Below are 51,028 nucleotides of genomic sequence, written 5' to 3' on the forward strand. Positions count from 1 at the left end.
GTTACTAACTATATCTTTAGATATAGCACCTTCTTTCTCTATCTTTATATCTATCTCTTTCTCTAACTCTATCTCTATCTCTATCTCTGGTGGATGTTCGTCCGACATTTGTCCGGACACTTGTCCAATTAATAATGTATTATTTTTCTCTGCTTCTATTTTCTTCCTATACTCTCTCTTTCTATCTCCTTCAGAACTACTTTTGCCTATAAAGTTTTGTATATCAAGCATATATATTGCACCATTATCCAATATTTCTATTAAACCTAAATCTTTAAATATACTTAATGCCTTTTCTACTATTACGCTATTATGACCAGTTATTGTTGCAATCATTTTTGGATTGTAAGGAATATGATCCTTAAATACAAGCTTACCGTTATTTTTTAAAGACTTAAGATATAACTTCATTAGTATGTCAGAATACATATAGCCATTTTCCATACTTTGCAATAATTTTATATCCTCAGTATCATAGAAATTATCTTTAATCTTAAGGTAGTAATATTTCTTATTATCAGCCATTAAATCACCTCATATCTACTAATAAGAAAATTAATACAGGAACTAGGCAGATAATACCCGCACCCCATTTTAATTCTTGGCTTGGCTTCTTCTCCACGTTATTCATACAGATTATTATTAGCGTTAATACCACTAAAGTACTGTATAGCCTTAACATTATTCTTCCTCCATAATTTCATGTACTATTTTTAACCATCTATCAGTTTGCTCTATTGCTTCTTCATCACTGCAATTCAAGAACCTTTTAGTAACTTCAACTAACATCTTCTTTATTTCCTCATTCATCACTCATTATTCTCCTTTACTATATAATTTTTTCTAAATATTTCTTATTTAAACTTTGATTTTCATTACTTAGCGGAGTTACAAAAACTCCTATATTAATTTTTACTTTTTTGCATTCTTCTTTAAATTGTTCCATAGTGTAAATACCATGAGAGTTTAGATATTCCCAAGCTTTTTTCATATCGTTCATAGTGGGATTTCCTCCTAGATCACATTGCAATTTGATTATTTAGTAAAGTTATTTCATTTTCTAATATATAAGGCAATTTATATTCTTCTATTATTAGATAAGCTTTTTCTAAATTACCTCTCTTTATAGCTTTATAACTCTTAAGCCCAAACTGTCTCTTAACTTCTTTTTGCATATCTGCAAATACTCTTCCTCTTAAAGACCTATCTTCATAAGCTATTGATGGTTTGCCACCCATCATTTTAATTACTTTTTGCTTTATTGCATTTTGTAGTTCATCGCATTCAATATTGAATAAAGGAGAATTTACTTTAATATTAGTTATATCTTCCTTAATATCTTTAATATCTTGCTCATGCTCCTCGATAACTTGATACTGAAGTCTTAATTGTTCTAGCGGCGTAAGCTGTTTAACTAAGATTCCTTGCTCCATTTGATTGAATTTCTTAACATATTTAGCGGTAAACAAGATACCTTTTGTGCCCTGTTGTTTATTCCCTAACACTTCACAACCCATTTTAGTTACTAGATAACATTTATTATTTTTACCAGTTGTGTCTTTGTAACTATCTTCTATAAAATAATCGCTTACCCCAAGTTTGTTGTCAGATAAAACTTGGATAATTCCAAGGCTTTTTCCATCTTTTGAACCTTCAATATCTCTCAATACTTGCCAATGTTCTTTTTCTAACATTTCAGCGACCTCTCTACTATCTAAAGTTACTGGGTTCCTATTAAATCCTTCTGTTTGTGCTCGCACTATTTCTTTTAACATATTATTTACCCCCTAATTTTGTTTTTAATAAATTTTTGTAAGCTTTCTCTAGTTCTTTGTTGGCTTTATATTTGTTAAGATTTATCACTTTCATGTTTACTCCTTTAGTTCTTCAGTAAATTTTCTATTGGTATTTGTAAGTAATCAGCTATATTTTTAACTATATATACTGAAGGATTCTTTTTCACATTGTTTACTATCTCATTCAAATAAGACACTGAAACTTCACTTCCTAAAGCTATTGAAGATATAGTCAAATTTCTTTCGCTTGCTATCTGCTTAATTCTGTCACCTATGGTCATTTCTTCACCTCTTTAATTAAAATTACCTTGACTCTCTATTTTGATACAGGCTTGTCACTGTCTAGTTTTCCAACTGGCTAGATTGAGGTATTGGTCTTGGTACGCTGAATGCGATACTTCTCTGACCTTCTTTAGTAAAATATTATTTAGTTTTCAAAGAACGTCTCACTCTGTATTTTGAATCTAGGCTTGTGACTAGCATCGGCTACATTAAGACAACGAAAAAACCACCTAACTTCTAGATATATAACTAAATATCTTTAAAAGATATTTAATCTATAACCTAATAGTTGGTGGCTCTGGCTCTAGCTCTGGCTCTCTGAATCGTCTAACTGGCGACCGGCTCTGGCTTTGGCTCTGGCTCGTTTTTAATTTCGATTTCATTTTTGCACTTTTTACACAAGAGATATACTCCCTCTATTTTTTTACTATCATCAATCATTAACATTTTGAACCCACATTGTGGACATATGAACCATCTCTTCATAATCTAATCACCTTTGACATATCAATCGCTCCTTTTAAGTTGAATTCTATTAAGTAACATTCTTATTTCTACTTCCTTTCTTTATGTATTTTTATTTATAATCAACTTGAATTGTTCAATTTATCATCCCCTCGTTTGTTTGCTTTGTTTTTTGTTTGTTCGCTTGGTATGTTTATATAATAACGCCATGGCGTAAACATATCAATCTTTAAATTACGCCATGGCGTAAAATTAAGAAAGATTATCTCCTATTTTCTGAATATATCTCTTAATTCCTTGACTTATCAAATAATTATATATATATTATTATTATGCTATAGCGTAATAATAAGGAGTGATATGTATTGCTTAAATTTAGTAAAGAAAGATTGAAAGATGCTATGCTTAGTGAAGGATTTGATGTCAAGCATCTGGCGGAGAAGTCTAGTGTGGGTGTTACTACAATATATGAAATATTAAATGGTAAAAAGAAAAACCCAAAATCTGAAACATTAAGTAAATTAGCTTATGCCATGGGAATCGCTGTTGAGGATTTCTTTTTTGATGATGCATTCCCACTTGATGATGAATTTAACAAAAGCGTATATGATAGACCAATAAATAAATTAGAAAGTGACTGGAGGAAAAGAGTTGATAAAATAAATAATCTTGATCCAGCCACTAAAAAAATGATTGAAAAAATGGTTGATGCCGCATTAGATGAATAATTGTATAGTTAATAATATTTCTCTTAATCTCCTATTCTCATTTTGAAGCTTTTTAATTTTCTTTTTTATTATTCTTTTATTTGACATTGTGTTCGCCCCCTTGACTATATTTTAACAGAAATTTTACCACATGCAGTTGTATTTCCGACAAATGGCAATATTTATGCAATGAAATTACGACATATTTTTTATATAATTTTTATTATGAAATTAAAATTAATGAGAATAAAAAAGAGATTAACACAAGGTCAACTAGGAATTAGAATAGGAGTAACCCAACAATGTATAAGCAAAATAGAAAATGGTAATACCGGTAGGGTCACTTTAGAAAAAGTTCAAGAGTTTGCTAAAACATTCAATATGTGTGAATTGGATTTTACAGCTATGTTATTAAATCATGAATGCCCACATATGTGCAGTTTATGGAGGAAGGAAGGGGGAAATATGAAAAATAAATCTGCTATATATATAAGAGTTAGTACACATTATCAAATCGATAAGGATAGTTTACCTTTGCAACGTAAAGACATGATAAACTATTCTAAGTTTGCACTTAATATTGAGGATTATGAAATATTTGAGGATGCTGGTTTATCTGCTAAGAATACAGATAGACCAGCTTTCCAAGACATGATGAAAAGGATTAGAAATAATGAGTTTACCCATGTTTTGGTTTGGAAGATAGATAGAATTAGTAGAAATCTATTAGATTTTTGCGACATGTATAATGAGTTTAAAAAATATAATGTATGCTTTGTAAGCAAGAATGAACAATTTGATACATCTAGTGCCATGGGCGAAGCTATGTTAAAGATAATATTAGTGTTTGCAGAATTAGAACGTAAATTAACAGGTGAAAGAGTTAAAGCCACTATGCTTTCTAGGGCTAATGAAGGTAAATGGAATGGTGCTCCTGTGCCTTTAGGCTATAAATGGGATAAGGTTGCTAAATTTCCTATTATAGATGAAATTGAAGCTAAAACTATTAAACTAATATATAGTGAATATCTTTCTAAAAAATCTACTACAGCAATAAGAGAATTACTAAATTATAATAATATAAGAACTAAAAGAGGTGGAAGTTGGACTACCAAAACTATAAGTGATATTATAAGAAATCCTTTTTATAAAGGCACTTATAGATATAATTATAGAGAATCTTCACGTGGCAAAGTAAAAGATGAAAAAGAATGGATAGTTGTTGAAGATAATCACTCCCCTATTGTATCTAAAGAGTTATGGGAACAATGCAATAAGATAATGAATATAAATTCACAACATAATAACAATGCTAACTTTAGAAAAAGTGGTATAGTCCATGTCTTCGCTTCTCTAATTAAGTGCGGTGAATGTGGTGGAACTTTGTACTCTAAACAAGATAAACCTAACCTAGATGGTTTTAGACCAACTATATATGTATGTAGTGGTAGATATAATAATTTGGGATGTAATCAGAAAACAATTAGTGATAAGATTGTAGGTACTTTTGTATTAACTTATGTGTCAAACATATTAAGATTATCTAAATCGCTTAAGAAATTAAGCAAAGAAGACTTTGAAAAAGAATTAATAAAAGGTCTTAAAAATGTAATAGGGATTGAAGATGTAGAAATTATATATAATGCTTGTAATGGTTTAGGGGATCTCGTTTTTAATAAAAAGAATAATGAAACCGAAATTGAAGATTATGAAATGGAGAATATAAAAAAAGAAATAGCAAAATATAAACGTGCTTTAGAAAGATTAGAAGATCTATATTTATTCTCTGATGCTGGAATGAGTGAAAAAAACTATATAATTAAGAAAACTAAAATAAATGATAAGTTGGAAGAATTAAATAATAAAATAAAATCTTCTGCAGAAATAGAAGAAAACTTGAATTTAGATTTCTTTATGGATTTTGGAATATTAGCTTTAGACCATGTCTTTAAATCTAAGAAGATAGATTTTAAAGAAGTGATTAACAATGTAGGTAAAGAAATATTAAGAGATTTTATGAACTCTATTATAGATAATATAATAGTGAAAGATAAAAGAATAACCAGTGTAACATTTAAAAATGGCTTAACTAATAAATTTGTTTATGCGTCTTAAAGATTTTCAGCGTTAATTCCTTCTTGTTTATACAAACGGACAGCCCCAAGTCTCTATGTAATATTTCAATTTTTTTGTATTCTCCATTATGCCTCTCCTTATTTCCTGATTCTATTACGGCTTTTTTGAAATAATTCTTATATTAATTACTGTAGCCTATTAACAAATTTCCTTTGTATTATAACATATTAAGCAATTTAAAATAAAGAGTATTCAAAGTATATATTTACATAAAAATAAGGTAGCCTAAGGAATATTCCTAGACTGCCTTTATTCTTAAGAGGTTATATATGAATGTTTTTATAATTATTTACAATTTAATTTTAAAATATACTATCGGTTAAACAATTATTATTTAACTTTACTTGTTAGAGGTTCTAAATTCATAGAACAAACTGCCCGATTTTTCTTTTATTTTTATTGATGTAACTGGATATAATAATTCTGTAACGGCCCATTGTATTTATCTTTAACTTTTAATTTGTGTCGTCTTAACAATCTTTTGTAAAAAAATATGTATAACTCCTTGATATTAAGTATTTATACATGGTAACAAATACTAACATGCTCTAACTTTCTGTATTAAAAAAGACACTAATCATTTAATGTCTTTTCTTTCCCTTATACTTTTTCTTAATTCTTATATTTCTTCGTCCTATATAATAATAACAATACTTTATTATACTTTTCCTGTTTTAAATATTTTTAATAATCGTAAATAGTGATTTGCTTCCCTTAAAGTGTGATCACCTAATAATGGTATTATTATGGATTTAATCTTACAATCTACTAATCCTTGCGTACCTTGTTGCTTAAATTCTTTGATTTTTATAGTTGCTTTTAGACTATCCTCTGTAACTTCTGAAATTGGTAGTGTCATATCCATAGCTTTTATTGCCTCTTGAGTAAGTTTATCAAACTCGTTTCCAAAGTTATTTGCTGTATCTATAAGCTCGTTTTCAGTAGGATCAAGAAGCCCACGGATAAATTTGGAGTGTTCAGCCATAATTCTGTTCCAGAAAACTTCTTGATCATAAGCCTCTTTCTCCAAGTTGATATCTGCATGATTTTGAAGTCTTTCAATTAGGTGATAATAAAACTTTGCTTCTCTTAAAATATGGTCTATAAGCAAAGGAAAATTGTTTGTAAATATTTTACACGATATAACCCCTGATAATATCCAAGACTTAAACTCTGCTAACTTTAAAACCAGAGCCATAGCCCTCTCATTAAGCATAAACACTCTTTCTTCAAGTGTATGGTTAGCTTCAATTAACTTCTCTCCTGACAATACTGATTCTGCTTCCGTCAAATTAGTTTGAATTTCTACTCCTGTAAAGTATGATGAAGCCATTTCAGCTTTTAATGTAAATGGTGTTATTATTTCGCCAGACTGTAATATACTACTACTTACAACACCATTAGAAAAGAATATGGCATCTGCTAAAAGTTGGTCAAACTCCATTCTAAACATATCTGCCTTACATATAAGATCTGAGTCCCTTTCTGTAAAACCTATTTCTAGGAAAAATGAATGTTCTTTCATAATCCTTGCAAAAAAGAGATGTAACTCTAAAGATTGTCGTACAAATTCAATACTAGATAGCATAGTTAACCTTCCTTAATATAACAATTATTCACTGATGTCATTATATTAATTCTATACATAAAATGTTACTATTACATTTCTCCAAATTATTAAATATATTAATCTAGAATAATTTGTTCAATACTGTATTATCTAGTTTCCAAAAAACAATGCTTGTATTTTTATGACGTTTTATAAGAAATATTCCGGCATAACTTATTAAGTAATTAATATACTTACTTTCTATAAGAAATTGTTTTAATCAATAAGGTAGATTATTGATTTTTTTCTGTTGCATATAATTTAGCTCAATTTACTCCAATAGAATAAATCTTACTCCTTTGATAGTAAGGTTTATTTTTTTACGAAGTTTTCTTATTTTATAATGTTTTTAATTTCTTGCTGCAATTGTGTTATATTTTTCATTCTTGCATCTCTTAGTTGGGTAAAAAGCTGTTGTACCTCTAGATTGCTAATCTACAGTGTAAATCCTTTTGTTGATACTAAAATTAAAGAATATAAAAATAGAGTTATTAATTTTACTTAGCAATATGTTACATTAAATATGACATACAGTTGTCATATTTATAGTGTTAAAATAATGTTAAAAAGGAGGATTTAAGAATGAAGAAAGTAATTAATGAATTCAAGACAAGCGGTGGTAAACATTGTATAACTACTGCATTAAAACAAGTATTTGAATATTACAAATACCCACTTACAGAAGAAATGATTTTTGGAATTGGTTCAGGACTATCTTTTGTATATATTAATCTTGATAAATCTCCAATTGTATCTGGAAGAACTAAGCCTTTTGAGTTTGAAAAAAAACTTGGCGAAAGACTTAATATTGAAATAAATTGTAAATCAAGTAGTAAATATAAAACTGCGTTTGATAAAACACTAAAACTATTAGATGATAATAAACCAGTTTTAGTGTATGCAGATATGCCTTATCTTGATTATTTAAATTTAGGTGAAGATAGACATTTTGGTGGACACGCAGTAGTTATATTTGGATATGATAATGAAACAGAGAAGTTTTATATAAGTGATAGAGATAACTCTGATAATACCATTAGAACACCAAATGGTTATATATCCAAAGATTATCATTTGGTAGATTATAAACAAGTAGAAATGGCTCGAAGTAGTAACCATAGACCTTTTCCTGCAAACAATAAATATCTTGATATAAAGTTTAATGATTACAAACAAGTGACATCATCTATCATATTTTCAGCAATAAAAGAAACTTGTGATAATATGTTAAATGCTCCTGCACAATTGTTGGGGTTAAATGGTATCAATAAATTTTCTAAAGAAATATTAAAGTGGAGTAAATTTAATGAAGAAAAATTAAAAATAGCAGGAATTACAAATTATTTCATGATTAATGCTGATGGTGGAACAGGTGGTGGTATTTTCAGAAAGATGTATGGAGATTTTTTAATACAGGCAAGTAAAATTGTTAGTTGTGAAGAAATGGAACAATTAGGTATCGAATATATCACAATTTCCAACAAATGGGACAAAGTTGGAAATTTGATGTGGAGACTATCTGAAACAACGGATAGACAATTACTAAAGGAAATGTCGGATATAATAAAAGAAATACATACAAACGAAACTCATGTATTAACTAAATTACAAGAAATAATTAAATAATACAGTATGTTATATACAAATAGGTAGTCATATTAAGAAGACTACCTATTTTTACTAATTAGTACCTTTCCTAGCCCTTATTTCTTTTCTAATTTCATCAACTTCTTTTTCTTCATCAATAAACTCTTTCATTTTGATTTCTATCCACCCAGAAATTGAAGTACCATATTTGGATGCATGATTACAAAATTCTTCTAAGATTTCAGGATCTAATGTTATATTTAACTTCTTTTTACCCATAAAAAAATCCCCCCTATTGGAGATTATACAACATTATTTTCTTATTGTCTTTTTTGTAATCATTCACATATATTCATACGTACATAGTATGCATTTGCAATACCCATAGGCTAATTTATCATATAAACAAACTTACTTTAATTGTTATTTTCAGTTGTGGTAAAAGAATCGAATACAATTTTAGAAGCTTGAGCAATTAGTTTGTCATCATGTTTAGCCTCTTTTGTATCGTGAGTTGACAATATTGCAATAATTATAGGTTTTTTGTTTGGGGGCATTACTATGGCAATATCATTTCTTGTTCCGTAAGAACCAGTTCCGCTTTTGTCAGCAACTACCCAGCCCTCTGGTGCTCCTGCACGAATTAGTGTATTGCCTGTTGCATTACCTGTCATCCAATCAATAAGAATTTTTTTCTTATCATCTGTTAATATATCTCCAGTTGTGTATGCTTGCAAATCAGTTGCCAATTGTCTTGGTGTGCTAGTGTCCCTAATATCTTCAGGTATGGCTTCGTTTAGATCTGGTTCTATACGTGTAGGTTGCGTAACGTTATCCCCTAATTGATTAAGTGCTGATTTAAAACCATTAGGTCCACCTACATGATCAAATAAAAGATTTGCAGCTGTATTATCACTAAAACGTAATGCTGCATTGCAAATTTCTTCAATGGTCATGCCTTTATCAACGTTATCTTTTGTAATTGGAGCATAAGAGAGAACATCTTCTTTGTTATATTTAACTACTTGTTTAAGCTGCTCTAATGAAGCTTGTTTTAAAACAGCACCAGCAGCTAAAGCTTTGAATGTAGAACAGTAAGCAAACCTATCATCAGCACGATATACGACTTCTTTATTCGTCTCTGTATCAAAAGCATATACACCAAGTTTAACACCATAATCACTTTCAAGTTGTGAAAATGAAGAATTATATTGTGTGTCAGACTTCGTGTTTACAGGTGGTTGAGTTGCTACCTTTCCACAGCTAGTAAGAGAAAAGACCACAAGCGGCATAAGTATAGCAATTTTAGACTTCTTTACCTTAAATTTTAAACTCACTAATTTCCCCATATAAAATCTCCCTTGTTATTTAATTAATCTGTTAAGTTATTTTTTCATAACTACTTAAGAAAACATTTTAACACTTCTTTTCCGAATTATAATTTTCTATAAACAGTCTATAATCTATATTGTTTACATCATTTAAGAATAATCCTTGCCTCAAAATTTTTACTAATATATACATACTATATCATATTTCAAAATTGCATACTATTGAGGCTTAAGGAAATATTCACTTCATACTTTAAATCTATTCTGCTAAACTTTATTTGAATTACGACATAAAAACACCATAGTATTCAAATCTGAATTTTACGATGTTTTTATAAATTATTCATCTTCTCAGTTGTTTCTTTAAATAAGAATACTCCGAACTAAGTCTATTCGTGAACAGTCAAGTCTCCCTTATATGCTAAACATACCATTCATACCATCATCTAAGATACTTGTCTGCCTAGTTTATTTCTTTTAGATGATATTTTTTCAGTATATTTACTGATACTTTTTCGTTTTAAAAAAATTTGTTGAGTGAGGAACAAAATTAAAAGGTTAATAATAGATATCTAAAGCAGTTTCTCAGGAATAAACTTAGCGGAAATCCTCTTTATCAATATATAATCAAGTATCAAGAGAACACCACCTCCTATAAACATTACAAGATTACTGAGCAAAAGTACACCTGTCATTTGAGCCACTAATACAAGAATCACTGGAATGACAAGAAGGCCACTTACTTGCTGTGCTTCTTGGAAGGTTTCTGACTTTGCAGATACCATCACAGTGAATATTAGCGATAATAAATTGATTGCAGGTGAAATCCAAAGTATGATTATGAGCCATTTTATATCTGGAAAAATAAGTCCTCCAAAATATATAAAACCACCTACATTAAATATGATGCCAAAGATTATAAATGAAATTAAAGTCACCATGTAAGACGGCACAAAGACGCCTAAAATCTTGGCTCTAAGCAGTTGTTCCATGGATATTGGTGTGTAAAGCAGAGACTCCAGAGTTTTATGCTCCTTTTCTCCTACAAAACTACTGGCTCCAATAACTCCCGAACACATTATTGGAATTATAAGAAAGTATGATGGAAACATAAAGTTTATTGTTACTTTTATTAAAAGTTGGGCTGGAGTATATGTTGTATATTCAGAAGGCAATTTTTTTAGAAGAGGAGCCATCTTTGTAAACATACTTGAATCATTTCCAATAAAGCTTGCACCTATCAATATTGCTAGGGGTATGATTACAATCAGAATAATCGGTACAATAGTCATAGGCATAATAACCCGTTTTGAACTTGTTATTTCATTTATATCCTTATATATCAATGCTTTTTCATTTCTATTCATATTCTCACCACTCCAGACTTATAATTTTATATCATCAGATATACCTTTTATATATTTAAAGTACAGTTGCTCCAAAGACCATTTCTGCTGTGCAGCCTCATAAATTTCCCCACCACTTGTCAGTATTCCTTGTATTAGAGTATTTACCTCTTTGTCTCCTAAAATAGATTTGCTATATATATCATCACCTTCATTGATAAATCCAAATTCTTTAGAAATATTTTTCCCTCTAATTTTTAATCGAAGGGTTGCATTTTTCCTTGAAGCAAGTTCATCAAATGTACCTAAACCAAGGATATTGCCATTATTTATAAAACCATATAGTGTACAAATATCTTCAGCATATTTTAATTGATGGGTACAAAGAAAGATTGTAACCTCGTTTTCCTCTGCAAGTTCTTTTATAAGCTTTGTAACATTCAGTGCACTTTCTGGGTCTAAACCAGAAGTAGGTTCATCAAGGAATAAAATCTGAGGATTGTGGACTAATGCTATAGCCAAGGAAACTCTTTTTCTCATTCCTGTACTGAAAGATTTCACCTTTTTATTCTTTATATCTAATAACTCCAGCTTTTTTAATATAAAATTAGTACGTTCATTAAGCAATTTTTCCTCAATTCCATGCATTTTCCCAAAGAATATTAGATTTTGTTCGGCAGTAAGATTTTCATAACAGGAGGAGCTTTCAGTCATAACTCCACATAATCTATGAATCTCAAGATTATTTTTTCCCACAGGCATCCCTAAAATTTCAGCATGTCCTGATGTTGCTGAAAGAATTCCATTAAGAATTCTAACTGTAGTAGTTTTCCCTGAACCATTAGGGCCAAGAAATCCAAATATCTCACCTTTCGGTATACTTAGACTTATATTGTTCAAAGCATTAATCTGACCATCATAGGATTTTTTAATATTTTCTATATTTATTGCATTCACTTTTTTCACCTAACTTTTTTTAATTTTTTAACAAGCAAATTATACCGTTCATCTTCTCTTAACGGTGTAAATGCAGGATTTTCAGTAACTGTATTTACAAAGATTTTCTTTATTGTTATCCCATCTATCGGAGTGTTTGTTCCAATACAATTATTATCCTCAAACCATTTATCTACCTTAGTAAAATATTCATTTCCCCTAAAACTCAATGGAAATTGGATACTGCAAACAGTGTTAACATATTGCTCTAATGCATCTATTGCCTTTTCTTTCTTTTGTTGAATCAAATACCCTTGTGCAGCAACAATATGAATTCCCAAAACATCATTTGTCAAAATCTCTTTCAATTGAAAAGAATCAATAATCTGAATGCCCTGAGAATATATATTTTCAAACAAAACTGGATCCATTATATTTAAGGAAAGATAATTGTTTAGAAGTGTTAATGTGTTTATTACATTGTTGTAAAGTAGTATTTGATTCACTTCATTTGCTTGAGCAGTTTTCCCCTGCATCTTATATGCATTAATCAGTATGACATCATCTCCACTGTATGGGGCTAATTTATTATCCAATAAGCGAATAACTTCTTCGCTATTTCCAAGTGCCATCTCTGCCAATGCTTCCATAGTGTTCGCATTTTTTATGTCAGAAATGTTCTCAGATTCCTCTTTTATTCTCTTACTTAGCAATATACATTGCTGAAAAATTTCTTTTTTTATTACCTCAGTTTTTACCAAGGTCGAATAGTTTAATAATAATTTAATCATAGAAAGCAAAAAAGGAAAACAGGAATAGTACTTTTTTATTAATTTGTTACACTGTTCCATTACTTCATCAAATGGCTTTACAGCAAATTCATGTGAAAGTTTATTATAAATTTTTTTAATATCTTCCCTTGTAAGTTGTGGAGAATATCCCAATAATTCATCCACTGAAATATTAAAATAAGTTGCAAGCTCAGGAAGAAGTAAAACATCAGGATAACTTAATCCAGATTCCCATTTTGAAACAGATGCTTTAGAAACTCCAATGTAATCTGCCAACTGTTTCTGCGTTATTCCTTTCTCTTTTCTCTTCTGAAAAACACATCTACCTATATTTAACGCTTTAATATCTATCACCTCTAATAACATTCTATGTGTTGATCCATTTCTTGTAAATGGATTTTTAGTTGATTTTAGTAGAAAAAGTTAACTTGCAGGAAACTTGTTTTTATAATTAAAGCCTTGCTGTCTTTAATTAAGCAAGGCTGACATAAATAATTTTTAATTTATAATTATGGTTTAAAATTGGCTTAATCTACATACTATTGAGTTTTAGTTTATATCTTCAAACTCTATTTTTATATTACACTACGACATAGTGTTAGGTTCGACACTTTAAAAAAAATTTAATTCTAAAAATCCTTAATTTCACTTAAGTTTTTCTAAACGAAATAAAAAGTAGCACTTGCTATTCCATTAATATTCTACAAAGTCTTGAAAGTCGTACTTTCATCTAAGGGTATTGTTATAGCTTCACTACTTAGGTCTGAATTGAATTTAAAATAGTGCTTTTTGATACGTATAGTAAATCAAAAATGAAAAAAAGGACTAAGAGATTTCTCCCTGAGTCCGTCTTTGATTCAATCATTATTTCAAACATTTACTCCTGCAAACTCCCAAGCTTATTTAATTATAGAGTGGCTTAATTTAAAGTTATTTTTTACAATAAATATTTAATTACTCAATTACACGTTAAAAAGGTAGTTTCTAAGTTTTATCTTAGAAAACTACCTATATCCTTTAATAGGACAGTACAATTAATATGTGCATATAATAATAGTATTACCGTATTCACATTAAATATACACTGTTTTTTAAAATTAATATGATAGCTACCATATATAACACCTCCATTATCTTAAATATGGTTAATAAAAGGTAATACTCCCTAGATTAATTTATCTAACATACGAACTGTAAAATGAAACCCATGTAAATGAAGGTTAGTTCTATATAAATACCTTAAGATATAAGATAATTGAATGCATATCTAATTTTTAAGTTTGGATATATTCTTTGAGATACTCATAAAGATAATTATCTATGATACTTGTATGTTTATTAAAACTATCAAAGAAAATAATACTCTAATACATTTTCTTGATGAAAAAACTATATATAAATAAGTGCTACTATACAAATAATCTCAGTATATTTAATTATGAATTTTATAGACCAATTTACATATATATTTCATCATTGATTTGTTTTTTTATAAAAATATTTATAAAAATAAATGAATTTTTGCTTTCAAATTATGAAAAAAATATATATTAAATTCTAATAATGTATAGACCATTTTTAAAACCTAAATGGTTAAAATGAGAATAATTAGTTAAAATTTACATAATATCAATAAAATTCACTGAATTATATATGCAAGTTTAGGTTCTTAATTTGTTAAAATGTTATGAAAACGAGCTCAATTTCAAAAAGTTAAAAAATGTTAATTTTTTTTGAAGTTAATATATTTTTATAAAATATTGTTAATTATTAATTATATTGTATTTTTAAATAAGATTATATATTAAAATAATAATCACACCTTTGATAAAAAACTAAAAGGAATAATTAAGAATTTGTAGAATATTAATATTATTAAGCCGATGGTGATAAATTCATTCATAAAAATAAGTTAATCCATTTAAAAACTAATATAAAATTTATTAGTATGGATAGATTTATTAATGGGGACATTGACTTAAAAATTTATAAAAAGTAATAATTTAACCCTCCTATGGGAACAATATTAATAAAACCTATAGGGAGGTTAAAATTATGTATGATGCAAAAAAATTAGAAAACGAAAACGAAGATGAAAACCAAAGCAAACGTTTTGAAACTATAAGTGATAGAGGCTACTTTTTTAATCAAACTCAAAGTCCTCTAGGTCGCACAAAACTTTCTTACGTTCCAAAAGAAAATTTATTTAAATAACTACATACTTAATTAATGGGGGGTATATAAAATGAAATTATCAAAAAGAATAGAAAGTATGCAATTTTCACCAATACGTAAGTTAGCACCTTTTGCTGCCGAAGCAAGAAAAAATGGTAAAAAGGTTTATGGATTAAACATTGGTCAACCAGATATAGAGACTCCAAGAGAGTTTTTTGAAGCTATAAATAATTTTGATGAAAAAGTTTTAGCATATGCTGGTTCTCAAGGAATTGATGATTTACTTCAAAGTTTTATAAATTATTATAAAGGCTGGAATATAAACTTTGAGAAGGATGAGTTAATGATTACCTATGGTGGAAGTGAAGCCATAATGTTCTCTTTAATGGCTATTTGTGATGTTGGTGATGAGATAATAATACCAGAGCCGTTCTACACAAATTACAATGGATTTAGCCAATGTGCTGGAGTTAATGTAGTTTCTTTTACAACTAAAGCTGAAGAGGGTTTTCATCTTCCAAAGAAAGAAGAAATAACAAGCAAAATAACTGATAAAACTAGAGCTATATTAGTGTCCAACCCGGGTAACCCAACAGGAGTTGTTTACACTGAGGAAGAGATAAGATTACTTGCTGATATTTCTAAAGAATATAATTTATATTTAATAGCTGATGAAGTATATAGAGAATTTGTATACGACAATTTAAAATATACATCTGCATTGTATATGGAAGATGTTCAAGATAGAGTAATATTAATTGACAGTATCTCTAAGCGTTATAGTGCTTGTGGAGCTAGAATAGGTTTAGTTGCGTCTAAAAATAAAGTTTTAATACATCAAATATTAAAACTTTGTCAATCAAGATTATGTGTTCCTACTATAGAACAAATAGCAGCAGCAAATTTAATTAATACCCCTGAAAGCTATTTCAAAGAAGTAAAGAATGAATATGATAAAAGAAGAAATATATTATTTGATGGACTTATGAAAATAGATGGTGTAGTATGCAAGAAACCAACAGGAGCATTCTATGTCATGGCTAAATTACCTATAGATAATGCTGACGACTTTGCAAAATGGATGTTAACAGATTTTAGCTATGATGATAAAACAGTTATGGTAGCCCCTGCTGAAGGTTTTTATGGAACAAAGGGAGCGGGAAAAAGTGAAGTAAGGCTTTCTTATTGTATAAAAAGTGATGAATTAGAAGATGCTATGAAAGTTTTAAAATACGGCTTAGAAGAATATAAAAAAATTGAAAATAGTAGATGTGAAGCTGCAAGTTGTAAATGTCTATAAGGCATATGTTACATTAACTTTCAAATCTCAAATTATATATAGAAAAAGACAAGAAACTTAGGTTAACTTGACCTAAGTTTCTTGTCTTTTAGATTTTTTAATTAATTTAATACCCAATTATACATTGAGGTTTCTTCCTTAAAACCTAATTGTTTATATAGTTTAAGGGCAACTTCATTATCTTTATAACATCTTATATATACTTTATCATATTTCAAATGCTTACACCTATTTATAAGTGCCTTCATAAGTATATTCCCAAGACCATCATGTCTAAATTCATTTAGTATACCAACATTAACTATATAAGGCTCATTATTTGTGAGGATTATTTGCCCATACCCAACATATTTGTTATTTGCTCTTATTAGTATTCCACCTTTTTTTATATAGAAATTTTGCTTTTCTTCATATATAATATCATCCACTCTAAGAGGAACTCTATTTTCTGAATGGAACACTTCATTTTGAATAAAACATCTTGTTTCTTCATGGAAATTTTCAGCAAAATCTTGTATATTGTGATCTGGTATATGAAAATACTCAACAGTATTTAAGTCTAGAGCTAGTTCAACAAAGGAGTTATTTATTTTAAAGCCTAAGCTATTTAAAATGTTATTTATATCATTATTATAAGTACAGCTATAAAATAAGTGTCCATCTAAACCTGTAAATACCTTTTGACTAACAGATCTTAATAAATTTCTAGTAGCATATTCAGGACAAATATATAAGCTTTTAATAGTAAATGATCCATCTACTTCTTTTACATACCAAATAAATCCCTCATAGTTATCCTGAAATTTTAAAAGATATATCTTATCACCTAGCATAACTCTTTTATACCAAGGATGATCATTTAAATACTCGTATAAGTCTTCATTATATTTATTGAAATTTTTGGCCTTTAAATTTAACTCTTTAATGTGTACTTTGTTATAACTATTTAATCTTTCAATTCTATACATAATTAAGCCCTTCAAATTAATTTATCTTAGTAAATTTTAACATTAATCTTGTTTAATCTCAATAGCTGTAGACATGGAAATTTATTTTTAAAAATAAGAATAAATTATCTAAGTATGGTATTCTCTATTTAACTATTGTAAGATTATATACATTATATAAAATAAACCTAGCACTTTAAAAGGCTAAGTTTATTTTTAAATTCAATTATTCAACAGCTTTTATACTTAATGCAATTCTCTTTTCAGTAGATTTAACATCTAATATTTTAACCTTAATATTTTCATTAAGTGTTAATGCATCTTGAGGCTTCTCCACTTTATTATGGCTTATTTGAGATATATGAACAAGACCGTCTACTCCAGGTTCAAGCTCTACAAATGCACCAAAGTCAGTAAATCTAACAACTTTTCCCAATGCTATAGTTCCAGTTGGATAATTTTCTTCTACATTCTCCCAAGGATTATTAGTTAAAGCTTTTATACTAAGAGCCAGTTTACCTTCCTCTTTATTTAAGCCTATAACCTTAACATTTATTTTTTCACCTATTTTTAACATGGACTTTGGATTTTCAACCTTACCCCAGCTTATCTCTGATAAGTGAAGCAATCCATCTATTCCATTTACATTAACAAAGGCACCGAAGTTAGCTATTCTTTTTACTTCACCTTCATATACATTTCCTACTTCTAAAGTATTCCAAGATTCTTCTGATTTAATTTTTGCTTCTTCTAATAATAGAATTTTTCTTGATGCAACAATTTTTTCTTTTCTACCTTCACGTACAAATTCTACTATTCTAACTGTTAATTCTTGCTTTTCATACTTAGATAAATCATCAGTGTGTTTTAAATCTACTAAAGATGCAGGTAAGAATACACTAACACCTTTATATTTACACAAAATACCACCATTTATAGCGTTAGATGCAACTACAGTTATGTTAGCCTTTTCTTCAAACTTCTGTTTAAGCTCTTCCTTAATATGTTCATTTTCTATTTCAACTCTTGATAAAACAACATTACCAAATTCATTTTTTATTTTTATAACTTTACACTCTATTTCTTCACCATCATTAAATAATGTTTTAAGATCACATGTGTCATCATTTATTCCAAGTTCACTTTTAGGAACAAAACCTTCAGATTTATAATTTAAATTTAAATATACCCCATCTTTTGAAACACTTATTATCTTTCCAGTTAGTTTTTGACCAATATGAATATTAACACTATTATTATCCATATAATTTAATACATCATTCATATCCATTATTTTTTCATCGCTCATTTTATTTAAAGCCTCCTTAATAATCCAGTCAGGTGTAGAAGCACCTGCTGTTACCCCTATTTTATTATCCTTAGAGTTTATGTACTCCATAGGAATTTCTTCTGCTCTTTCAATGTGAATAGTGCTTTCACAATTGCTTTTGCATATTTCATAAAGTTTAGTTGTATTTGAACTATGTTTTCCACCAATTACAATCATCTTATTTACCTCTTTTGAAATTTCAGAGGCACTTTTTTGACGTTGTTCTGTAGCTGAGCATATAGTATTAAAAACAATAAATTCTTTGCACTGTTTTGAAACTATAGCTATTGCTTCTTCTAAGGTTCCTTGCTTCTCAGTAGTTTGAGAAACAATACAAACTTTATTTGGAATAATATCACTAAACTCATGATTTTTATAAATTATGGCGCTATTATTGCACCATCCATTTATTCCAACAACTTCTGGATGATTCTTGTCCCCAACAATAATTATACCATACCCTAAATCATAATATTTCTTAGCTTTCTTTTGAATATTAGTAACATAAGGACAAGTAGCATCCTCGATAACTAGTCCCTTTTCTTCCAATAAGTCATAGACATACTTAGCTACTCCATGAGATCTTATTATAACTATATCACCCTTAGAAAGATCTTTTATATCTTCTAAATTAATAGGGTAGATATTGTTACTTTTAAGATAACTAACAGCATCATCATTATGAATTAATGGTCCTAAAGTGTAAATTTTCTTATTATATTTATTTTCAACCTTTAATGCTTCATCAACTGCACGCTTTACCCCAAAGCAAAAACCTGCATTGTCAGCAAGGATTATTTCCTTATTCAAAAAATCAACTCCTTTAAGAGAGCATAGGTTATCTATTCTCTAGTTTAGTTTCCATAACTGAAGCTATTTTATCTACAACTTCATTTATATTAAGACCTGTTGTATTTATTTCAATGGCATCATCAGCTTTTCTTAAAGGATCTACTTCTCTATGTGAATCAATGTAATCACGTTTTATAATATCATTTAATATTTCTTCATAATTAACATCTATACCTTTATTCTTTAATTCGTTATATCTTCTATCTGCTCGTTCCTCTGGTGTTGCAGTTAAGAAGAACTTAAATGTAGCATCTTTAAGAACAACTGTGCCTATATCTCTTCCATCCATTATTACATCATATTGTTTAGCCATTTTTTGCATTACAGCTACAAGATTCTGTCTTACTTCTTTTATTGAAGCATAAGCTGATACATTATTACTTATTCTAGGAGTTGTTATTAAGTCATTTACATCCTCACCATTAAGTATTAATCTATCATTTTTAAAATGCATATCAAGAGTGGATACTAATTTGCATACACTCTTTACATCATTAGCTTCTATTTCTTTTTCTAAGGATCTTAATGTTACGGCTCTATACATAGAACCAGTATTTATGTACATTAAATTGAATTTTTCTCCAATTATTTTAGCAATGGTACTTTTGCCTGCACCAGCTGGACCATCTATTGCAACTGAAATTCTCAATTAAATTCCGCCTTTCATTAAAAGTCTTTTTTAATCATTATAACATAAATCAGGTCTTAAAGTCCTTGCTTTTTTAAGATACACATGATTTACATCCCCTATTTTTCTATCATAAAAAATTGTGACTCTTATGCATAATGGAAGACAATTTCCATTTTCGACTTCCATTTCATTAAAATGCATAATAGCAACATTGTTTAATGAAAGACTTTGACGTGCAAATTTACCGGGATAGTCCTTAGTTATGTCATTTGTGCAAGAAAATATCATTGATATGATATTTTCTTTGTTTAAGTTATTTTTCTCTAGTATGGTTTTTACCATTTCTATAGTATTTACTTTAATTTCTTCTTCTGTGTTTTCCTCTATTGTAATGGCTCCTCGTATAGCTATCATTTTAATTATTCACCTACCTTATTACCTGCTAAATAACCTGTAGAAAAGGCTATTTGTACATTGTATCCTCCAGTAAAGGCATCCACGTCTATTACTTCACCTGCAAAGTAAAGGTTATCTATGAATTTAGATTTCATTGTAGAGGGATCTATCTCCTTAACATTAACTCCACCAGCTGTAACAATTGCTTCTGCAATAGGTCTTGTTCCTGTTAGGGTTAAAGTAAGGTTTTGTATAAGGTTACCAAGATTTTTCCTTTCCTCTTTAGTAATAAGATTTACTTTTTTATCTGGATCAATTCTACTTAACTTAATAACAATATCTATAAGTTTTTTTGGTAATAATTCATCTAGTGAATTTTTAAAATCTTTATTTATGCATTTGTTAAAGTCCTTTTGAAGTCTTAAATCCATTTCTTTTTCACTTAACGCAGGCTTTAGATTAATTGATAAATTATATATTTTATTATTTTCAACTACTCTACTTCCACTTAAAATAATAGGACCTGAAACTCCATAATGAGTAAATAACATTTCTCCAAAGTCTTTATAAAGAACCTTTTTATTTTCATTTGAAATTTTAATTTCTACATTTCTAAGGGATAAACCTTGAAGTTCTTTTATCCACTCTTCTTTTCCTTGAAGAGGTACAAGAGAAGCCTTAGGCTCTACTATAGAGTGGCCTAATTTTTTAGAGAATTTAAGTCCATCTCCTGTTGAACCAGTTAATGGATAAGATATTCCACCTGTACATAATATAAAGTAATCTCCAAATATTTTTGAATTATCCGAAAGCTTTACACCCTTTATTATATTGTTTTCTCTTAAAAACTCTGATACCTTATTTCCTAATTTAATTGAAACGTTTCTATCTTTTAAAGCTCTATGAAAAGCACTTATAATATCAGAAGATTTATCAGACTCAGGGAAAACTCTATCACCACGTTCTACCTTTAATTTTACTCCTTGATTTTCAAGGAAATCCATTGTATCTTTATTAGTAAAAGTATATAAAGAACTATAAAGGAAATGTGGGTTCCCAGGAATAAAATCAAAAAATTCCCCTATATCCTTTCCGTTAGTTACATTACATCTTCCTTTTCCTGTTATATATAATTTTTTACCTAATTTATCATTTCCATCTATAAGCACAACCTCATGGTTTTTTGCTGCTTCAACAGCTGCCATCATACCTGCAGGACCAGCACCTATTACTATAACTTTACTCAAAATCTCATCTCCTAAATTCGTTAATATTTTTTTGCGTAATATCTATTATAATACTATTAAAATTCAAATCATTTATACCCTAATAAATAATATTACCCATAATTTGATCTCCTGTTTGTTACTCTATAATTCTACTTTAACTTAAATGATATATCTCATATTTAATTTATTAAGTCAACATAAAAGTATATCTAAAGTTAAATTTAATGTCAAATACTTTTTTTAAGTGGATATGCCACATTTTAATTGGGGATTGACAGTTGAGACTGGAAAGTTATGGTTATAAACCACGGATTTTAAATCTATAATATCATCTATAGGGTAAAAAAAGGAGAAGCTCTTTAATTATGAGCTTCCCCTTTTTAAAGTTGAGAATTGAGAGTGACTTTCAATTCTCAACTTTAGTATCTTAGTAAATTCCTTGAGCGTACATAGCTTCTGCAACTTTTACGAATCCAGCTATATTAGCACCTGCAACTAGGTTATATCCTAAGCCATAAGTTTCTGCAACACTTGCAGCTGTATCATGAATGTTAACCATTATTGCATGAAGTTTTTCATCTACTTCTTCAGCAGTCCATCTTAATCTCATTGAGTTTTGAGCCATTTCCAATGCAGATGTAGCAACTCCACCAGCATTTGCAGCCTTAGCAGGTCCTACTATTAAGCCGTTAGCTTGGAAGTATTGAACAGCTTCATTTGTACATGGCATATTTGCAGCTTCACATACAAATTTGATTTTATTTGCAACTATTTGTTTAGCATGTTCTAAATGAATGTCATTTTGAGTTGCACATGGCATTATGATATCAACTTTAACATTCCATGGTTTTTCTCCAGCATGGAATTCGCAACCAAATTTATCGGCATAATCTTGAACTTTATCTCTTCCAGAGTTTCTCATTTCTACTAAGTAATTTATTTTTTCAGGAGTAGTAACTCCGTCCTTATCATAGATATATCCATCTGGGCCTGATAGTGTAACGACTTTACCACCTAAATCAGCAACCTTTTGACATGCTCCCCATGCAACATTACCAAAACCTGATACTGCAACAGTTTTTCCAGTAAATTCTTCTCCTTCATGTCTTAATATTTCTTGACAGAAGTAAGCAACTCCAAATCCTGTAGCTTCTGGTCTTACTAAGCTTCCACCGTAAGACAATCCTTTACCAGTTAAGACTCCATTTTCGAAAGCCCCTCTTATTCTTCTATATTGTCCATAAAGGTATCCTATTTCTCTTGCTCCAACTCCAATATCTCCAGCTGGCACGTCAACATCTGGTCCTATATGTCTATATAATTCAGTCATAAAGCTTTCACAGAACCTTCTTATTTCTGCATCTGATTTACCTCTTGGGTCGAAGTCAGAACCACCTTTACCTCCTCCTATTGGAAGACCAGTTAAAGAGTTCTTTAATATTTGTTCAAATCCTAAGAATTTGATTATTCCAAGATAAACTGATGGGTGGAATCTTAATCCTCCCTTGTAAGGTCCTATGCATCCATTAAATTGTACTCTGAATCCTCTGTTAACTTGAACGTTTCCATTGTCGTCAGTCCAAGGAACTCTGAACATGATTTGTCTTTCTGGTTCAACAAATCTTTCAAGTAAATTTAATTCTACATATTCAGGATGCTTGTCCAATACTGACTCAAGTGATCCTAGAACTTCTTCTATTGCTTGAATAAATTCAGGCTCTCCAGAATTTCTTTTTTTAACGTTTTCAATAACTTGCTCAATATAAGCTTTTGAATTTAAAGGTTCTTTTGTCATAATAGTATACCCCCTAAAACGAATAAAAATTAGTTATTTTGTGATTTTATAGTAGTATTAATTCTATAATTTTTACAAAATTCCTTCTAAATATTATCTAATTATGTAAAGGTTTATAAAAACCTTTACATAAACCGTATTTTTTAAACAAATAGGCAATATTTTTTATACTATATTGCCTATTTGTCATATTATCTATCTTTATCCTTAAGACTTTTATATGAATATACTTGGTATTCTTCCCAAATATTCTCAAGATCTCTATATGTTGTTGATATTTTCTCTTTTTCTCTAAGACCTACGGCTATAATTAAAGCATTTATAACACTCAAAGGTGCTACAAGTGAATCAACAAATGAAGCCATATTACTTTGAGCAATTAAAGTATGATCTGCTTTTGAAGCTAATGGAGAAAGTAAGCTATCAGTTATTGCAACAACATTAGCGCGTCTGCTTTGTGCAAAAGTTAGAGCTTCTATTGTTTTAATAGCATATCTTGGAAAACCTATACCTATTACAAGATCTCCCTCTCCTACATTTATCATTTGTTCAAAAATATCACTCATACCATATCCAACAGTTTTTACATTATCTAAAATTACATTTAAGTAGAAACCTAAAAATTCTGATAAAGCTGTTGAACTTCTAAGACCTATAATATATATTTTATTTGCATTAAATATGCATTCTACAACCTCATCAAAGGTCTTATGATTTATTTTTTCAAGGGTAGCTCTTATATTTTCCATATCAGCCTTTAATACACCCTTTAAAGCGTTTTCTTCACTTATAAAATCGTTAGCAAGTTCTATTCTTTGAACTGTTGTAAGTTTGTTTTTTATAAGTTCCTGAAGAGCCTTTTGTAATTTAGGATACCCACTAAAGCCTAACTCATTTGCAAATCTTACAACTGTAGATTCACTTACTCCAACACTTGTTCCAAGCTTAGCCGCTGTCATAAATGCTGCCTTGTCATAGTGTTTTAGTATGTATTCAGCTATTAACTTTTGTCCTTTACTCAATCTTGGAAACTTTAGTTGAATAATTCTCATCAAATCTTTGTTTGATGTAGTTGTATTTTCCATTGAATTCAAACCCCTTTTTAAAATAAATTTTATATGCAGTATTTTCTTCATTTTAACATCTATTGAATAAACAATTCAAGATAAATTTCATTTTTTAGTTAATTTTTTTATAATATACAATAATTTATAACATATAAATTATGTTTTTAATAAGAATTTGCTTAACTTTAGAATGAAAAACAGCATTTTAAAGGATATAATTAAAGATGCAAGATTTTTTAATTAAATAATTAAAAAATCTTGCATCACATAAATTAAACATCTATATTTTTTTTTCGATAACTATAAGACTTGGAGCATTTTCACTTCTATTCATATATTTGTGTTCCATAACGCCATATTTGTTCTTTGGAAGGGTTTCAAAAAAATTATACAATAAATCTTTTTCCTTTTTCCCTTCATCATGCCCACTATAAAGTGCTATTGTAATAAGCCCACCCTCATTTAAAAGTTCTAAAGCCTTTTTTATACTTTCTAAAGAAGTTTCTCCAAGGGTTGTGATTTCCTTATTTCCACCAGGAAGAAATCCTAAATTATACATTGCACAATCTATGTTCTTATTAAGATATTTATCTATGTTTGAATGACTATCTAATATAACATTAACATTTTCATAGTTTTTATCTTTATAAGCATCAACTGCACACTTTTGAATATCAAAGGAATAAATCTCTTTAAAATTATCTTTTAGAAAATCTGTGTCATGTCCATTTCCTAAAGTACAGTCTAAAGCTATGTTATTATTTTTTAAAAATGTTTTAATTATGTAATGATTTATAACACATAATTCTCCACAATAGTTATACATAAATCCAACTCCTATAAATTCTTTAAATAGTTTACCTCATCTAGAGACAATTCTCTCCACTGACCTTTGTCTAAATCTTTTAATGTTAATCTCCCAATGGCAGTTCTTTTAAGAGTTATAACCTCATGACCTAAAGCTAAACACATTTTTCTTATCTGTCTGTTTTTGCCTTCATGTATAGAAATTTTAACTTTACAAGTATCTCTCATTGTTTTTATAATTTCTATATTAGAATCTGAAGTTATATAGCCACCTATATCTACTCCACCTTTAAACTTATTCATTTCTTCATCAGTAAATATTCCTTTTACTTTTGCTATGTACACTTTATCAATTACACTTCGTGGATGTATTATATTATTATATATATCACCATCATTAGTAAGAAGTAATAATCCTGAACTATCATAATCAAGTCTTCCAATTGGGTATATTCTTTCATCTACATTAACAATGTCTAAAATAGTTTTTCTATTCTTTTCATCTTTTACAGTAGTAATATATCCTTCAGGTTTATTTAGCATAATATATCTTTTAACTTCCTCTAGATTAATTTCCTTATCATCTAAAAGAACCTTACTTACATTGCCATTAACCTTTATACCAAGCTCTGTAACAACTACTCCATCAACTTTTACTCTGCCATCTAAAATTATTTCTTCGCATTTTCTACGGGAGGCTACTCCACAACGTGCCATATATTTTTGTAATCTTTCTTCCATATCTAAATACACTCCCATTTATAAATTTCATTAAAATTATATAGATATATATGATAAAAATCAAATAAATTAGTAAAATTTGTATTTATGAGTATAAGAAAATTCATTAAAAACTGAAAAATGAGGTTAACTTTTCATTAGGAAATTTTATTATATTATGAGAATATACAACTAAAAAAAGAAGTCCATACTATGAACTTCTTTACTTATTTTAGCTATCCTTTAAACCATCTTGTAAAGCCTTATACATTTCCACTATTTGTTTCGTATTTTCTTCAATGGTGTTTTTCCCCCCGGCACCATAGGAGCATAGCTTATCATTGTTTATTAATGCGATTATAATATCTTTAATGTTTTCTTCTTTCATATTTACCCCTCCTCAAGTAAATAATTCTACATAATATAGTATTTTCCTCCTTATTTTAAATAAACTATGTATAATTTGTTGATTTATTAAAAAAATAATCATAATCAAAGAAATTATTATAAATCAAACCGTAAAATTTGTTATTTATTATATTTTGTTTTATAATAATTATTAACAAACAATTATTAAATTTTATTAGAGGTGAATATGGATAAATTATTATTTGGAATATCAGGTCTTCCACTTGGTGAAGAAAAAGATAAATTTAATTATGCTACAGGAATTGAACATTTAAGTAAAATAGGATTAGATGCAATGGAGCTTCCTTTTGTAAGGTCTGTTAATGTTACGGCTAAAAATAGACAAAACATAATAGATGCTAAAAATAAATTTAATTTTTATCTTTCTGCTCATGGATCCTATTTTATAAACCTTAATTCTGATGAAGATGAAAAAATAGAAAAGTCTTTAGAAAGAATAATTAAAGGCGCAGATGCATTAGAGTCTGTTGGGGGAAGAAGTTTAATTTTTCATCCTGGATTTTATTTAAAATCATCAAAAGAGGAAACATTATTAAACATTAAAAATCAGTTAAAAAGATTGCCAAAGGGCAATGTAAATTATAGATTAGAGACTACAGGAAAACCAACTCAATTTGGAGATGTAGCTGAAATTGTTTCAATCTGTAAGGAAGTTGAAAGTTGTAAACCATGTATTGATTTCTCTCATGTACATGCTAGAGGAAATGGAGCCTTAAAGTCTTATAATGATTTTGCTAACATACTTAGCCACATTAAAGAAAACTTAGGGGAAGAAGCTCTAAGGGATATTCACATACATATGGCTGGAATAAACTATGGTCCAAAAGGTGAAAAGAATCATCTTCCATTCTTAGAAAGTGATTTTGATTTTTTACAATGTTTAAGAGCTCTTAAGGATTTTAATGTTACAGGATGTATAATATGTGAAAGTCCTTTTTTAGAAAGAGATGCTCTTTTACTAAAAGAAACTTATCATTCATTATAATTTAGTATTTTTTATAGTAAATACATTAGTTAAATGTATAGAAAAAGCTCTAGGGTACCCTAGAGCTTTTCTTATTATTTTAACATCTTCCTCCAAGTAAAAATAAAAGCCATAATAATTCATTGTTGCCTCCGCAACCACTGTTACATCCGCAATTGTTATTGCATCCACAGTTATTATTGCATCCGCAATTGCCGCCCCAGTTGTTCCAGCCACATCCATTATTACAACTATTGTTCCATCCACAACAATTATTCCAATTACTATTACAACATGAATTTCTACACCCACAATTATTATTACAGTTTCCAGATGGAATTAAACAAATATTGTCACAACAAGTATCACAACATCTTCTGTGTCTTCCCATAAAATTCCCTCCTTATTATCTTTCGTTTGTAATATAGTATATTGTTGGAATATGTTTTTGGTGATAGAAATTTCTTTTATTTATGGAATTTTATCTATTTTACTTATATGTTTCTAAAGTTTTACAATTATCTTAGGTGTAATATACTAATTATATATAAATAATTGTAAAATTTAACATTTTATGCACTGTGTAATATAGTGGAAACCTAATAACTTCATTTCAAAATTCATTTGGAATAGAGGAACTAAGTGCATATAAGTATTTTTTTAAATTTACAGCAGTATTATCATTACTTGGTACTGTTCTAGTATATAGGTCCAATTCAAAACACTCAAATACTAGAATTAGTTGAACCAGAGCATAGATCTACAGTTGCTGGAATTCAATCTACTTTTAGATCAGCTTTATCTTCTGTAACTTCACTTATAGCTGGAATATTAATGGCTGTACCATAATTCTCATTCATGGGATTACAATTAGATGGTTACAGAATACCTTATTAAGTTTCTAAAAAACCTAATTTATACAAAAGAAGTGTTTTTGAGAATTATCTCAAAAACGCTCCTTTCTTTATAAATGAAAAATATTGTTCAACTACAATATATAATTAAAGCTCTTATATATTTAACTTTTTTTTATAGTTTGTTTAAATAATTGATTTCCATAAACAGATACACCAGAGCATATTATTCCCTGTAAAATACTTGTTGCATTGAATCCATTTAATGAAATTGAAAATCCAACTCCTAAAACTGTTAATAACCAAGGTATTGTCCAATCCTTTATCCTAGGACTATTTTTAAGAAAAACTCCTACAACACATAAACCTGCTACTAATATATATAGTTGTTCAGGAACAAACTTTATAAGCTCATCCATATATACCCCCCCTTCTATATTAAAATATAGAAATGTTATAGGTTTTATTACTTTATAATATGAAAGTTTTTCTTATATTGGTTCACTAAATATATTTAAAATGTAACAAAAATCCTTTTGGAAGGTATTGTATAGTTATTCCTTACCGCAATACAACCACATCAATAATATAGAATTTTATAAATGTATTAAATTCCCTTTTATCTTTTATGTATTAATATTCAAAATGAAATTATATCTCTAGTGGTTCCATTGTAACTAGATGGCTTCATCATAACAACAATGCATGGTATTATATGAATAATAATGGTGCTATGGCAGTAGATACAGAATATAGAATATTAGGTGATGGTCGTTGGGATGGAGAGAAAATAAAATAATTAAGTTATAATGAAGCCTATAAATTATTTAGTAGAGCACTTGAAAAATTAAATAATAAAGATCCATATTATATTAATGTAAAACAAAAAGGGGATGTCTTATTGTAAGACATCCTCTTTCTTTCCCTTATGCTTTTTCTTAATTCTTATATTTCTTCATCCTATAAGAAAAACATGCGTTTAACCTTGAAGACCATTGGCTTGACGTTCCATGTTTTCTACAACGATATCATAAATTTCTCCTAAAGAAGCACAATACTCAAGCACATTCCATGGTGTATTGGTGTGAAAATGAATTTTAATCAGTTCATCGTCACCAACAGCAAGCAAACAGTCACCTTCAATATTATTTGTAATATATTCGTTGATTGCATCTTCCGAAAGATTGTGTCCTTCGATTAATAATTGGGTATCAAATTTATATTCAAGCATAATACACTCTCCTTTGTTCCTTCTATTCTATAAATTACTATTTGTCTGCGCATTATAAAAAGATTACGAACTATCTTATATTTACAGATAGTAAGACAGTTTTAATTATTCACTGTATTGTTGTCTTGTTAGTCAGCTCTAGAAATTCTACTTTTCTTTTAACATAAAATATTGGCGATATGCTTTAAAGTAGCTAATTCCAGAAAAAACACACATAATTAGTAGAAGCAGTTTAATAATGACAAATGGTGTTTCAAATAAAAACGCTTTCAAAAACAGTGAGCGTTCCATACCCCAAAGTCCTTTTGTTCCATATAAACTTGAATCTTTGTACATCATAAAGCTAATCACCAAAAGCATAACTGTTGATGATAGTGAATAGTTCATTAATCTCTTATAATAATAAATATTTGATTCACGATCAGAAAAAATTAACATCCTAATTTGCGAGGTATTCCCTGTTATTTATTCTAAATAACTAAGCTTCATTCTTTTGAGCTATTTTTTCTGTCGTTCTTTGGTCTATTTCTTTCTTCAGCTCTTTTAAATAAGATGAGAATTCCACCTTGTCAGCACCGTAAGTAAACTGTAAGTCATATTCTAGCGGAATCCAAGTACTAATATCCGCCTCGTTATGCTGAATTACTGCTTCTAAATTATCTAATGCTTTGTAAAGCTTTGCTTCATCAGTCTTACGTTCATTCATTTCCTTTAAAAGCTCTGTGAATTCCTCACGATAAGGAGTAGGGAAAGTTACAATCCATTGGAAAAATATCTCATCCTCTTTTTCACTATCTTCTTCTCTCTTCTCAAAAGTAGGAATATCACCAGTAAAGGCTTCCCCTAAATCATGAATCAAACACATACGAATTACCTTGTCCATATCAATCTCTGGAAATTCATCACGCATTAATAATGCCATTAATGCAATACGCCAGCTATGTTCTGCTACACTTTCATGGCGTCCGCTCGATGTCCATGAGTGCCTAGTATTGCATTTTAGTTTTTCTGCTACTGTTAATATTTCTAGAAATGTTGCTGTATTCATACGAAGTTCCCCCTTACAAATTCATATTTATCTATATTATATCTAAAATATCTTTACTTCGCATTATAAAAATAAAGTGACAGAAAAGAAAGTTAGTTAGTTGTTAATGTAATACTGTATTTGTACAGACATTCATTTTCCTCTTCATCAAAAATAGTTCCTAATAATTTTCCGTTGTTCTTTTCTATAACTTTCTTTGAGGTTGTATTGTCTATATTACAAGTTAAAATTACTTCTTCCATTCCTATTTTTATAGACTTTTCCAATGCCAGTTTTAAAATCTGAAAAACATAACCTCTATTTCTACAATCTGGTGATATATCATAACCTATATGACCAGCACATTCTACCTCTTGGTGTCTAATTCTCACTACTCCTACAACTTCCTTTTTATCAATTAACCAGAATGTTGAAGTTATAACCTCTCTTTGAAGTAGGTCGTTTTCTTTGGAATAATTGTGTAAGTCATTTAAATAATCTTGGAAATTTTCTAATGCTTTTTTATATTTATTAAAATAATGTTCATCATTTATTTTTCTGTATGTTAGAGCGTAATTTTCAAAACTCTTTTGATATTTTTTATTAGGTTCAACTAAAAATAAATCTTTCATAAATAATCCTCCGCTTTATATACACTTCGCAAAATAAATCACAATGGCAATACATTACATAAAAGAAAGTAGCATAAATATTACTCTCTTTTAAACCTATCATTTAAATCATACTTATCTTACACAAAAACTGCTAATTCTCAAATAAAATAATGTTACCATATGTTCCATCATGATATACATGATCTGGGCAAGATTTTATAATTTCATATTTACCATTTGTATATTCACCAATAATATTGTTCTAAAATTTAACAGACGAAATATTGTCCGGATGTTCTCCTATTTCCCATTTTCCATGAAACATGTCAAATATAGCTTTTGTTGCATATCGTCCTACTCCTAATCTACGATATTTATACATAATAAAAAATTCACCCATTGAATAATCATAATTCGAATGTAACACAAAATCATCATCAATTAACACAAAACCTACTAATATTCCATTAACTTTAATGAAAAATGGATAAGTGATTTTCTTCAAATATATTTAAAAAAACTTATAAAAAATAGGTTTGTCTCATTTAGATAATTTATAACAATGTTAATATATTTTATTCATATTTTGTATAAATATATGCATTTTGTAGATAATTACAAGTGAGGTGATATGAAGTGATTAAGAAAATTAGCAGTCTTATTAGAGTTGACGTTCTATTTTATGTATTTATAATAACTTGGTTTTTAATGATATGTGGTTTGATTGTATATAGCTTTTAAAATAAATAAAGTTTTATACAATGGATTTAATATGTTTGAGAAATAATATAAATTAGTATACAATTAATTTACTATATTGTTCAATAAAATAAAGAAGCAATCGCTTAATTTTAGTGATTACTTCTTTGTTTTTTAGTTTTTATAAATATATGTTTAAAACATATCAATGTGTACATAATTTATTGAATTCATGTCTTTTAAGAATCTTAATATAATTTCTTTTTCCTCATTATTGTATTGAGCTATAATGGCTTTTTTATATACTATCAAAGATTTTGATTGTCACTTTTAGTGTTAATTATAGAAAAAAATTTATACGTATCTACTTCCAGACTCTTTTCATATTAAATAATTCTTGTATATATCCATATAAAGAAATCGGAGATATTAATATTTGATAAAATAATATAAAAATTATAAAGCCTCTTTTATTTCTTCTCACCTTTAAATTAAGGGGTCTAAACACATTTTTTTCTTGATAGCTATATAAAATATAAAAAGTCAACATAGTTAAAGGTAATACTAAAACTGTCATAGGTCCAACAATATAAAACTTTCCAAAACAAGCTAATACTAAGCCTGGTATCCAAAAGAATGTAAAAGAAAAATCCATATAAGGAAGTACTAAATCTATTCCTGTTAGAAATTTATAATAATTTGATTTCTGTTCCCAAGGTTTCACTTTTCTTAATCCTTCTATCATTCCTCTTGCCCATCTAGAACGCTGTTTAATAAAATGTTTTAGCTTTGTAGGAACATCTGTAAATGCAATAGCTAATGGCTCAAAATATACTCCATAACCTCTAGATAAAAAATCCCATGTAAGCACAATATCTTCACCTATTGCATTGGACCAACCACCTACTTCATTTAAAGCTTGTGTTTTATAAACACTAAAAGCTCCTTGAGCTACCAATGTTCCTTGATATAATCCCTGCATTCTTTTAATAGAAGCAATACTTAAAAAGTAATCCCATTCCTGGACCCTTGCTAGTAGATTATCCCTACTATTTCTTACAAGAACTGTTCCTGCAACTGCCTTAATGTCATCTTTGCTAGACTCTATTCTAGATATTAAATATTTTACAGCTGATTTATGTAAAAGTGTGTCTGCGTCCAAGGTAATTACATATTTAGTTTTTACATATTTTAGCCCCTTATTAAGTGCATTAAATTTACCTGGCTTTAGTTCATCTATACATTCAACAGCTAAATTTAATTCTTCCTTAGCTCTTTTTATTTCTTTTTTAGTGTTATCTTTTGAATTATTATTAATAACTATTATATTTATATTTCCAATATAGTCCTGTTCCTTTACATAATTTAAGGTATTATATATTCCTTCTTCTTCATTATAAGCAGCAATTAATAAAGTTACAGGTTTATCAGGATTATTAATCTTTAATTCGGGTTGCTTATCAAGAAGTAAACTAACTACTAAAAATGCATTAAGCCAACCTGGAACATACGCAATTCCACCTATTATAAATATAGCAATAACCCAATTTGTATCATTAGCTAAATCCTCTAACCATGAAAAAGATAAATATATTGATAATATCATCCAAATAATTGACATTGTAAAAGCTATAATGAATTTATATTTTATAGGAATATATACTGTCTTTTTATTTTCATCTTTGGTTTGTTTCATTGTAGCTTCCTCCTTAGTAATTGACAGTTTAACAAAGTAATATATATTAAATTAACATAAATTACACATAGAAAAGCCCCAATATACTATGTTAACCTTTCATTAAAAACTACCAATTAATCAATGGAATTAACATATACATTAGAGCTATTTAAACACAACATTATCATAAATATTTAAGATTTAAAAGATTTTATTATTGTAAACTTTGTTATTTATTGATGATATTTATTAATAAATAACAACTGAATCTATAGAGAATAGTAGAAATATAAACACATCCTTAATTCATGACAGTGAAATAATTACTATAGAATTAATTGGAAAGCTTTTAACATTGATTCAGAAAATCTTGGGTTATATATTATAAAAAAATCCAATATTAGTTTAAATAAAGTTGTATAATGTATATACTACTTTTGATAAAAAAACTTAATGTATATATAATTTTTCTAATTCATTAGTAATATATTTACTTGTTTTAATTTTTATATAAAATCTATGGATAATGTTTGGTTTTTTATTAATACTATAAATGGATATGAAATATTATTAAGTATATGTTATTGTGGTGAATTATGAAAAATATATATTAAAACAATAAGAAGAGGTGTTATTATATGAGAATTAAAAAATTCAGCAAACTATTATCTTTTATTATTACACTAACATTAATGGTTAATTTTTATTTACCAACAACAGTTTATGCAGATACTTCAACCACTACTAGCTATATTGGAGCTACCTCAGATATTCACCATAAAATCCCCAATTTGACAGAGTGGTTATCTAATTTGAAAAGTACTTCATTATCATTGGATTATATGATTTTTGGTGGTGACTATGTAGGGCCAAATGATGCAGAATCCTGTGTTTCTGCTGTGAATAACCAATATAGTGGAACTACATCTATATTAGCAAAGGGCAACCATGAGTCTGGTAAGGGAGGAACATATGCTTCTGGATTAGTTGTTAACAATAGTAATTATGCTATATATGTAATGGATTCATCAAGCAAATCATTTACAACAACTGATATAAATAATCTTAAATCCTCTTTGGATTCCATAAAATCATCAACACCAGTTTTTGTTGTTTCTCATTGCCCTATTCATTATTTTGGAAAAAGAGCCACCGGAGATGCCTCAACACTCCTTACTCTTCTTAATAATCATAGTAATGTAATATTCCTTTGGGGACATAATCATACTGTAAAAGACACAAATTATGGTAAAGTTAAAGTCAAAGGTGATACCATACAATGCTCAGAGTCTTCTTCAGAAGTTCCTATTAATTTTACATATGTAAATATGGGTTCCATGAAACAAGGAAATAATGGAGCATATGGATTGCTTATGAATTTGACAAATAAGCATGATAATACAAATATTAATTTTTACTATAAAGACCTTTCAGGAAAAACTGTTTCAAATTATTCTGTGAATATCAGTTAACATATTTAACATATGTACAATATATATTTTAAATTGAGGGTAAAATTATTGATGAATATTATTTATTTAGTGCCCTTTCTTTCTCTTATGATTTTTCTTAATTCTTAAATTTTTTTATCCTATAAGAAAACTGTAGCATAAATGTAACCAGGATTATGCTCATAATCTTGTTTATTAATCTTCTCTGCAGTTAATGATATATCCACCTCGAGCCATAATGATTTTAGCAGAAAATAATTTGTCTTTTAAGTAGAATGTAACTGGTTTTTCGGTACTGACAAAATGGCACTTTTCTTTTGAACCCACGCAATATTTTTCAATGGCATTACAGATTATCTGTGCAGATGGATAAGTTAAAGAATCATCCAAATCAACTAGAAAACTTTTTTTGAAAACATCAAACATAATTTTATATCCTTTCTTTTTATATTGGATTTTCGAAACAACCACTATTGATTAAATTACAATTTAAGGTTGACTAATATATACATATTATAATATATTCCCAAATTCCATACTATTAAGTCTTGAAGAAATGCTCACTTCATACTTTGCATCAGCAACGACATAAGATTTGAACTTATATCATTTTATAAAGAATACTAAACATTTTTCTTATTTTATGATTTGTGCTCTTTCCATAAACAATCTGTTATCTTCATTTCAGTAAATACAGACTTAAAAGAACTTTTACTTGGTGAACATGCAAGTAAACCAATATTAATTTCTTTTTCACCTTCAAACAAATGGAAAATTCGCATCTGTTTGAAATTTATACCATCAAAAGAATTTTCAAGACAGTAGTCACCCTCTCGTCTGCTTAATCTATACCACATACATTTTACAAAGGCTCCAACGTCCGTAGTTGCCCAATCAGAATATCCATGATTTGTTACCACACTTCCAAGCCATGCAGTATTGTTGTCATGAAATTCTATTCCTGCCTTTACCCAATTTTCACTATTTTGATAAATTGCAACTCCACATTGGTCAAACAGTGCTGTACTATTAAACTCTGCCTTTACTGTAAAGGAGAAATATCTTTCATCTGTTGTAATATATAGAACATGAGCATTATCATTTCTAAATCCATAATAAGTTCTTTGCCAAAAATCAGTGTTAGAGTCTGTTATAATTTCAACTCTATCCTTTTCAATTACATAATTTTGGGGCTTAAAAAACCATTTTGCTTCTTTAGCATTAAATTCAAACATATTAATCCTCCTAAAAAAATTCAAATAATCTTTACTATACAATTACGATTTAAAATTGACTAATATATACATACTATACCATGCTTTCAAATTCCGTACTATTGAGTTTTAAAGAAGTATTCATTCTAATTTACTAAATTAGCTTCCGTGACTACTCTATTAAAATATAGAAATGTTATAGGTTTTATTACTTTATAATATGAAAGTTTTTCTTATATTGGTTTACTAAATGTATTTAAAATGTAACAAAAATCCTTTTAGAAAATATTGTATAGTATAGACTTTTATACTGGTAATGAGAGGGTGTATGACAATGAAATATGAAGTTGCGGATTGTATAGATGCTGGAACAGAATTTTGTCCTTGTCATTTAGCTGAGGCGGGTGAATGTATACTTTGCTCACAGCTGCATGGAAAGAACTTTTGTGACTGCATTAATTGGAAAGGTGTTTGTATTTACAAAGAATATGTTGATAATGGAAATAAACCTAAACCTCAAAGAAAATCATATCTTTGCCAAGTGGTAAAAAAACAAGATATTGAAGAAAACTTAATTATATATTCAATATCTGTTCCACATAAGCTTGCAAGGGATTTAATACATCCTGGTGCATATGTTTTTCTACACCATCCTTCTACTAATAGTTTCTATGACATGCCTATTTCTGTTATGGATGTTGATTCAGAGGAAAATATCATTAAGCTTGCCATTGAAACAAAAGGGGTTAAAACTAAAACTTTATCTAATATAGATGAAAACTCTAAAATAATGCTAAGAGGGCCCTTTTGGAATGGTGTTTTTGGCCTTAAAAATATATATACTTCGAGAGAAGGAACTAGTGTTATTATAGCAAAAGGGATTGGAATGGCTCCAATGATTCCTGTATTGAAGAAACTTTATAGTAATGGAAATAAAATATATATATTTATGGATAAAGATCCTTATGATTCTATATTCATAGAAAATTATTTAGAAAAATATGATTGCACAGTAATACCTTGTTCTATTTTATCTGATGGAGATCTTTCTCCACAATTTAAAGACATGTTAATGGAATTTATAGAAAAACATGATGTTAATTTAATTCATTGTGATTGTGTTGATATCATAACATTAAAGCTTATAGATATTTTAGGAGAAAAGTTAAAAATGTCTTGCTGCAATAATACAAAGATGTGCTGTGGAGAAGGTATTTGTGGAGCTTGTACTACAAGATATTCAGGTCGTAGAGTTAAAAGGCTATGTAAATATCAAAGTGACCCACAAAATGTGTTTGAAGGGAGAAGATTTATATGAAGATAGTTGTAATTGGAGGCGGTTGGTCTGGATGCGCCGCAGCAATTGCTGCCAAAAAAGCAGGTGCAGAGGTTACATTATTTGAAAAAACCGATTTAGTTTTAGGTCTTGGAAATGTTGGCGGAATAATGCGTAATAATGGAAGGTTTACTGCTTCTGAAGAATTAATAGCCCTTGGTGGTGGAGATTTAATAAATATTACCGATAGGTTATCAAGACATAAAAATATAAACTTTCCTGGGCATGAACATGCATGTACTACAGAATTGCAACCACTATCAAAGGCCTTTATTTAATAATACTGAAAATACTCTGCTCTTCTCCTTATTAAGTATAAAACAGTAACCTAGATTTAAAATCTAGGTTACTGTTTTATACTGGTGGATGACATTTTTTACATGGGGCATAAGATTTCTTAGCGCTAGATAAATCAACTTGTCTAGCATTTTTAGGATTCATTCTTCCACAATTTGGTTTTGAATGATATTTATCACCTGTTTCAGATAACCAAACCATTACTCCTTGATTTTCACTAGATTGTCCATTTGATTGTTGAGAATTTTTTGCTACAGCTGCTTTTACCTTTTGTTCTTCAATTTGCTTTTGTTTTGCAATATCCTCTTGTTGCTTTCTTTTAGCTTCTTCAGCTAACTTTTTTTCTTCTTCCTGCTTTTTAGCTTTTTCTAAGTTTTCTTTTTTGTCTTTTTCTTCTTGTTCAAGTTTAGATTTATCTTCTTCTTTATTTTTTTCCATAGTAGAGGAAGTTTGAGTTGCTACATTTTTGTTATGCACTTGAGTATTACTCCTACCGAGTAATATACCCGATGTAATAAAAGATAAAATAGTTACTGCACATAATGCTTTATTAAGCATTTTTATATTACTAAACCCGCTTTTAGCAAATTGTCTTGGTAAGATGATTGCTAAAGCAATACCTAATAGAATTAAAAATGGAGCATTAAAAGCTAGTCCTAGAAATAAAGATGTCAGTATAAGCATTGCTCGAGAAAATACAAATCCACCACTTAAATTAAATTTTTTCATTTAAATCCCCCTTAAAACAATAAGATTTCGTTAGTAATTATAACATTTTTTCAAGGGATTTTTTGTCGATTGTGGTACTTAACTGTAAATAAAAACACCAATATTTGATATCTATTGGTGTTTTTTATTAATCATAAGTTATATATTTAGTTGTTATAATATATAGCTATTAAGAATTTAAATTATTTTTAATAATATAGCATACTACTCTTATATTATTAGCATACTAAAGTAAAGAATCACTTGGTGAATCAATTACTTTCATTTTTTCTTTTATAAGTGATAGTAGATCACTTCCAATTTCATTAAAAGAATGGTTTTTTATTTTTAAAAACCATAATGAGGGGCTAATTATATTCTCATCTTCTATAACAGGTATTGTTTTTACATTATCTCTCTTATGATTAAACTCATTCATTATAGAATATGATGGACCAAAAGAAATAGCCATATTTTCCTCAACAGCATTTATAATTGAAATAAAATTATTAGTCTTAAATAAGATATTTGCAGGTTTTTGTGTCTTATTTTCTATATGACTTAAATAGTTTAATAGAAATTTATCCTGATAAATAGCTAAAGGCTCAGCAATAATACTTTCATAGTCCAAAACCTCATAATTAGAAATTGGTGATTTTTTATTTGCAACAAAATAAAATGATCCATCTATAATTTTAGTGATTTCATAATGTAAATTATGATTTTTAATATTATTAGAAAATGCAATTAAGGCAAAATCAAATTTTTCTTGTTGCAGTGATAACAAAAGATCCTGTGTGTTTTGTTCAATTATTGAAATTTCAGCAAAAGGATACTCCTTCTGTAAATCATATAGTGCCTTGATAAGTGAAGAATTAATTCCGGGAATACAACCTATTCTTAATCTAATCTTTGGAAGAGCAAACTTATTGTTTACATAAGTATATATATCATTTTGTCTTTCTAAAATTTTATAAGCATTTTTAATTATATATTGACCTTTAGTTGTTGGAAAGCTTCCTTGTTTAGAACGTTGAAATATTATAATACTTAGTTCTTTTTCTAAGGATGAAACAGCTTGACTAACGGCTGAAGTTGTTATATGCAGTTTATTTGCTGTTTTAGAGAAGCTTTTTTCTTCTGCTAAAGTTGTTATTATATTAAGTTGTTCAAAGTTCATTATATATCACCCTTGTTAAGTTTTACTTAACTATACATTAAGTTAATTTAATTTTACTTAATAAACATGAAGATGTAAACTAATAATATAAAAAATTTCAGTTAAGGAAGTGTTAAAATGTGTACAAGTTTAACTTTAAAAACAAAAGATGGATATAACCTCCTTGGAAGAACAATGGATTTTGGAATGGCATTTAATCAATCGGTTCATCTAATTCCAAGAAATTTTACATGGATGAATATTCCGGATAAAAAAGAAAAGAAAACAAAATATGCTTTAGTTGGTATGGCAGTTGTTACGGATAACCACCCTGTTTTAGCTGATGGAGTTAATGAAAAAGGTTTAACATGTGCTACTCTTTATTTTCCAGGATTTGCAGAATACGAAAAAGAAAATGTAGATAATAAGGACAATATTGCTCCTTATGATTTTGTATTGTGGGCATTATCACAATTTAGAAATTTAGAAGAAGTAAAAGAGGCTTTAAAAAATATAGAAATTGTTGATAAATCTCTTTCTTTATTAAATTTAACTCCTCCACTACATTGGATTTTATCTGATAAGTCTGGCAAAAGCATTGTTATAGAGAAAACAAAGAATGGAATTGAGGCATTTGATAATCCAGTAGGAGTTATGGCAAATAGCCCTAATTTTGAATGGCACTTAAATAATTTACGTCAATATATAGGATTAAGACCTAAACAACTTGATTCTTCTAAAATTGAAAGCCTAAGTTTATCTGCATTTGGTCAAGGATCAGGTACATTTGGATTGCCTGGAGATTTTACTCCTCCTTCTCGTTTTGTTAGAGCAACTTACTTAAAAAACAATATTACACAAATTAACAATGAAATTGAAGGCGTTACTGGTGTATTTCACATACTTTCTAATTGTGCTGTACCAAAAGGTGCTGTTGTAATGATTGAAGGTAATGAAGATAATACAATATATACATCAGCAATGTGCAGTGAGTCAGGGATTTATTACTATAATACTTATGAAAATCATCAAATTTCAGCTGTTCGCTTATTTAATGAAGATTTAGATGCTAATTCCATAAAAGCTTTTCCAACTACTACAACTCAAGTCATTAATAACATGAATTAAAGCTTTTTATTAAGAGTATTAATTAAAATCTTTTTTACTATGTACATTGTATATGATTTAAGAGTCGTATGATAACAAATCTAACAATAATTTTATGTAACTTCATATCTATTAAATTTAAAAGGTAGCCTATAATTTTATCATAAAGGCTACCTTAAAGTTTTAGTTATTCAACTATAATTATACTGTTATTTTAAACTTAACTGAGCTTTCATCTGTACTGAATCACCCTGTAAAGTTACATTGCAGTTTGAACCATCTTTATTTGCCCATGAATATATACTGCTCTCCATATCCATAATTTTTGATTGAGATGTAAGAGCCCCATTGCCTAATATTGCTTCAACTTGTTGTAAGCTCATTCCATTTTCAATTTTATTATACTTTTCTAATGTTATATCGCCTGTTGGCTTTGAAAGACCTAGTTGGGTCTTTCCTGTTACTGCATCGTTTTGAATAGTAATATTCATGTTAGATACTCCTGATCCTTTCCATGTATACATTACAGTCTTTATTCCACCTACTTCTGATGAAGTGCTTTCAGTTCCTTCACCTAGTAAATTAACTACATCTGTATATGTTGATCCCATTGCAATTTTCATGAAATTATCATAGTTAACTTTACTATCTTCTTTCTTCTTATCATCTTTTTTATCGGTGCTTGCAGTTGATTCTTGTTTTTTGGATACAGCGTCTTTACCTTTATTTTTGTTTGAAGATGCAGAACCTGCAATTCCGAAGACAATAATAACTGCTATAACCCAAACCCACCATTTTTTATAAATTGGTTTTTTCAAAATATCCATCCCCTTTATGAATTTTATATTAAATATTATAACATTTTATTAATAAAAACATTGTCGTATTTTGTATATTATATGTAATAACTTACAAATTAGGATAACATTATTGTCGTGTTAACTTTTCCTCTTTAAACATTAGATAAAATATTAAAATCATAATTAAAATTAATAATCCTATTAGTGTATTTGATAATGCTATACTAATGTTATTTGATAACGGACTCTGAAAAAAGTTTGCTACTAGCATAGCTATTATTGCTAACAATCTATATAATTTTTTATCTTTAAAATAATCAATAAGAATAAAAATTCCTAAAATCAAAAATAATATCATACTAATAATGTGGTTCAATTTTATACATCCCTTCATTTAAATATTATTAAAGCTTTAATTTGAAAAGATTAAATTCAGGAACTTCTTTAAACTTTGTTAATAATTATTATAACACTATTCAAAGGAAAAATATGCTCAATTTAGCATTAGTATGTAAATGAAAATAGCTAGTAAAAGATTAAATAACCTCAATACTAGCTTTATAATTTGGTATCACTGTCTACTAAGTCTCTTTATAAGTTCATCAATAACTTCTGGAGGATATTTATCAATTAAAATTTGTGCACATGCTTTTGCAAATCTTATTTCAAACTCTTCTTTATTCTCATAAGTTGGATAATGAACTTTAAAAGTAAGGTTTTTCAACAATCCACATTCTCCTTTGAAAAATTCTCCTTATTACATTATAGGAAAATGTTTTAATAAAGTTCTAAATTTAATATATGCCTTACTAATTTATTTCCTTGATACAATAATAAGCTTTTCTAAAAAAATATATAATTATAGCAATCTCTTAATTAAATTAATAATTTTTAATTTTACTTCATATAAATTAAGAAACGATATTTATAAATTTAGAATTATTTTCTACTTTAATAAAATTAATTAAATAGTGTATAATAATAATGCTACTATCTGAAGGAGTTGTTAAAATGGAAGAACTGTTAAATCAAATATTATCAAAGTTAGATAAAATAGAAAGAAATCAAAACACTATGAAATATGATATAAATGAGTTAAAAGGAAAAATTAATGCAGTATATGACCAAACTGCTGATCTTACTGAATTTCGAACATCAACTGCTTCTAAACTTGATAAAATATAAATTTTATTAATCCTAATCTTTATAAAAACTAGGATTATGTTTTTCGTACTAAAAATCTTAAAATAATTTACATAGAAATTTTATCTAGACACTTAATAAAGGTGTCTTTTTTTTATACAAATTCTAAATTAACACCTTACTCAATATTAAACATACAATATATTATATAATGTTAAATAATGGTATGAAGGTGAATATGAAAATGATAGCAGCAGTTTATAGTAGAAAAAGTGTATTTACTGGTAAAGGTGATTCTGTAGAAAATCAAATTCAACTTTGTAAGGATTATGCTGAGAACTATTTAAAAGATAAAGATATAACTGAATTTATAATTTATGAAGATGAAGGATTTAGTGGAGGCAATACTAATAGGCCTGGTTTTCAAAAGCTTATAGAGGATGCAAAAACAAAGAAATTTCAAGTTCTTATTTGTTATAGACTTGATAGAATTTCTAGAAATGTGGCTGACTTCTCTTCTACCTTAGAAATACTTCAAAAAAACAACATTGATTTTGTATCTATAAAGGAACAATTTGATACTTCAACTCCTATGGGGAGAGCCATGGTATATATAAGTTCTGTATTTGCTCAATTAGAGCGTGAAACTATAGCTGAACGTGTTAAAGATAATATGTATGAACTTGCCAAAAATGGACGATGGCTTGGTGGACAAACTCCTTTAGGCTTTGATTCAGAAAAAATAAGCTATTTAGATTCAGAGTTAAAAGAAAGAAACTTAGTTAAATTGATTTCTAATGAGGAAGAACTTATAAGAGTTAAATATATATTTGATTTATATTCTAAAGAAAAAAGCATACATAAGGTTCTAAGAGAATGTCTTTCTCTTAATATAAAAGGTAAAAATGGTGGAGATTTTCAAGCTATGTCAATTAGAGATATTCTTAGAAATCCTGTGTATGTAAAGTCAAATGAGGATGTTTTGAAATACTTTAAAAAACAAGGCTGTTGTGTAGTTGGAATACCTAATGGACAAGGATTATTAACCTATGGAAAAACATCTAACGATCATGAAGCTGATAAAAATAATTGGATTATAGCCGTTGCCAAACATAAAGGATTAATAGATTCTAAAGATTGGCTAGAAATTCAAGGATTATTAGATTATAAATCTAAACCTAGTAATAAGAAAATAGGAACCTCTAAAACTGCCCTACTTACAGGGATTTTAAAGTGCAGCAAATGTGGATCTTCTATGAGAGTTAGTTATGGAAAAATTAGAAAAGATGGAACTAAGAACTACTACTATACATGCACTATGAAAGCTAACAGTGGTAAAACCAGATGTGATTCACAAAACTTATTAGGACCACTTGTTGATGATGCTGTTATAGATAAACTTGAAAATGTAAAGACAAACTATTTAGTTGAAGAATTGTTAAAACAAAGAGATAAAAATAGTTCTAATGATAATAAATTAATAGAACTAAATAAAAAAATAGATATATATAATAAAAAAATTAAAAATCTACTGTCTAAGTTATCCTATGCAGATGAAGCAGTAACAAAATATATAATGGATGAAATATCTAACTTAGATAAAGAAAAAAATTATTCTTTAAATGAATTAAATAAAATTAAATGTGACAAATCCACATCTGAAATATCTAATGAAGATATAGATTATGTAATTGATTATGCTAAGAATTTTAAAAATCTATACAATAGCTGTGAAACTATGTTGGAAAAAAGGCTATTGATTGAAAGTATCATTGAAGAAATAAAAATTAATGGTGAGACTGGAGAGAGTCATATATATTATTGGGGCTCTAGAAATGCTTAGATCTACTCTATTTAATAAACTTAGAATAGTTAGCAAATTTGTAGGACAAGCACATGCATGGTTATATGATGTTAACCTAATAGAGCCTGAAGTTAGAGAGTATTTAAAATCCATAGGAATAAACTTAAGACTAATCTCTAGAATCTCAGATATAGAGAAAGAAGGAACTAAAATTAAAGGAGTATACCTAAGCACAGGTGAATTAATAGAAGCTGATGCCTTTGTTGAGACAACAGGTTCTACTGGTCCTATGGGTAACTGTTTAAGATACGGAAATGGATGTTCTATGTGTATACTAAGGTGTCCAACGTTTGGTCCAAGGGTAAGCCTTAGTGCTAGAGCTGGAGTTGAAGATTTCCAAGGTGAAAGAGATGGAGATGAACTTGGAGCATTTAGTGGTTCCTGTAAACTTGCAAAGGAAACTTTATCAAGAGAAATAGTAGAACAATTAGACAGAACAGGTGTAGTTGTTCTTAAGATTCCACCTGAAGATATAAATTTAGATAAGCTTAAGTCTAAGGTTTGCCAACAATATGCTTTAAAGGAATTTGCTGAGAATATAATTTTACTTGATACGGGCCACGCCAAGCTTATGACCACTTACTACCCTATAGAAAAACTCAGAAAAATAAAAGGTCTTGAAAAAGCTAAGTATATAGACCCATATTCTGGTGGAATTGGTAACTCTATAAGATATCTAGCTGTATCTCCTAGAACAGATGATATGAAAGTAGTTGGACTTGATAATTTATTTGTTGGTGGAGAAAAATCAGGGCTTTTTGTTGGGCATACTGAAGCTATAGCAACTGGTACTTTAGCTGGATATAATGCTGTTAGGTATACATTGGGAATGCCAATGTTAATACTTCCTAGAAGTACAGCCATAGGAGATATAATTTCATATGCTAATTATATGGTATCAACTTCACAAGGTAGAAAAAATAGATATACATTTGCCGGAGCAGAATACTTTAAGAGAATGAAAGAAAATAATTTATATACAATTGACAAAGAGGAAATAAAAGATAGAGTTAAAAGATTAAATCTTGAAAATATATTTAATGAACAACTTGTATAAGTAAAATACCTTAGATGGAATTTGTGTAAAAGCAATTCTATCTAAGGTATTTTTTTATTCTTTAAATAAATATAGTATATAAACAATTAAGGGATATACTCTTTTCAAGATATTGTGTATAATAAGGAGTAAAATTCATATATGAACTAAATGGTTATATAATTTTTATTAAAAACTGCTTCTAACAAATATTTTACAATTATGTTAGAATTATAACTGTAACAAGGAAATAAGGGGGGATTTAAAATGAAGAAATGTTTAACTAAAAGAAATGTTATTACCGTGGTTTGTGTTTTAGTTTCTTTTATCATTGGATGTTTTGTTGGAGATTCTTCAGTTATACATAGAATTAATGAATCTATTAATAAAAAACTAGTAGATTCTAAAACTAACAATTATACAATATATAAATTAAACCAAGAAAAGCTATTTGAAGTTGGTGAAACTGCTACAATAAGAAATGATGAAAAAGAAAAGGATGTATACAGTTTAAAAATTAACAGTGTGCAAGTTTCAACTAAGAAAAATCCTTCAGTTGAAAACCAACCTGAAAAAATTATTATTATCAATTATACTTATAAAAATATAGCTCTAGACAATGAAAAATTGTATATATCAGATTCTAATTTTAAGATATTTGATGAAAACGGAAAAGTTCTTCAAATATATCCTAGTCCTGACATACGCAAATATGCTGAAAATTTACCTATGGGTAAATCATGTGATGCAGAAATGGCTTTTGCTTTAGATAATGGTAAAACATTAGAATTAATGTTTTATTATGATATGCTTTCAGATAAACCAAATGCAATATTTAAAACTACTCTACAATAAATTTATATAAGGCACATGACACAAAATAACTAGTCTATTTTGTGTCATGTGCATAACAAAAAGGTAGCCCTTAGATTAAAATCTATAGGCTACCTTTTTGTTATGAAAGGTCATGTATTATAATGTGTATGCAATTTTAATTCTTGACTAAATTTAATTTAAATATACATATTTTTTAAAATTATTTTCTATTAACTTTTAAATTGCTTTGTTTGGGAGTTTGATAGATTTTGAATTGTCACTTTACTTTGGTTTACATTTTAATTTTATCATACATAATATTTTTTATGTAAACTAATTATTGAAAATTTAAGCACCTACTTATAAATTCAGTGCCATTAAAAACTAAGTTCTTTTTCTCATTATAGATTCACTTATTATATATGATAATTTTAACCTTACGAACCACTTATCACTATCTTTTACCTCTTTAGAATAACCATTAACATCTTCTATATATTCTAATCCTTCCACAGCCTTATATGAAATATCTTTTTTCATGATTCTATATACTATCATTGGCCATTCACCATCAGTCATTTTATCCTGTGAATTTTCACTTATACATTGCCCACATTCTCTAGAAAATCCACATGCACCTGCTGTTATATCTGCATGTAACCCAGTTTCTATTGAAAAGATTTTATTAGTTATTTTTTCAGTTTCAATCCATTCTATGGGATGGGTATTAAATGCTCTAGGAGTTCTTCCTAAAATTAAATAATCATAATTATGAATACTATTAACTATATCTATTAATTCTAAATAATAATTATCTATCCAAGTAAGAATTCTATCAAAATCACAGTAATGAAAATACTCTTCTTCTCCACTTAATCCAAACTTTAAAACTTCACGTCTTGCATTGGCTGCTCCTTTTTTAGGTATAATCTTTACTTTGAAGCCATTTTTTATTAGTTCTTCTCTTAATTTAACACTTGTTTCTTCACTTACAGTTATATAAACATTCTCATACAACTTTTTAAATTTATCCTTAGCTTTATTAAATACTTTTAAACACTTGCCCTCAATGTCATGGATCACTGTTATTAAAGCTATATTATTCATATAAAATCCTTTCTTATTGGTTTAAATATTAAAATCAACCTTTCACTTTTAAGTTATTACTCATTTAATTATCTCAACGGTTCCTTCATCTCCATTAACCCTTATTTTATCACCTGTTTTAATAAATTTTGTGGCATCATCAACTGACACAACTGCTGGAATTCCATATTCCCTAGCAACTACAGCTCCGTGAGTCATAAGTCCACCAACTTCAAGCACAAGTCCTTTTGAATTAACAAATAAAGGTGTCCACCCCGGATCTGTAAATGGAGCTATTAGTATTTCACCTTCTTTTATTTGTCCTTCATTTGGATTTAATATAACCCTTGCAATTCCTTCTACTACACCACTAGATACAGGAGTTCCATTTAAAGCATTATCGCTTTTATTTTTATTTGCATTTCCTTTCATTATCTCTCCATTACTTAAAATAACCCTTGGAGCAGTTAATGTTTCATAGTACTTATAGTCTTCTTTTCTTTTAGATATTAAATATTTATAATCTTTATTGTTTTTTATAACATCATCTATTTCATCTAAAGATAAATAATATATATCATATTTACTGTCTATTAAATTATTGTTTTTAAGTTTTTCTCCCTCTTGTAATAATGCCTTTTTAAATATCCAAAAACATTTTATTAAAGTATACTTTGGGTGCTCTCTTAATGGCATTCCTCTTCTGAAAGTTTCTATTAATTTCATAGCACTTCTTTTATCACTATGGGACTTTTGATTTTTTACAATTTCCTTACAAGTTTTCTTTGCATCTTCTATAAGAGAATTGTATCTTTTTCTATGCTCCATATGATTAAAATTCTTAGCATTACTAATTACTGTACTTATTATAGCTGAAGGATCTTCACTATATCTATCATTAGTTATATCTATTTCTCCAACACCTCTAGGTCCAAACTTATCAAAAAACTCATTAAAGGCATCTATAACCACTTCATCTCCATAGCTATTTATTATTTTTAAGCCACTATCTAAAGGATTTTCTTCTAAAGCTTTTAAAAGATCTGGATGAATTCTTACTAAATCTCCTAGATCGCCAACTTTAAGTCCCATTTCTGTGGTAATATTTCCTTCAAGTCCTTTTACTATTTTATTAACTTCTTCTAAAGTTCCATAATCCTTAAGATTTGACATGGCTTTTAGTGCTGGTACTATAAATGGTACAACATTAGTAAACACATCTCTCATTAATACTGAAGTGCATTTTTTTACTGCCCCTACCTTATTATCGCTATTATTTACTATGTCTTCTATAATGCTAATTTTTCTAAAAATAAAGTCTTCTACATTTTTTAAGACATTATCTCCCTCTAGGGATTTTTTTCCCTTTCTACATTCATTAAAAATATAATTTACATTTTTAACAAGACTTATATTAGTTACCTTTTCAGTTTTATCTAAAGAATTATCTCTTCTATTTATAAATTCGTGTATTCCTGAGGCCATTTTTTCATCTACTTTATTTAAAGCAATTGGTGCAATTTTTCTACATATAAAGTTATTTAAAATATAGGTGTAATCTAAATAAAGTCTCCCTCCGATTGAACACGCCCATGGACTTTCAACCTCTAAATTGTTCAAATCCTTACCAAAAGGAAGCAAATACTTTAATATTGATTGTCCTAAAGGTTTAATTGGCTTTGGCATTACTTGTATATGGTTAAATGATATATAAACTCTTTTTCCTTCATTTACATGAACGTAAGGTTTAGGATATAAAGAAGTTATAGCCCTTGATTGGGTTATATAAATATTATCACTTTCATCTATACACCACTCAATATCCTGAGGACAATGATAAAAGCTTTCTATTTTCTTAGCTATAACTGTTAAATCAAGTATTTGATCAGCTCTTAAAACCTGGGTATTTCTTAAATCCTTTGGGATTTCTTCTTCAATGGTACCACCATTATCTATTGATATAATTTTCTTTTCCTTTTTCCCCAAAGTTTTCTCTATGATTTTAAAATTAGTTTTATTAACCTTATATAAATCTGGTGTAATAATTCCTGAAACCAATGCCTCCCCAAGTCCATATCCTGCATCTATAGTTAAAATATCATGATTATTACTTACAGGATCAGCTGTAAAAACTATACCTGAACTTACTGGATTTATAAGTCTTTGAACCACAACACACATCTTTACATCTGAGTGTTTAATATTATTCTTTATTCTATAAATTACAGCTCTTTCTGAATATAAGGAAGCAAAACACTTTTTAACATGGTTTAACACTTCTTCTTTTCCGTTTATATTTAAATAAGTATCCTGCTGCCCTGCAAAAGATGCATTTTTTAAATCCTCTGCTGTAGCACTGGATCTTACTGCAAAGCTAGTGTCTTTCTTAAAGGCATTTAACGCCTTTAAAATCTCCCCTTCTATTTCTTCTTCAAGAATTGTACTTTCAATAAGTTTTCTTATATCCTTAGATATGTTTTTTATTAAAGTAGTATCTTCTATTTTAAAACTGTCTAAATCCTTAAATAATTTGTTATCTATAACTTTACTTATGTACCTATCATAAGCTACTGTTGAAACACAAAATCCTTCTGGTATTTTAAAACCAGCCTGTGTCATTAATCCTAAATTTAAGCCTTTTCCCCCAACTAATTTTAGATCCTTCTTCTCAATGTCTTTAAAAATTACTATTAAATCACTCATGAATTCCCATCCTTAATTTTAAAAATTATTTATTCTTTATTTGTATTCAATTCCACTAATTTTCTCTCCAAAGGTTATTTCGGTTATTTTACCCATAAATTAACATACCCCATTTAAAGTTATATATAAAATTTTAGCACTACAATTTATTATATTGTAGTGCTAAATGTATTTTTGTATATGTTTTTCCACAATAAATATAAATTATATATTTATTCCGGGATTGTAATTTAAATACATCTTATGTTAAGGTTCAACCCAAGTATTCTTTAATTATATTCTAACTTTACAAGGATTTAAATACATCTTATGTTAAGGTTCAACTCCTTGATTGCTTAATAATTCTTGCCAAATATCATCATTTAAATACATCTTATGTTAAGGTTCAACGAAAAGTATTTCCTCAAATAGAGATATTAGAATTTACATTTAAATACATCTTATGTTAAGGTTCAACCACTGTAAAATCAACGTTCCTATGATTAATAATATACCCTAAAGCCTTATAAATCAAGCAATTCTAAAAAATTTACCAATCGACTTTGATTTTTTTTGTTTCACAGGTAAAAAACCTCTT

51 protein-coding genes and 2 pseudogenes (1 of these 53 only partly in view) are annotated in these 51,028 nt (G+C 28.3%); 15 read left to right on the plus strand and 38 right to left on the minus strand.

What is annotated here, in order from left to right; all coding sequences use genetic code 11:
* The 5 genes from BM119_RS00585 to BM119_RS00595 all read right to left on the minus strand — a co-directional run.
* Nucleotides 1-525: the 5' portion of a phage replisome organizer N-terminal domain-containing protein gene (locus tag BM119_RS00585; RefSeq protein WP_090037701.1), read on the minus strand. Its footprint begins 387 nt before the window's first position; 525 of the gene's 912 nt are visible here — the first part of the coding sequence; the start codon lies at nt 523-525; its stop codon lies off the left edge, out of view.
* A gap of 156 nt (nt 526-681) precedes the next feature.
* Nucleotides 682-810 carry a hypothetical protein gene (locus tag BM119_RS20350; RefSeq protein ID WP_278336765.1) on the minus strand — a complete coding sequence of 43 codons (129 nt, stop codon included), beginning with the start codon at nt 808-810 and terminating at the stop codon, nt 682-684.
* A gap of 19 nt (nt 811-829) precedes the next feature.
* Entirely contained in the window at nt 830-1,000 is a 171-nt protein-coding gene (locus BM119_RS19705; RefSeq protein WP_177199257.1) for a hypothetical protein, read from the minus strand.
* 19 nt (nt 1,001-1,019) lie between these two features.
* A complete protein-coding gene (locus BM119_RS00590; protein ID WP_090037704.1) occupies nt 1,020-1,775 on the minus strand; it encodes a Rha family transcriptional regulator in 756 nt (251 codons plus the stop codon).
* 104 nt (nt 1,776-1,879) lie between these two features.
* Nucleotides 1,880-2,077, minus strand: a complete 198-nt coding sequence (locus tag BM119_RS00595; RefSeq protein WP_090037707.1) for a helix-turn-helix domain-containing protein — start codon at nt 2,075-2,077, stop codon at nt 1,880-1,882.
* Nucleotides 2,078-2,908: 831 nt separating this feature from the next.
* On the opposite strand from BM119_RS00595, the gene BM119_RS00600 reads away from it, so the two are divergent.
* Complete coding sequence (locus BM119_RS00600) at nt 2,909-3,271, plus strand: helix-turn-helix transcriptional regulator (RefSeq protein ID WP_090037710.1); 363 nt, start codon at nt 2,909-2,911, stop codon at nt 3,269-3,271.
* A gap of 204 nt (nt 3,272-3,475) precedes the next feature.
* A complete protein-coding gene (locus BM119_RS00605) occupies nt 3,476-5,365 on the plus strand; it encodes a recombinase family protein (protein WP_177199268.1) in 1,890 nt (629 codons plus the stop codon).
* Nucleotides 5,366-6,044: 679 nt separating this feature from the next.
* Here the strand turns inward: BM119_RS00605 and BM119_RS00610 are convergent.
* The gene (locus BM119_RS00610) at nt 6,045-6,974 is read right to left on the minus strand and encodes a DUF2935 domain-containing protein (protein WP_090037718.1); all 930 of its coding nucleotides are present in this window, start codon (nt 6,972-6,974) and stop codon (nt 6,045-6,047) included.
* Nucleotides 6,975-7,577: 603 nt separating this feature from the next.
* On the opposite strand from BM119_RS00610, the gene BM119_RS00615 reads away from it, so the two are divergent.
* On the plus strand, nt 7,578-8,621 hold the full coding sequence (locus BM119_RS00615) for a BtrH N-terminal domain-containing protein (RefSeq protein ID WP_090037721.1): 1,044 nt from the start codon (nt 7,578-7,580) through the stop codon (nt 8,619-8,621).
* A gap of 54 nt (nt 8,622-8,675) precedes the next feature.
* Here the strand turns inward: BM119_RS00615 and BM119_RS00620 are convergent, their stop codons facing one another.
* From BM119_RS00620 to BM119_RS00640, 5 genes and pseudogenes are all read right to left on the minus strand, one after another.
* The gene (locus BM119_RS00620) at nt 8,676-8,861 is read right to left on the minus strand and encodes a hypothetical protein (protein ID WP_090037724.1); all 186 of its coding nucleotides are present in this window, start codon (nt 8,859-8,861) and stop codon (nt 8,676-8,678) included.
* 137 nt (nt 8,862-8,998) lie between these two features.
* The gene (bla, locus tag BM119_RS00625; protein ID WP_090037727.1) at nt 8,999-9,931 is read right to left on the minus strand and encodes a class A beta-lactamase; all 933 of its coding nucleotides are present in this window, start codon (nt 9,929-9,931) and stop codon (nt 8,999-9,001) included.
* Nucleotides 9,932-10,485: 554 nt separating this feature from the next.
* Nucleotides 10,486-11,280 carry an ABC transporter permease subunit gene (locus tag BM119_RS00630; protein WP_090037730.1) on the minus strand — a complete coding sequence of 265 codons (795 nt, stop codon included), beginning with the start codon at nt 11,278-11,280 and terminating at the stop codon, nt 10,486-10,488.
* 18 nt (nt 11,281-11,298) lie between these two features.
* Nucleotides 11,299-12,216 carry an ABC transporter ATP-binding protein gene (locus tag BM119_RS00635; RefSeq protein ID WP_090037733.1) on the minus strand — a complete coding sequence of 306 codons (918 nt, stop codon included), beginning with the start codon at nt 12,214-12,216 and terminating at the stop codon, nt 11,299-11,301.
* Nucleotides 12,188-13,331 (minus strand): annotated as a pseudogene (locus BM119_RS00640) (helix-turn-helix domain-containing protein). The gene BM119_RS00635 and the pseudogene BM119_RS00640 overlap by 29 nt, the downstream one beginning before the upstream one ends.
* Nucleotides 13,332-15,041: 1,710 nt before the next feature.
* Here BM119_RS00640 and BM119_RS19710 point away from each other — a divergent pair.
* The gene (locus tag BM119_RS19710) at nt 15,042-15,200 is read left to right on the plus strand and encodes a hypothetical protein (RefSeq protein WP_177199269.1); all 159 of its coding nucleotides are present in this window, start codon (nt 15,042-15,044) and stop codon (nt 15,198-15,200) included.
* Between the two features lie 31 nt (nt 15,201-15,231).
* Nucleotides 15,232-16,461, plus strand: coding sequence for a pyridoxal phosphate-dependent aminotransferase (locus BM119_RS00645; protein WP_090037736.1), 1,230 nt, complete (start codon nt 15,232-15,234; stop codon nt 16,459-16,461).
* Between the two features lie 101 nt (nt 16,462-16,562).
* On the opposite strand, the gene BM119_RS00650 is transcribed toward BM119_RS00645, so the two are convergent.
* The 10 genes from BM119_RS00650 to BM119_RS19715 all read right to left on the minus strand — a co-directional run bounded on the left by BM119_RS00650 (nt 16,563) and on the right by BM119_RS19715 (nt 26,623).
* A complete protein-coding gene (locus tag BM119_RS00650) occupies nt 16,563-17,429 on the minus strand; it encodes a GNAT family N-acetyltransferase (protein ID WP_090037739.1) in 867 nt (288 codons plus the stop codon).
* A gap of 205 nt (nt 17,430-17,634) precedes the next feature.
* Nucleotides 17,635-19,548 carry a bifunctional 4-hydroxy-3-methylbut-2-enyl diphosphate reductase/30S ribosomal protein S1 gene (locus BM119_RS00655; RefSeq protein ID WP_090037742.1) on the minus strand — a complete coding sequence of 638 codons (1,914 nt, stop codon included), beginning with the start codon at nt 19,546-19,548 and terminating at the stop codon, nt 17,635-17,637.
* A gap of 28 nt (nt 19,549-19,576) precedes the next feature.
* The gene (gene cmk / locus BM119_RS00660) at nt 19,577-20,239 is read right to left on the minus strand and encodes a (d)CMP kinase (RefSeq protein ID WP_090037745.1); all 663 of its coding nucleotides are present in this window, start codon (nt 20,237-20,239) and stop codon (nt 19,577-19,579) included.
* 30 nt (nt 20,240-20,269) lie between these two features.
* The gene (aroH, locus tag BM119_RS00665; protein WP_090037748.1) at nt 20,270-20,635 is read right to left on the minus strand and encodes a chorismate mutase; all 366 of its coding nucleotides are present in this window, start codon (nt 20,633-20,635) and stop codon (nt 20,270-20,272) included.
* 5 nt (nt 20,636-20,640) lie between these two features.
* A complete protein-coding gene (locus BM119_RS00670) occupies nt 20,641-21,864 on the minus strand; it encodes a BaiN/RdsA family NAD(P)/FAD-dependent oxidoreductase (RefSeq protein WP_090037751.1) in 1,224 nt (407 codons plus the stop codon).
* Nucleotides 21,865-22,273: 409 nt separating this feature from the next.
* Nucleotides 22,274-23,641 (minus strand): NADP-specific glutamate dehydrogenase, encoded by a 1,368-nt coding sequence (gdhA, locus tag BM119_RS00675; RefSeq protein ID WP_090037754.1) that lies wholly within the window; start codon nt 23,639-23,641, stop codon nt 22,274-22,276.
* A 191-nt stretch (nt 23,642-23,832) separates the two neighbouring features.
* Nucleotides 23,833-24,726, minus strand: coding sequence for a MurR/RpiR family transcriptional regulator (locus BM119_RS00680; protein WP_090037757.1), 894 nt, complete (start codon nt 24,724-24,726; stop codon nt 23,833-23,835).
* A 262-nt stretch (nt 24,727-24,988) separates the two neighbouring features.
* A complete protein-coding gene (mnmM, locus tag BM119_RS00685; RefSeq protein ID WP_090037761.1) occupies nt 24,989-25,534 on the minus strand; it encodes a tRNA 5-(aminomethyl)-2-thiouridylate-methyltransferase MnmM in 546 nt (181 codons plus the stop codon).
* 11 nt (nt 25,535-25,545) lie between these two features.
* Nucleotides 25,546-26,256: a pseudouridine synthase gene (locus BM119_RS00690; RefSeq protein ID WP_090037764.1), complete on the minus strand. Its 711-nt coding sequence runs from the start codon at nt 26,254-26,256 to the stop codon at nt 25,546-25,548.
* Nucleotides 26,257-26,467: 211 nt separating this feature from the next.
* The gene (locus tag BM119_RS19715; protein WP_177199270.1) at nt 26,468-26,623 is read right to left on the minus strand and encodes a hypothetical protein; all 156 of its coding nucleotides are present in this window, start codon (nt 26,621-26,623) and stop codon (nt 26,468-26,470) included.
* A 207-nt stretch (nt 26,624-26,830) separates the two neighbouring features.
* Between BM119_RS19715 and BM119_RS00695 the strand changes: the two genes are divergently transcribed.
* Nucleotides 26,831-27,649 carry a TIM barrel protein gene (locus tag BM119_RS00695; RefSeq protein ID WP_090037767.1) on the plus strand — a complete coding sequence of 273 codons (819 nt, stop codon included), beginning with the start codon at nt 26,831-26,833 and terminating at the stop codon, nt 27,647-27,649.
* Here the strand turns inward: BM119_RS00695 and BM119_RS00700 are convergent.
* The gene (locus BM119_RS00700) at nt 27,644-27,940 is read right to left on the minus strand and encodes a hypothetical protein (RefSeq protein ID WP_177199271.1); all 297 of its coding nucleotides are present in this window, start codon (nt 27,938-27,940) and stop codon (nt 27,644-27,646) included. The genes BM119_RS00695 and BM119_RS00700 overlap by 6 nt on opposite strands.
* Before the next feature lie 706 nt (nt 27,941-28,646).
* Entirely contained in the window at nt 28,647-28,901 is a 255-nt protein-coding gene (locus tag BM119_RS00705) for a phage holin family protein (protein ID WP_090037770.1), read from the minus strand.
* Between the two features lie 251 nt (nt 28,902-29,152).
* Between BM119_RS00705 and BM119_RS20535 the strand changes: the two genes are divergently transcribed.
* On the plus strand, nt 29,153-29,281 hold the full coding sequence (locus BM119_RS20535) for a hypothetical protein (protein ID WP_423230988.1): 129 nt from the start codon (nt 29,153-29,155) through the stop codon (nt 29,279-29,281).
* 180 nt (nt 29,282-29,461) lie between these two features.
* Here BM119_RS20535 and BM119_RS00715 read toward each other — a convergent pair whose 3' ends face one another.
* The 6 genes from BM119_RS00715 to BM119_RS00740 all read right to left on the minus strand — a co-directional run bounded on the left by BM119_RS00715 (nt 29,462) and on the right by BM119_RS00740 (nt 33,749).
* Nucleotides 29,462-29,713 (minus strand): kinase to dihydroxyacetone kinase, encoded by a 252-nt coding sequence (locus BM119_RS00715; RefSeq protein WP_090037776.1) that lies wholly within the window; start codon nt 29,711-29,713, stop codon nt 29,462-29,464.
* Between the two features lie 147 nt (nt 29,714-29,860).
* On the minus strand, nt 29,861-30,052 hold the full coding sequence (locus tag BM119_RS00720) for a hypothetical protein (protein ID WP_090037779.1): 192 nt from the start codon (nt 30,050-30,052) through the stop codon (nt 29,861-29,863).
* Nucleotides 30,053-30,191: 139 nt separating this feature from the next.
* Entirely contained in the window at nt 30,192-30,761 is a 570-nt protein-coding gene (locus tag BM119_RS00725) for an HD domain-containing protein (RefSeq protein ID WP_090037782.1), read from the minus strand.
* 92 nt (nt 30,762-30,853) lie between these two features.
* Nucleotides 30,854-31,372 carry a GNAT family N-acetyltransferase gene (locus tag BM119_RS00730; protein ID WP_090037785.1) on the minus strand — a complete coding sequence of 173 codons (519 nt, stop codon included), beginning with the start codon at nt 31,370-31,372 and terminating at the stop codon, nt 30,854-30,856.
* Between the two features lie 244 nt (nt 31,373-31,616).
* Entirely contained in the window at nt 31,617-31,859 is a 243-nt protein-coding gene (locus tag BM119_RS00735) for a hypothetical protein (RefSeq protein WP_090037788.1), read from the minus strand.
* A 558-nt stretch (nt 31,860-32,417) separates the two neighbouring features.
* Nucleotides 32,418-33,749: a glycosyltransferase family 2 protein gene (locus BM119_RS00740; RefSeq protein ID WP_090037791.1), complete on the minus strand. Its 1,332-nt coding sequence runs from the start codon at nt 33,747-33,749 to the stop codon at nt 32,418-32,420.
* A 620-nt stretch (nt 33,750-34,369) separates the two neighbouring features.
* Here BM119_RS00740 and BM119_RS00745 point away from each other — a divergent pair.
* Nucleotides 34,370-35,203: a metallophosphoesterase gene (locus tag BM119_RS00745; protein WP_090037794.1), complete on the plus strand. Its 834-nt coding sequence runs from the start codon at nt 34,370-34,372 to the stop codon at nt 35,201-35,203.
* A gap of 174 nt (nt 35,204-35,377) precedes the next feature.
* Here BM119_RS00745 and BM119_RS00750 read toward each other — a convergent pair whose 3' ends face one another.
* Together BM119_RS00750 and BM119_RS00755 are read right to left on the minus strand one after the other, a co-directional pair.
* Complete coding sequence (locus BM119_RS00750; protein ID WP_090037797.1) at nt 35,378-35,608, minus strand: DUF4318 domain-containing protein; 231 nt, start codon at nt 35,606-35,608, stop codon at nt 35,378-35,380.
* 215 nt (nt 35,609-35,823) lie between these two features.
* Nucleotides 35,824-36,417 carry a DUF1349 domain-containing protein gene (locus tag BM119_RS00755; RefSeq protein WP_090037800.1) on the minus strand — a complete coding sequence of 198 codons (594 nt, stop codon included), beginning with the start codon at nt 36,415-36,417 and terminating at the stop codon, nt 35,824-35,826.
* A 313-nt stretch (nt 36,418-36,730) separates the two neighbouring features.
* On the opposite strand from BM119_RS00755, the gene BM119_RS00760 reads away from it, so the two are divergent.
* Together BM119_RS00760 and BM119_RS00765 are read left to right on the plus strand one after the other, a co-directional pair.
* Nucleotides 36,731-37,714, plus strand: a complete 984-nt coding sequence (locus BM119_RS00760; protein WP_090037803.1) for a sulfide/dihydroorotate dehydrogenase-like FAD/NAD-binding protein — start codon at nt 36,731-36,733, stop codon at nt 37,712-37,714.
* Nucleotides 37,711-37,968: pseudogene (locus tag BM119_RS00765) on the plus strand (FAD-dependent oxidoreductase); the annotation flags it as partial. The gene BM119_RS00760 and the pseudogene BM119_RS00765, both read left to right, overlap by 4 nt.
* A gap of 118 nt (nt 37,969-38,086) precedes the next feature.
* Here the strand turns inward: BM119_RS00765 and BM119_RS00770 are convergent.
* Both BM119_RS00770 and BM119_RS00775 read right to left on the minus strand, forming a co-directional pair.
* Nucleotides 38,087-38,758 carry a hypothetical protein gene (locus BM119_RS00770; protein WP_090037809.1) on the minus strand — a complete coding sequence of 224 codons (672 nt, stop codon included), beginning with the start codon at nt 38,756-38,758 and terminating at the stop codon, nt 38,087-38,089.
* A gap of 226 nt (nt 38,759-38,984) precedes the next feature.
* Nucleotides 38,985-39,917: a LysR family transcriptional regulator gene (locus tag BM119_RS00775; RefSeq protein ID WP_090037812.1), complete on the minus strand. Its 933-nt coding sequence runs from the start codon at nt 39,915-39,917 to the stop codon at nt 38,985-38,987.
* Nucleotides 39,918-40,034: 117 nt separating this feature from the next.
* Here BM119_RS00775 and bsh point away from each other — a divergent pair, with 117 nt between their 5' ends.
* Nucleotides 40,035-41,024, plus strand: a complete 990-nt coding sequence (gene bsh, locus BM119_RS00780; RefSeq protein WP_090037815.1) for a choloylglycine hydrolase — start codon at nt 40,035-40,037, stop codon at nt 41,022-41,024.
* Nucleotides 41,025-41,212: 188 nt separating this feature from the next.
* Here bsh and BM119_RS00785 read toward each other — a convergent pair whose 3' ends face one another.
* The 3 genes from BM119_RS00785 to BM119_RS19720 form a co-directional block, all read right to left on the minus strand.
* Nucleotides 41,213-41,821, minus strand: a complete 609-nt coding sequence (locus BM119_RS00785) for a hypothetical protein (RefSeq protein ID WP_242948255.1) — start codon at nt 41,819-41,821, stop codon at nt 41,213-41,215.
* 109 nt (nt 41,822-41,930) lie between these two features.
* On the minus strand, nt 41,931-42,179 hold the full coding sequence (locus tag BM119_RS00790) for a hypothetical protein (RefSeq protein WP_090037820.1): 249 nt from the start codon (nt 42,177-42,179) through the stop codon (nt 41,931-41,933).
* 195 nt (nt 42,180-42,374) lie between these two features.
* Nucleotides 42,375-42,530 (minus strand): hypothetical protein, encoded by a 156-nt coding sequence (locus tag BM119_RS19720; protein ID WP_177199272.1) that lies wholly within the window; start codon nt 42,528-42,530, stop codon nt 42,375-42,377.
* A gap of 284 nt (nt 42,531-42,814) precedes the next feature.
* Here BM119_RS19720 and BM119_RS19725 point away from each other — a divergent pair, with 284 nt between their 5' ends.
* From BM119_RS19725 to BM119_RS00805, 4 genes are all read left to right on the plus strand, one after another.
* Nucleotides 42,815-42,988, plus strand: coding sequence for a hypothetical protein (locus BM119_RS19725; RefSeq protein WP_177199273.1), 174 nt, complete (start codon nt 42,815-42,817; stop codon nt 42,986-42,988).
* A 202-nt stretch (nt 42,989-43,190) separates the two neighbouring features.
* Nucleotides 43,191-44,789, plus strand: a complete 1,599-nt coding sequence (locus BM119_RS00795) for a recombinase family protein (protein ID WP_090037823.1) — start codon at nt 43,191-43,193, stop codon at nt 44,787-44,789.
* Nucleotides 44,782-45,867 (plus strand): FAD-dependent oxidoreductase, encoded by a 1,086-nt coding sequence (locus BM119_RS00800; RefSeq protein WP_242948257.1) that lies wholly within the window; start codon nt 44,782-44,784, stop codon nt 45,865-45,867. Before BM119_RS00795 ends, BM119_RS00800 begins: the two co-directional genes overlap by 8 nt.
* Nucleotides 45,868-46,113: 246 nt before the next feature.
* Complete coding sequence (locus BM119_RS00805) at nt 46,114-46,701, plus strand: DUF4352 domain-containing protein (protein WP_090037829.1); 588 nt, start codon at nt 46,114-46,116, stop codon at nt 46,699-46,701.
* Between the two features lie 345 nt (nt 46,702-47,046).
* Here the strand turns inward: BM119_RS00805 and BM119_RS00810 are convergent, their stop codons facing one another.
* A complete protein-coding gene (locus tag BM119_RS00810) occupies nt 47,047-47,769 on the minus strand; it encodes a hypothetical protein (protein ID WP_090037832.1) in 723 nt (240 codons plus the stop codon).
* A 60-nt stretch (nt 47,770-47,829) separates the two neighbouring features.
* Complete coding sequence (locus tag BM119_RS00815) at nt 47,830-50,451, minus strand: phosphoenolpyruvate synthase (protein ID WP_090037835.1); 2,622 nt, start codon at nt 50,449-50,451, stop codon at nt 47,830-47,832.
* Nucleotides 50,452-51,028: the final 577 nt, after the last annotated feature.

Origin of the sequence: Clostridium frigidicarnis (assembly GCF_900111985.1) — a bacterium.
In the GTDB taxonomy this organism is placed as follows: Bacteria; Bacillota; Clostridia; order Clostridiales; family Clostridiaceae; genus Clostridium_Z; species Clostridium_Z frigidicarnis.

Excerpts from the sequence above, each read along its gene's own strand:
- BM119_RS00775 (WP_090037812.1), bottom strand. The coding sequence starts at position 39,917 with ATGAACTTTGAACAACTTAATATAATAACAACTTTAGCAGAAGAAAAA.
- bla (WP_090037727.1), bottom strand. The coding sequence starts at position 9,931 with ATGGGGAAATTAGTGAGTTTAAAATTTAAGGTAAAGAAGTCTAAAATT.
- BM119_RS00720 (WP_090037779.1), bottom strand. The coding sequence starts at position 30,052 with ATGATGTACAAAGATTCAAGTTTATATGGAACAAAAGGACTTTGGGGT.
- BM119_RS00615 (WP_090037721.1), top strand. The coding sequence starts at position 7,578 with ATGAAGAAAGTAATTAATGAATTCAAGACAAGCGGTGGTAAACATTGT.
- BM119_RS00705 (WP_090037770.1), bottom strand. The coding sequence starts at position 28,901 with ATGGATGAGCTTATAAAGTTTGTTCCTGAACAACTATATATATTAGTA.
- BM119_RS20350 (WP_278336765.1), bottom strand. The coding sequence starts at position 810 with ATGAATGAGGAAATAAAGAAGATGTTAGTTGAAGTTACTAAAAGGTTC.
- BM119_RS00795 (WP_090037823.1), top strand. The coding sequence starts at position 43,191 with ATGATAGCAGCAGTTTATAGTAGAAAAAGTGTATTTACTGGTAAAGGT.
- BM119_RS00805 (WP_090037829.1), top strand. The coding sequence starts at position 46,114 with ATGAAGAAATGTTTAACTAAAAGAAATGTTATTACCGTGGTTTGTGTT.
- BM119_RS00800 (WP_242948257.1), top strand. The coding sequence starts at position 44,782 with ATGCTTAGATCTACTCTATTTAATAAACTTAGAATAGTTAGCAAATTT.
- BM119_RS00650 (WP_090037739.1), bottom strand. The coding sequence starts at position 17,429 with ATGTATAGAATTGAAAGATTAAATAGTTATAACAAAGTACACATTAAA.
- BM119_RS00620 (WP_090037724.1), bottom strand. The coding sequence starts at position 8,861 with ATGGGTAAAAAGAAGTTAAATATAACATTAGATCCTGAAATCTTAGAA.
- BM119_RS00770 (WP_090037809.1), bottom strand. The coding sequence starts at position 38,758 with ATGAAAAAATTTAATTTAAGTGGTGGATTTGTATTTTCTCGAGCAATG.
- BM119_RS00680 (WP_090037757.1), bottom strand. The coding sequence starts at position 24,726 with ATGGAAAATACAACTACATCAAACAAAGATTTGATGAGAATTATTCAA.
- BM119_RS00750 (WP_090037797.1), bottom strand. The coding sequence starts at position 35,608 with ATGTTTGATGTTTTCAAAAAAAGTTTTCTAGTTGATTTGGATGATTCT.
- BM119_RS00740 (WP_090037791.1), bottom strand. The coding sequence starts at position 33,749 with ATGAAACAAACCAAAGATGAAAATAAAAAGACAGTATATATTCCTATA.
- BM119_RS00695 (WP_090037767.1), top strand. The coding sequence starts at position 26,831 with ATGGATAAATTATTATTTGGAATATCAGGTCTTCCACTTGGTGAAGAA.
- BM119_RS00760 (WP_090037803.1), top strand. The coding sequence starts at position 36,731 with ATGAAATATGAAGTTGCGGATTGTATAGATGCTGGAACAGAATTTTGT.
- aroH (WP_090037748.1), bottom strand. The coding sequence starts at position 20,635 with ATGATAGCTATACGAGGAGCCATTACAATAGAGGAAAACACAGAAGAA.
- BM119_RS00610 (WP_090037718.1), bottom strand. The coding sequence starts at position 6,974 with ATGCTATCTAGTATTGAATTTGTACGACAATCTTTAGAGTTACATCTC.
- BM119_RS00645 (WP_090037736.1), top strand. The coding sequence starts at position 15,232 with ATGAAATTATCAAAAAGAATAGAAAGTATGCAATTTTCACCAATACGT.
- BM119_RS00690 (WP_090037764.1), bottom strand. The coding sequence starts at position 26,256 with ATGGAAGAAAGATTACAAAAATATATGGCACGTTGTGGAGTAGCCTCC.
- BM119_RS00815 (WP_090037835.1), bottom strand. The coding sequence starts at position 50,451 with ATGAGTGATTTAATAGTAATTTTTAAAGACATTGAGAAGAAGGATCTA.
- BM119_RS00630 (WP_090037730.1), bottom strand. The coding sequence starts at position 11,280 with ATGAATAGAAATGAAAAAGCATTGATATATAAGGATATAAATGAAATA.
- BM119_RS00725 (WP_090037782.1), bottom strand. The coding sequence starts at position 30,761 with ATGAATACAGCAACATTTCTAGAAATATTAACAGTAGCAGAAAAACTA.
- BM119_RS00810 (WP_090037832.1), bottom strand. The coding sequence starts at position 47,769 with ATGAATAATATAGCTTTAATAACAGTGATCCATGACATTGAGGGCAAG.
- BM119_RS19715 (WP_177199270.1), bottom strand. The coding sequence starts at position 26,623 with ATGAAAGAAGAAAACATTAAAGATATTATAATCGCATTAATAAACAAT.
- BM119_RS19710 (WP_177199269.1), top strand. The coding sequence starts at position 15,042 with ATGTATGATGCAAAAAAATTAGAAAACGAAAACGAAGATGAAAACCAA.
- BM119_RS00605 (WP_177199268.1), top strand. The coding sequence starts at position 3,476 with ATGAAATTAAAATTAATGAGAATAAAAAAGAGATTAACACAAGGTCAA.
- gdhA (WP_090037754.1), bottom strand. The coding sequence starts at position 23,641 with ATGACAAAAGAACCTTTAAATTCAAAAGCTTATATTGAGCAAGTTATT.
- mnmM (WP_090037761.1), bottom strand. The coding sequence starts at position 25,534 with ATGTATAACTATTGTGGAGAATTATGTGTTATAAATCATTACATAATT.
- BM119_RS00745 (WP_090037794.1), top strand. The coding sequence starts at position 34,370 with ATGAGAATTAAAAAATTCAGCAAACTATTATCTTTTATTATTACACTA.
- BM119_RS19705 (WP_177199257.1), bottom strand. The coding sequence starts at position 1,000 with ATGAACGATATGAAAAAAGCTTGGGAATATCTAAACTCTCATGGTATT.
- BM119_RS00755 (WP_090037800.1), bottom strand. The coding sequence starts at position 36,417 with ATGTTTGAATTTAATGCTAAAGAAGCAAAATGGTTTTTTAAGCCCCAA.
- BM119_RS00595 (WP_090037707.1), bottom strand. The coding sequence starts at position 2,077 with ATGACCATAGGTGACAGAATTAAGCAGATAGCAAGCGAAAGAAATTTG.
- BM119_RS00715 (WP_090037776.1), bottom strand. The coding sequence starts at position 29,713 with ATGCTTGAATATAAATTTGATACCCAATTATTAATCGAAGGACACAAT.
- BM119_RS00590 (WP_090037704.1), bottom strand. The coding sequence starts at position 1,775 with ATGTTAAAAGAAATAGTGCGAGCACAAACAGAAGGATTTAATAGGAAC.
- BM119_RS19725 (WP_177199273.1), top strand. The coding sequence starts at position 42,815 with ATGGAAGAACTGTTAAATCAAATATTATCAAAGTTAGATAAAATAGAA.
- bsh (WP_090037815.1), top strand. The coding sequence starts at position 40,035 with ATGTGTACAAGTTTAACTTTAAAAACAAAAGATGGATATAACCTCCTT.
- BM119_RS00730 (WP_090037785.1), bottom strand. The coding sequence starts at position 31,372 with ATGAAAGATTTATTTTTAGTTGAACCTAATAAAAAATATCAAAAGAGT.